Genomic DNA, 56743 nt, shown 5'->3' with positions numbered 1-56743 from the left:
GATGCTGTTTGATGCCCAGTGGCGATCCTGCAACAGCCTCCAATCCAATGGAATTTAAGAACATTGAGGTGAGGCAGGATTCCACATGTGATCCGGTTGTTCGGGACTTGTGATGAAATGTCTTCCGGGAGGTGATCGGTCCGATACGCTGCGGGTCGCGGAAATCGCCCCCCGCTGGTCGTAGGGGAGGGCGTAGGCGAATGCTGAGCAATTTGGCCGGATCGCGAACGCTTTGAATGGGGTCGGCCGGCGTCCGATCGAGGAGCACCTGATGACAGAGCAGAGGGAGAGTGCCGGGGCTGATCGTCCGGCGTCACGGCACGTCGATTTCCTGCTCGTGGGCGGCGGGCTCGCGAGCGCGGTCGCGGCGCAGACCTTGCGCGCCGAGGGCGCGACGGGGTCGATCGTGATCCTCTCGGCCGAGGATGTACCGCCCTATCACCATCCGCCGCTCTCCAAGCACCTTTTGACCGGAACCGAAGACGAGGCGGGGATCTTCGTCCACCCGGAAGGCTTCTATGGCGAGCACAGGATCGAGCTCGCCCTCGGCGCGCGGGTGGTCGGCGTGGATACGGCAAAGCAGACCGTCACCACCGCGCGCGGCGAGGAGATCGGCTACGGCCAGCTCCTCATCGCCACCGGCGCTGCGCCCAAGCGGCTTCAGGTTCCCGGCGCTTCGCTCCCCGGGGTCTTCAGCCTGCGCCGTAAGACCGACGCGGACGCCATTCGTGCCGCGCTCGTGCAGGCAAAGTACGCCGTCGTGCTCGGCGGCAGCTTCCTCGGCATGGAGATCGCCATGTCGCTCCTGGACGCCGGCCTGAAGGTCACGATTATCGAGCAAGGGCCGGTGCTGCTGCGGCATCTCGAAGCCCCCGATCTTTCCAGCTACTTCGAACGCTATGCCGAAGGCCGCGGCGCCAGCGTGATCCTGAATGACACTGCCGCGGCGCTCAATGGTCGGGAGCGGGTTCAGGAAGTGGAGACGGCCGCCGGTCGTCACGTGGCGTGCGACCTCGTGGTGGTCAGCATCGGCGTCGCTCCGGCCACGAATTTTCTCGCCGGCAGCTCCATCGCCCTCGAGGGCGGCTACGTGGTGGTGGACGCTTTGCTGCGCACGAGCGCTCCGAACGTCTTCGCCGCCGGCGACGTCACCACCTTCTATGATCCTGTGTTCGCCCGCCGCCGGCACATCGAGCATTGGGACAACGCCGTGAAGCAGGGGCGTCTGGCTGCACGCAACATGATGGGCCGCCGGCTGCGCTACGACGAGGTCTCCTATTTTTTCTGCGAGGTGGGCGACATCGGGTTCAACGTGCTCGGCGCGACGGAAGAGGCGGACGCCTGGGTGGCACGCGGTGCTCTGGATCAGGGGTCCTTCGCGCTGTTCTATCTGAAGGGCGACGTGCCGCGCGCCTTGTTCTCCGTGGGACGGCCGGCGGACGAGACCCGCGTGGCCGAGGGATTGATCCGTCATCGGGTCGGACTCGGCGATGTCAGGGACCGCCTGGGCGAGAGCGCGTTCGTCCTCGACCACATTCCGACGCAGACGGCGCTGATCCTCCAGGGCGGCGGTGCCCTGGGTGCGTTCGAATGCGGCGTCGTGAAAGCCCTGGAGGAAGAGGGGATTTTCCCGGATATCGTCGCGGGCGTCTCCATCGGTGCCCTGAACGGCGCCGTCATCGCCGGCAATCCCCGCCACGCCGCGCAAGCCCTCGAAGCGTTCTGGGCGGACCTTGCGGTGACGACGCCCAACGTGCCCTTCACCGAGCTCAGGCGCGCGGCAGCGGCGGCGAGGATCCTGACGCTGGGCGTGCCCAACTTCTTCACCCCGCGCTGGCGCCTGCCGCCTTACGGTCCTGCGGACGGGGCGGCGAACTGGACCAGCTGCTACGACACGACGCCCATGAAAGCGCTGCTCGCCAAATATGTCGACTTCGCCGCGCTCAAGGACAGCCCGGTGCGCCTTCTCGTCAGCGCTGTGAACGTGATGACAGCAACCCTCGACGTGTTCGACAGCTACGTGGACGACCTGACGCCGGACCACGTCCTGGCGAGCGGCAGCCTGCCGCCGGGCTTTCCCTGGACCATGGTCGACGGCAAGGCCTATTGGGACGGCGGCATCATCAGCAACTCGCCGCTGGACCTCGTCATCGACCGCTGCGGGCCGGACGGGAAAAGGGTGTTCGTCGTCGATCTGTTCTCGGGTGAGAGGGCGCTGCCGACCAACATGCTGGAGGTCCTCGCCCGGCGCGACGAGATCGTCTACGCGGAGCGGGTGCTCAGCGACCTGCGCCATCGCGAAACAGTCGAAGCCTATCGCCGGCTCGTCGACCACATCCTCGCTCGGCTCGAGCCCGACGAGAGTGGGCGGATCAAGCGCATTCCGGCCTATATCCAGCTCATGGGGGACGGCGCGACGACGACCATCACGCGGTTCGTGCGCGCAGGCCAGGCGGGAGAACACTCGTCCCGCGACTACGATTTTTCCGACCTGGCCATCAAGGCCAATCAGGCCGAGGGCTATGCGGTGGCGCGGAAGGCCCTCGGCCGGGCTTCCCCGCAAGGATAGGGGCGAAAGCCCCCGCCACTCACCGCAGGAAGGCCCGGAAGCGCTGGAGCGAGAAGAGGAACAGGACCGTGCCGATGCCGGCGAGGGCCAGCAATTGGGGCCAGACCACGTCGAGCCCGGCGCCGCGGAACAGGATGGCCTGGGCGAGCATGACGAAGTGCGTGTTGGGCGCCGCGTACATGATGGCCTGAATGATCTCCGGCATGCTCTCGCGCGGGGTGACGCCGCCGGAGAGCACCTGCAGGGGCAGGAGCACCATCATCAGCAGCAGGCCGAACTGCGGCATGGAACCGGCGACCGTGGCCAGGAAGATGCCCAGCGACGTGGTGGCGAACAGCTGCAGCGCCGTGCCTGCCAGGAACAAGGCGAGAGAGCCGTGGATGGGCACGGCGAGAAAGCCCTGCACGACCACTATCAAGGAAAAGGAGGTGGCCACCAGCACCACGAGCCCCATGGACCAGATCTTGCTCACCATGATCTCGGTGGGGGTCACCGGCATCACCAGGAGATGCTCGATGGTGCCGTGCTCGCGCTCGCGGATGAGGGCGGCTCCGGTGAGCACGATGGACAGCATGGTGATGGAGGAGATGACGTTGGTGATGGCGCCGAACCAGCTCTTGTTCAGTTCGGCGTTGAAGCGGGCGCGCAGCACGAGGTCGACGGGCACGGCGGTGGCGCCGCGATGGCGGTTCAGGAATTCGCTCACCTCGCTGGTGACGATGGATTGGACGTAGCCGCCACCGGTGAAGGCCTGGGACATGCGGGTGGCGTCGATGTTGAGCTGGATGGTGGGCGAGCGGCCGGCCAGGAGATCGCGCTGGAAGTCGGGCGGGATGTCGAGGGCGAAGGTGTCGAGGCCCGCATCCATGCGGGTGTCCATCTCCTGCGGCGTGATGAGTTGCGGCGGGGTGAAATAGGGTGGGTAGAAAGCGGTGGAAATGCGCACCGACACCGGGGACTGGTCCTCGTCCACGATGCCGATGGCCGCCCGGTTCAGCGTCTCCGGCATCGCCCTCGACGCCGTATAGATCGAGAGCGTGAAGGCATAGACGATCAGGAACAGGAGCATCGGATCGCGGGCGAGGCCGCGCAGTTCCTTGATGCCGAGCTGGAGAACGTTGGCGCCGCGCATGCTCACGTCGCCTGTTTCTTGAGGAGGAAGGTCCCGAGGCACAGCAGCACGGGCGCGGTGATCAGGAGCGGCACGAATGCGCTCCACAGATCGGCGAAGTCCAGGGCTTTCGAGAAGGTGCCGCGGGAGATGACCATGAAATAGGTGGTGGGATAGATCCACCCGATGAACGCTCCGGCCCCCTCGAGCGAGGAGACCGGATCGATCATCCCGGAATACTGCACCGCGGGAATGAGCGTGATGAGCGCGGTGCCGAAGATGGCGGCGATCTGGCTGCTCATGAAGGTGGAGATGACGAGCCCCATCCCGGTGGCAATGATGACGTAGAGCAGCGCACCGAAGGTGAAAGTGAGGAAGCTGCCGGTGAAGGGCACACGGAAGATGAAGACGGCGACCGCCGTCAGCATCAGGAAGTTCAGCATGGCGAGGGCTACGTAGGGCAGCTGCTTGCCGACGAGGAATTCGAGCCGGGTCACTGGCGTCACGTAGAAGTTGATGATCGATCCCAATTCCTTCTCGCGCACGACGCTGAGCACCGCCAGCATCGCGGGGATCATCATCAGGAGCAGCGGGATCACTGCCGGAGCCATGGCGACCAGGCTCTCGACGCCTGGATTGTATCGGTAGCGGATCTGCAGCTGGAAATCGCCGACGGTGGCGGACTTGCCGTAGAGCTCGCGCGCCTTCTGGGTGAGCCAGCTCGCATGGATGCCCTGCACGTAGCCCTGCACGGTCTCCGCCCGGACCGGCATGGCGCCGTCGATCCAGGCGGCGACCTGCACCTTGCGCCCATGCGCGGCGTCACGCGCAAAGCCGGGGGGGATCTCGATGGCGAGGCTGAGCTCGCCGCTGCGCATGCGCCGGTCGAGGTCGGCGTAGTCGGTGATGGGCGCCTTCTGCGTGAAATAGCGCGAGCCAGCGATCTGCAGCACGTAGTCGCGGCTCACCGTGGTGTCGTCGCGGTCGAGCACGGCGAAGGAAAGGTTTTCCACGTCCAGGTTGATGCCGTAGCCCACCACGAGCATCAGGAGCACGCTGCCCAGGATGGCGAGGGCGGCGCGGATCGGGTCCCGTCGCAGCTCCAGCGCCTCGCGGCGGGTATAGGCGAACATGCGGCGCAGGCTGAATTTGGTGCCGCCGTCAGTGGCCACCTTGCCGGCCCATTCCTCCACGAGGTCGCTCGTCGCCGACACGGGCTGATGCTCCGGCGGTGTGGCGGGCGCTGCCTTGGTGCCGATGGCGCCTTCCAGATAGGCGATGAAGGCTTCTTCCAGATCCTTGGCGCCGCGCGTCTCGATGATCGCCGCCGGACGGTCGCTGACCAGCACCTTGCCCGCGTGCATGAGCGAGATGCGGTCGCACAACGCCGCCTCGTTCATGAAGTGGGTGGAGACGAAGATGGTCACGTTGTCCTTGCGGGAGAGGTCCGAGAGGATCTGCCAGAAGCCGTCGCGGGCGATGGGATCGACGCCCGAGGTGGGCTCGTCGAGGATCAGCATGTCGGGCGCATGGATCATGGCCACCGCCAGCGACAGGCGCTGGCGGATGCCGAGCGGCAGGGCGTCCGGCAGCGCGTCCATCATGTCCGCGAGATCGAAGCGCTGCGCCAACTCGGCAATCCGGGCCGGGATAGCCTGCGGCTCCAAGCGGAACAAGCGGGCGTGCAGATCGAGATTCTGCCGGACCGTCAGCTCCGTGTAGAGCGAGAAGGCCTGGCTCATGTAGCCGACGCGGCGGCGCACCGCCAAATCGTCCGGATCCACCTCCTGCCCAAACAGGCGGGCCTTGCCTTCGGTAGCCGGCAGAAGGCCCGTGAGCATCTTCATGGTGGTGGTCTTGCCGCAGCCATTGGAGCCGAGGAAGCCGAAGATCTCGCCGCGGGCGATGCGGAAGCTCACGTCGTCCACCGCGGTGAAGTCGCCGAACCGCATGGTCAGGTGCTCGGCCTCGATGGCAATCTCCCCGTCCGCGCCCTCCGGGCGGGGCGGAATGACCACCTCCTGGTGCCCCGCGCGCTGTTCTTCAGGAAGCAGGGCGATGAAGGCGGCGTCGAGGTTGGCGGCCCCGGTCTTCGCCAGGAGATCCGCGGGCGCGCCGGTGGCGAGCACCTTGCCGGCATCCATGGCCACCAGCCAGTCGAAGCGGGCGGCCTCCTCCATGTAGGCGGTGGCGACGATCACGCTCATGCCCCGCCGGCCGGCGCGGATGGTCTCGATCAGCTCCCAGAACTGGCGCCGTGACAAGGGGTCTACACCCGTGGTCGGCTCGTCGAGGATGAGCAGGTCGGGATCGTGGATGAGCGCGCAGCACAGGCCGAGTTTCTGCTTCATGCCTCCGGACAGTTTGCCCGCCGGGCGGTCGGCGAACGGCGCAAGGCCGGTGCTCTCCAGCAATTCGCCGATCCGGCGCTCCCGCTCGGCCAGCCCCTGCCCGAACAGCCGGCCGAAGAAGTTCAGGTTCTCGAACACCGACAAAGTGGGGTAGAGGTTCTTGCCCAGGCCCTGGGGCATGTAGGCGATCTGCGGGCAGGTCGTACGCCGGTGCCGGGCGTCGGCCATGTCCCCGCCCAGCACCGTGATGCGTCCCTGCTGGATGACCCGCGCCCCGGCGATCAGCGACAGCAGGCTCGACTTGCCGACCCCGTCCGGCCCGATGAGCCCGACCATGCGGCCGGCAGGGATATCGAGGCTCACCCCGTCCAGCGCCCGGGTCTTGCCGTAGGAGAGGGAGACCGCCTGCACGGACACCACGGGCCGGACGGATGCGGGAGGCGGAGGCGTGCCGGTTTCCTCCGAGGGGCTCATTGCAGGAGGCCCTGCTGGAGACGGGCCGGCCACTCCACGTTCGGATCAAGCCGCACATAGGCCATGCCGGGCAGGCCGGTCTTGACCTGCTGGATGTATTTCTTCAGCAGCTCCGGCGGGATCTGCGCCTTGATCCGGAACATGAGCTTGAGGCGCTCCTCCTCCGTCTCCACCGTCTTGGGCGTGAACTGGGCAACATCGGCGACGAAGGTGGCCTTGGCCGGAATGACATATTGCGGCGCCGCATCGAGCACGAGGCGCACCGGCGCGCCGAGCGCGATCCGCCCGGCCTGGGCCGTGGGCAGGAAGAAGGTCATGTGCACGTCGCCGAGATCCACGAGATTGAGCACCCGCCCGCCCGCGGACAGGACCTCGCCCGGCTGGGCGACGCGATACTGGACGCGACCGGCGCGGGGCGATTTCAGCACGCCGTCATTGATGTCGGCGGTGATGCTGTCGATGGCCGCGCGCGCCGCGTCCACCGCCGCCTCCGCGTCGATAATGAGCGCTTTCGCGGTGCTGATCCCGGCCTCACTGGCGGCGAGCTGGGCCTCAGCTGCCGCCACCGCGGCCTTGGCGCCCTCGGCGCTCGCCCGGTCGTCGTCGAACACCTGCTGGGACACAGCATTGGTCTTCACGAGCTGGCTTGATCGCGCGAGCTTGCGGTCCGCAGCGTCGAGTTCCGCATTGCGCTGGGCGATGGTGGCGATCGCGGCGCGGCGTTCGGCCTCGCGCTGGGTGACGAGGCTCCTGGCGGTGTCGATGCCGATCAAGGCCCGCTGGAGCTGAGCCTGTGCCTGTCGGCGCTGAGCTTCGAGCTGCTCCGTGTCCATGCGGGCAAGCATCTGGCCCGCCTCCACGAAGTCGCCTTCATCCACAAGGATGTCCTTGATCCGTCCCGTGATCTTGGTGGAGACGTCGATTTCGGTCGCCTCGATGCGTCCGTTGCCGCTGGCGATGCCCTCGGGCAGACGCTTGTTCAAAAACTTCTGCCACCCCCAATACCCTCCGCCGGCCATGATCACGGCGAGGGTTGCGAAAATCAGAAGCTTCCGGGTCGAGGTCATGGGGTCGGGGGCTCTCGTTGAAATTCGGAGCTCATAAACGGCGTGGGGTCCAACGGCCTCCGCCGTACTCCGCCTTCCTGTTGAAAGGACGCGAATTGAAAGGACGCGAAACCGGACATCGCGCTGTCCCCTGGACAGGAAAATGAGTACGCGTCCCGAAGGGCGGAACAGAAACGTCTTCGCGCGACCATGGAAACCACGTCGCGCGAAGAAAGCACGTCAGCTCAAGCGTCTAATTAAGAAGCCTGCGGAACACCCTGGCCCATTGCCGTGGCGATCTGCTGTCCGCTCTCGACGCAGCACGCGACGGATTTCTGCACCAACTCGCTCTGGGCGGCGAGCGCCTCCCCCGGGTCTTTGCATTCCGCCAGTCTCCCGACGTAGTCCGCCTGGATCTGCAGCTGGCGCGCCGCGCCAGCGAGCATCTGCTTGTACAACGCTCCGTAGAGCTTGAACGGCCCCTCGGAGACCGACTTGGTCCAGTCGAACTGGCCCGGCGCCGCATTCGTGAATTGATTCAGCCACGATTGCATCCCGGTCGGGGTGGTCTCGCTCGTCATTGCAGCTCTCCTCGCCATCAAAGGGCCCGCCTATCGCAAAAACAAACTGGATCGATATCGCCGGCGGCGCCTTGAGCTTGATCAACCAAGGTTGACCGGGGCCGATCCTAGGCATAGGAGCGACAGCCAGCAACCATTTTTCCATGAGGGGGCGATGCTCATCGGATCGGCAACAAAACCAGCAATGGCGACGAGGGACCGCATCCTGGCGGCTGCGATCCTGCGGTTCTCCATGCATTCCTATGAAGAGACCGGCTTGCGCGACATCGCGGCCGACGTCGGGGTCGACGTCGCCTACGTCCACCGCTGCTTCGGCTCCAAGGAACGCCTGTTCACCGAGGCCGTCAGGGCGACGATCCAGGCCGACCGAATTCTCGCGGATGCCGCCGCCAATCCCGCCCGCGTGCTCGCCAGACAGATTTTTTCACGCGACGGCGCGCGGTCACCCGACGAGGTCGGGCCGCTCGACATCGTCATCCGCTCCTTGTCCAGCCCGAAGGCGGCGAGCGTTCTGCGCGCGTTCATCGTGGAAGAATTCATCGCGCCTCTGAGCGGACGGCTGGGCCAGCCGGGAATGCAAGAGGCATCGATGATCGCCGCCTTCCTCGTGGGCATCGGCATTATGCGCACCGTCTTGCAGGTGGCGCCGCTGCAGGAGCCTCAGGGCGGAGAACTGGAGCGTCGTATGACCGAGGCGATCACCTGCATGATGGGCGAGGCGGGAAGGCACACCTGACGACTGGGCTCTACGGACCTTTTGATTGCGACCCAACACGGGGGAGAGCCGATGGAGCCGGGAGGGAACACAAGACCTGAGAGCGGCCGTTTCGTCTCTGCGACGAAGCGGCTGGCCCTGCTTTTGGCGCTGACCCTGATCGCGGGCTGCGCACCGCGCCCGGGTCCGGAGGTGCTCACCCCCACGTTCGCTTCCGTCCCCGGTGCAAGGGTCGTGACGGTCTATGTCGCCACCACACGGGCCCGCGGCGCGCCCGAGAGCAACAACTTCACCACGGGGCGCGCGGCGGCTCTCAACTTCGCCGCGTTCAGGATTTCCGTGCCCCCCGGGCATCGGCCCGGCGAGATCGAATGGGCGCAGGGACCTGCCAATCCCGCGACGAGTTTCGCCACCGTCGAGCAAATCACGCTCGACCGCACCACGTTCGAGCGCCGGGTCGCGGCCGCGGGGCGCGCAACTGGAGGACGGAAGGTGGGGGTCTATGTCCACGGCTACAACAGAAGTTTCCAGGAGGCCCTCTTCCGGCTGGCGCAGATGACGGCGGACGCCGACATCTCCGGTGTGCCCATCCTCTTCGCATGGCCGTCCGAGGCGAAGGTGACGAGCTATGTCGCCGACAAGGAGGCCGTCACCTATTCCCGCGACGGCCTCGCGGACCTCCTGACCCTCCTCGTCCGCGATCGGGGGAACGGGCGCATCACGGTGCTGGCCCATTCCATGGGCGCTTGGCTCACCATGGAGGCGCTGCGCCAGCTGCGGCTTGCCGGAAAAGGCGCCGTCATCGGCCGGCTCGATGTAGTGCTCGCCGCCCCGGACATCGACGTGGACGTGTTCCATGCGCAGCTGGCGGTAATCGGGCCACTTTCGCCGCCCATGGTCGTGCTGGTCTCGCGGGACGACGTGGCGCTGTCGGTGTCGAGCCAGATCGGCGGGGAGCGCCTGCGGGTCGGGGCGCTTGATGTGGACGACCCGCGGGTCCAAGAGGCCGCGGTGAGGGCGAACGTTGAGATCATCGACATCTCCAGCCTGCCGACTTCGGACCCGCTCAAGCACGACCGCTATGCCAGCCTCGCCGCGCTCTATCCGCGGCTCGCGGCGACCCGCGGAGACGGCGCGGGCGGTGATCTGCGCCGTGCCGGCGCCTTCGTGTTCAACACGGTGGGCACGACCCTGTCGAGCCCGTTCACTCTGGCGGGCGGGGCGCTCGCTGACTGACCGGGGGCCCGCCCAACCGCGCCTCGGTGTGGCACGTTGTTCTCAGAGGGAAACGATCGGATGCCCAACCGCCACATCCTTGGAGTACCGCTATCCGACGAAGCTCCATCCGCCGGGCGGGTGATCGTCACTTATGGCCGCAGCCTGATGGCGTTGGCCATCGCCCGCTCTCTCGACGAGCATGGGGTCGAGGTGATCGGCTGCGATGATGTGAACATGACCGTTCTCTCCTTTTCGCGCCATGTGATCGAGAATTTCACCCACACGGCTTTCGAGGATGACGAAGAACAGGCGCTGGCCGATTTCGAAGAGGCTGTGCGCAAATACGCACCAGAGGACGACCGCCCCTATGTGCTGATGCCGGCTTTTCGCGATGCGCGCCTGTTCGCCAAATACCGCGAACGCTTCGAGCCGGCGATCCGCGTCGCGGCACCGGACCTCGCCTCCATCGAGATGATCTCGCCCAAGGATCACTTCGCCCGTTTTCTGAAAGAGACCGGCCTGCCGGGTCCCGCCACCCGCATCCTTGAGCCGGGGACGTTCCGAAACGGTCTGCCCGCGAACGTCGCCGCCGATTTCCCGCTCATCGCCAAGCCGACCGACGGTGTGGGCGGGCGCGGCGTGAAAAAGATCAGGGATCGAGCCGCGCTGGACACCTATCTGAAGGCCGCAGGTCCGGAACGCCCGATCCTGTTGCAGGAACTGGTGGAGGGCGAGGACTATTGCGTCTCCATCATCGCCGATCATGGAGATTTGGCGGAGATCGTCGTTTATCGCAACCTCGCCCAATTCCCCCGCGAGGCGGGTGCCGGCGCCGTTCGCGAGACGGTGGACGACACGCCCTTCAGGGAAGCGGCCCGCGCCCTGCTCAAGGCGACAGGATGGAACGGCGTGGGAGAGATCGACTTTCGCTGGAACGGCGACCCATCGACGCCGCCGAAAATGATCGAGATGAACCCCCGCTACTGGGCCGGGCTCTACCATTCCATGTCCTCGGGCGTGGATTTCCCCTGGCTGGCCTTCCAGCTGGCGGCGGGCCGCGCGCTGCCGGCGGCCGATCCGCACGCCGTCCTGCAAGGCCACCGCACCCGCACACCGGGGGCGTGGATCCTCTCCGCAGCCGAGGATCTGGCCGCCTCCGACCCCGATCTGGAACGCGCCGCGGAAGCCTGGGCGCAAAGCCGCGGTCATGCATCATCCTGTCGGCGGCGCACCAGTTATTGGAATCGGCGAGCGCCGCCGCGAAAGGCGCGCGCGTCTTCAAGGAGTTCCGCACGCGCCTGGAAGAGCAGAAGGACCTGCCTTCCGAGCTTGATTTCGACGACGATCCCGCCGTGGGCCTGGGCATATTGTTCGTGGTGTCCAGCCTGCTCGAGCATCGCGAGCTGCCACCGGAGTTCAGGTACACCGCACCTCAGGCGACCGACAAGGCTCGCTCCGGCCGCACGGGCAGGCCCGCCACCTTCCGTCGCTACGATGCCGGCGGACGTCCCATCATCGGCGTCACCAAGCCGGACGAAGGCGATTGGATGGCCTACCACGCCATGCGTTTCGCGATCTGGTTGGCAGGGGGCAAAGCCACGGCCATTACATCGAAGGTCCCGCGCGACCCCCATTCGGTGGATGGCCTGCTTTTCGGGGGCGGTTCGGATATTTTCCCCAACCGCTATGGCGGCGCTCCGAAGACAGGCCACCGGTACGACCTCGCCCGCGACGACATGGAGGCGTCCTGGGCGCAGGCGGCGCTGGAGCACGACATTCCAGTCCTGGGCGTCTGCCGGGGCATGCAGATGCTGAACGTGCTGGAGGGCGGCACCCTCTACCCGGACCTCAGCCACCATAAAGAGAATTATCCCACCAGCTTTCTGCGCCGCATCTTTTACCGCAAGACCGTATTTCTGACGCCCGATGGCTGGCTGGCGCGGTTATCAGGTCGTGAGCAGCTGGCGGTCAACTCCATCCATACCCAGGCGGTAAAGGATCTGGGCGCAGGCTTCAAGGTGACCGGTGCGGAGGCCAACGGCCTCATCCAGGCCATCGAGCATGAAACCCGCTCCTTCTGCGTAGGTGTACAGTTCCATCCGGAATTCCTGTTGCACCGTGCCTTCGCGCGTCGGATCTTCAAATCCCTCGTCGCGGCCGCGCGGGCCCGCCGCCTTGGATTCGCCCAGGGGACGGCGGGCAATAAGTCGCAATTGGCTGCGGAATGAGGCGAGGCTCCTCCCCGCCGAGGCGGCTTCATGGCGAGGAGCATTTCCTATTTTTGCACTTGCTGATCAGGGCGCGCCAGGGTGAGACCATCTGGAGGAGATCCATTCACCCACCTCAGCCGGGCATTCTCCTCGGTTGGATCAGACCGCGACGGAGCCGTCGTCTGCGGAACGGTGCTCTGCGCCTGCAACGGATCCCTTCATAAAAGGTTCGTTCGATCGTACTATATTTACAAAAGGCGATAGTCGATGAGCTTGCACACATCCGGTCAGTCGGCGAATGGCCATGAATCACGCAGTATGAAAACGAGAAGGCAGCTGATCGAAGCTGCAATCGATGTCTTTGGCCGCATAGGGTTCGAGGGAACCACCACGTGCATGCTGGCCAAATGGCGGACGTCACATTGTCCGCCATTCCTTATCATTTCGGTGGCAAGCGCGAGCTCTACATGGAAGCGGCCCGAGAGATCGCCGATTACGCTCACGTGCGGGTAGGTGCTCTTTGCGCCATCCTGGACGATCCCGCCATCGCCTCGCCCGAAGAGCGGCTTGAGAAGGCCCTGACCGGTTACCTGCGCGTCCTGCTCGACGATGCCGAGCCCTGCACCTGGGCCTCTTTCTTCGCCCGTTGCGCCTATGACAATGACGAAGCCTTCCAGCTCATCCACGATCAGGCCATTGCCCCCTTTCAGGAAAAACTCGTCGCAGCGGTGCGGATGATCGCGCCCGCATCCATCAATGATGAATCCGTCCGGCTCCGCGTGACCGCCATCGTCACTGGGATAGCCGGATTCCGGCTGCTGCGCGGCATCCTCCTGCGCGGCATGGATTGGACGGAGTTCAAGTCGGCGCACATGGCGAAGGTCGATGCCCTCATCCATGGCCTGACCCGCAGTGACCTGTTGACCGGCACGCCATAGTCCGCAGCGCCACGCCAAATTCCCGCCGGGAAGACGTCCCAACGCGTAAACTTGAGGAGTCTGTTCATGACAGAGCAATCGTCCGCCCACGAAACCATCGCCTGGGCCAAGCAACGGCTCGACGAAGTCGACGCCATGGTCGCTCAGACCGAGAAAGCCGCCGGCGAGCTTCAGCAGGCAGCCCGCGGCAACGCCGATCTGGCGCTCTCCCGCCTGCGCGACTCCCAAGCCAAGCTGAAGGAGCAGGTTGCGCTTCTGCAAGCTCAGGCGGACGAAACGAAGGGCGCGGTCTTGATGGCGCAGAAGGCCGTGGAAGAGGAATGGGTGGAAGTGGAATCCGCCTTCCAGGCTTTCCTGGCGTCCGCCGGCGAGCAATCCGATGTGGTCCGCAAGGCCATCTCCACGCGGGTCGAAGCCCAGCGCAAGTCCTTCGAGCGCGCGCTGAACGGTCTGAAGGCGCAGGCCGAAACCGCCGTCGAGAAGGCAAGCATCGAATTCGATACCGCCATGACACGACTCAGCGAAGAAGCAGAGAAGGCCAAGGTGAAGCTCGGCCAGGCACCAAGCGCGGGCGAGGAGACCTGGGAGGCGATCAAGGCTGGCATCGCCGAGACGAAGGCGGTTCACGAAAAGACCGTCAAAAAGATCACCGAAGCACTGGCGAAGCTGTTCTGATCCGAACGCCCGGCGGCGCGCGGCTTTCGGCGCCCCGTTCCATTTGACGCAAACGTCGACAATATCAGGGAGAAATACGATGCCCTTTCGCGCCTGGAAGATGGGTGCCGCGCTGTTCGGCTGGATCGCGATCCTGCCGGCGGCCACCGCCCACGCAGAAGACCCCCTGACGACCCCTGCTCCGGCGGCCGCGCCGGCACAGGGCGCGGCTCCTGAGGTGAAACCGGCACCCGCTCCGGCGGCCGCCCCCTCCTCCACGACTGTGCCGGCCGATCCGTCCCTGACCCGACAGGCCATCGCCTGGTCGCAGGAGCGGCTTGCCGAACTGGATGCCAGCGTCTTGGTCGTGGAAGAAAATGCGGCTGAGCTCAAGGGCGCCGTGAAGGCGAAGGCCGATGCGGCCGTCAAACGGCTGCAGGAGACGCGCGACGCCTATCGGGCCAAGGCCGAGGCGATGCTCGACAACAGTCGCACGTGGACGGCGGCACAGATCACCGACGCCCGCAAGTCCCTGGACGACAGCTGGAAGACCTTCCAGAAGGAAGTCGATACCTATCTGGATGAGGTCCACGCCGATTTCGACACGCGCAAGGCGGTGCTTCTCGCTCAGGTCGAAGCCCGCCAGAAGGCCTTGGAAAGCACCATCTCCAAGCTCAAGGCCGATGCCGCCAAGCTCGCCCAGGACCAGCGCGCGGCCGTCGACAAGCAGATCGCGGCACTGGAGAAGAAGGTTGAGGAGCTCAAGGCGCGGGCGGCCAGCCTGAAGAAGGCCAGTGCGAGCTCCTGGGACAAGGCGAAGCAGGCCTACGAGGATGTGCGCACGCGCGTCGTCGAGACCTATCAATCCATCCGCGACTCCCTTTCCGACGCCATGAAGTGAGCGCTGAATCGATGCATGCCTCCTCGCGCCGGCCCATGATCGGCGCGAGGAGCTTCGCATATGTCAGCGTCGTGCCGCAGCAGCGTGATGTTGACGGCCGATGAGCCTATGCCTATGCCCTGGAGCGCCCGGAGCGGGGCAACTTTGCTGAAAGCCTCTTGGGCTCCGACTCCAGACCGCCCATCGACAGACCATCCATGAGAAGGTCGAACTGGGCATCGATGAACATCTTCACGTCGATCTGATGCCGGTCGTCGAACAGAAGCCACCAGACGTTCAGGAGCAGCGCCGGGCTGAAGATGAGCTCGGGGTATCGGAGCGCCGGCGTGGCGCGAAACTCCCCGGCTTTGATGCCGGCAGCGATCATCTCGCGCAGGCGTTCGAGGAACGGCACCAGGAACTCCCGGTGGTGGCGCTCGACGAGATCGGGAAACCGCGCGCCTTCAGCGATCAGGAACCGCATCACCTCTCGGCCCACGCGCTCCTCGGCGATGAAACGGAACAGAAAGTCGAGCAGAGCGCGCAGCCGGACCCCGAACGGACCTTCGAGCGCGGCAACGAAGCTGGTCACCTCGTCGAAGATGGGCCGCGAGACGTGACGGATCATCTCGTCGAAGACGCGTTCCTTGGTCTCGAAGTAGAAATAGATGGTGCCCTTGGTCACGCCGACGCGTTTCGCCACGTCTTCGAGCCGGGTCGCGGCGTAGCCGTGCTTGGCGAATTCCTCGAATGCCGCCTCGAGGATTTCGCCCGGTCGGTCCGCCTTGCGGCGCATCCGGGCCTTGGTCGGTGCGTTCATGGCTTGTCTACCCATTCGTGAGCGTGCCTGGCCGCATGCAAGCGACGCGACGTTTCGCCGGAAATCAATCTATTTATTGACTTACGAGTTAGTCAATAATATCCACGAAGGCCTAACGTTCGGATCGCCCAGGGACGAGGCGGTTCGGCATGCGCCTTGTTGTGAGCCTGCATCCATGATCGACCCCATTCCCGCCCGCCGCTCCGATCGATGGTCGAGCGCGTGGCCCGTTGCGAGACCCGCAGGGCCGCTGGTATTGATGTTGGTGCTCATGCAAGCCCTGGTGGGCTGCGACCGCGCGGACTCCGTGGCGACGGCGAAGCAGCCTATTCTTGTTCGCGTCCAGACCGTGCAGATGGTCGACAGAACGATCTCGATCGTCCTGACCGGAGACGTGCAGGCCCGAACCCTTGCGCAACTCTCCTTCCGCGTGACCGGGCGGGTGACCGAACGTCTGGTGGACGTGGGCGCGCATGTTGAGGCCGGCGACGTCCTGGCGCGCCTCGCTCCCACGGAACAGCAGGCCGATCTCGCCGCCGCTACCGCGGCGGTCGCAGCAGCCGAATCCCGGCTCAAGGTCGCCACCGCCAATTTCGAGCGGCAGAAGACGCTCCTCGCCAAGGGCTTCACCACGCGTGCGGCCTACGATCAGGCGCAGGAAGCGTTGGGCGGCGCTAAAAGCGCACTCGAGGTGGCCAAGGCGCAGCTCGGCACCGCCAAGGACGCGCTGACCTACACCGAACTGCGGGCAAGCGCGGCCGGCGTCATCACCGTCCGCAATCTCGAAGCAGGACAGGTGGCGCAGGCGGCGCTTTCGGTCTTCACGCTGGCGCAGGACGGGGACAGGGACGCCGTGTTCGATGTGCACGAGACATTCTTCCGGGAAGCGGAGAGCGACAGGATCGCGCTGGCCCTCGTCTCCGATCCTGCGGTGACCGCGACGGGGCACGTGCGGGAAATCTCGCCGACCGTGGATCCCAAGACCGGCACGGTGCACGTGAAGGTGGCCATCGAGAACCCGCCTGCGGCGATGACCCTGGGCAGCCCGGTCACCGGCACCGCGACCTGGAAGCCGGAGCAACGGATCGTTCTGCCATGGAGCGCGCTCGCTGCGGTGGGTGCCACGCCCGCCGTCTGGCGCCTGGACCGGGCCAGCAAGACGGTCTCCCTGAAGACGGTGACCGTCGATGATTACGGAACGGGGACGATCGTGATCTCCCATGGGCTCGCGCCCGGGGATGTGGTCGTTGTCGAAGGCGGCAAGCTGCTGAGCCCCGGCCAGATTGTTACATATGACGCGGAGAGCCGGTCGTGAAAAAGATGCCGCTCCTCCTCATTCTCGTCGCCTGTTCCGCCCTCGCCGGCTGCAACGAAGAGACCTCGCCGGCTAAGCCTCCGCGGCCGGTCTTGTCGACCGTCGTCAGGCCCGTCGCCACCGGGAACGTCGTAACCGTCGGCACCATCGAGCCCCAGTTCAAGACGGAGCTGAGCTTTCGCTCGCTGGGGCGGCTCGTCGCGCGGCCGGTCGGTGTCGGCGACCGGGTGGAGAAGGATCAGGTCGTCGCGGCGATCGATGATGCCGCGCTCAAGCTCGCCGTGCGCTCTGCCGTTGCCGAAGTCGCCAATGCCCAGTCCCAGCTGGCCAACGCCTCCGGTGTGGAGGATCGTCAGCGTACGCTCCTCGAAACCGCATCCACCAGCCGCGCCACGTTCGAGACGTCCGAGCAGGGGCGTGCCGCCGCCCAGGCCTCGATGGCGAAGGCTCAGGCCAATCTCGTCAAGGCCCGCGAGCAGCTCGGCTATGCGCAGCTGAAGGCGGACTTCGCCGGTGTCGTCACGACGGTGGGGGCCGAAGTCGGCCAGGTGGTGGCGCCAGGCGAACGGATCGTCACCGTCGCGCGGCCAGATGTGCGCGAGGCCGTGATCGACGTGGGCGAGGATCTGGTGGGCGAGCTCAGGATCGGAACCCCGTTCATCGTGAGCCTGCGACGCGATGCGTCCGTCACCGCCAACGGCAAGGTCCGGGAGATCGCGCCTCAAGCCGACGCGGCGACCCGCACACGCCGTATCCGTATCGGGCTCGACCAACCGCCGGACAGTTTTCGGCTCGGCACGACGATCACCGCCAAGCCGGCGGTCGTGCGCGCGATCGCCCTCTTCGTGCCGGCGGGCGCCGTCTTCGATCGCGACGGGAAGACCTTCGTCTGGCGCGTCGAGGCGTCCAGCCAGACGGTCGTCCTGCAGCATGTCCAAGTCGCAGACGTCAGCGACGGGCGCAGACGCGTGATCTCAGGCGTCGAGGCCGGCATGCGAGTGGTCACGGCCGGCATCCACTCTCTTTCCGACGGCCAAAAGGTCCGCATCGAGCAGGAAGCCCAGCCGTGAAGCCGTTCAATCTCTCCGACTGGGCGCTCGATCACCGCTCGCTCGTCTGGTTCTTCATGATCGCCTTCATTCTGGCCGGAGCATTCTCCTACCTGAAGCTGGGACGCGAGGAAGATCCCGCCTTCACCATCAAGACCATGGTGATCCAGGCGCAGTGGCCCGGCGCCTCCGCCAAAGACGTCACGCGTCAGGTCACAGACCGGATCGAGAAGAAGCTTGAGGAACTCGAATCCCTCGACTACACAAAGAGCATCACGGTGCCGGGCCAGACGACGATCTTCGTCAATCTGCGCGCCACCACGAAGGCCCGGGACGTTCCTCCCACCTGGGTCCTGGTGCGCAACATGATCGGGGACATCAAGGGGTCCTTTCCGCAAGGGGTGGTCGGGCCGAACTTCAACGACCGGTTCGGCGACGTCTTCGGCAACATCTACGCCTTCACGAGCGACGGGCTGAGTCAGCGCGAGCTGCGCGACCAGGTCGAGGACGTGCGCGCCAAGGTGCTCACCGTGCCCAATGTCGGCCGGGTCGAGGTCATCGGGGCGCAGGACGAGGTCATCTATCTGGAGTTCTCCACGCGCAAGCTCGCCGCGCTGGGGCTGGACCAGCGCGCCATCTTGTCCTCATTGCAGGCGCAGAACGCCATCACGCCGTCGGGCGTGCTGCAGGCCGGTCCCGAGCGCGTCAGCGTGCGGGTGAACGGCCAGTTCACCTCTGACGAGAGCCTGAAGGCTATCAATCTGCGGATCAACGACCGGTTCTTCCCGCTCACCGACGTCGCCACCATTACCCGCGGCTATGTTGACCCGCCCATTTCCCTGTTTCGTTTCAACGGTGAGCCAGCCATCGGCCTCGCCATCGGCATGAAGGCCGGCGCCAACCTGCTCGAATTCGGCGAGGCGCTGAAGGCGCAGATGGCGAAGATCGAGGCGGACCTGCCCATCGGCGTCGGCGTGCACCTGGTGTCGGACCAGCCGCAGATCGTGGAGGAGGCGGTGGGCGGCTTCACGCGGGCCCTGTTAGAAGCCGTGATCATCGTGCTCGCCATCAGCTTCGTCAGTCTGGGCATGCGGGCGGGGCTCGTTGTGGCAATCTCGATCCCGCTGGTGCTGGCCATCACCTTCCTGGTCATGGCGAGTTCCGGCATCTCGCTGCAGCGCATCTCGCTCGGCGCGCTCATCATCGCCCTCGGCCTGCTGGTGGACGATGCCATGATCGCCGTGGAGATGATGGTGGCGCGGCTCGAAGCCGGCGATACCCTGCGGAAGGCGGCCACCCACGTCTATACGTCGACGGCTTTCCCCATGCTGACCGGAACGCTGGTGACGGTGGCGGGCTTCATTCCCATCGGGCTCAACAACAGCAATGCCGGCGAGTTCACCTTCACCTTGTTCGTGGTCATCGCGGTGTCGCTGATCGTGTCCTGGGTGGTGGCCGTGCTGTTCACGCCGCTGCTCGGCGTCACCATCCTGCCGGCGACGATGAAGAGCCATCACGACAAAAAGGGACGCTTCTCCCGCCTGTTCTCCCGGGTTCTCGACCTTTGCATGCGCCGGCGCTGGATCACCATCGCGGTGACAATCCTGGTGTTCCTCGTCTCCGTCGTCGGCATGGGCTTCGTGCAGCAACAGTTCTTCCCGTCCTCCGACCGCAACGAACTGGTGGTGGACTGGAACCTGCCCCAGAATGCCTCCATCGCCGAGACCAGCGCGCAAATGGCGCGCTTCGAGCAGGAGGCGCTGAAGGATAATCCCGGCCTCGATCACTGGTCGACTTATGTGGGGACCGGCGCGCCGCGCTTCGTCCTCACCTTCGACGTGCAGCCGTCGGATGTCTCGTTCGGGCAGACCGTGATCGTCACCAAGGATCTGGAGGCGCGCGACCGCCTCAAGGCCGAGTTGCAGGACTACCTGAAGGCCACGTTTCCTGGCACCGATGCCTTCGTGCACCTGCTCGACATCGGCCCGCCGGTGGGCCGCCCGGTGCAGTTCCGTGTCAGCGGTCCCGATATCGCGTCCGTCCGCGCCCACGCGCTCGAACTCGCCGTCGTGGTCCGACGCAACCCGCATCTCGGGAATGTGGTCTTCGACTGGCTGGAGCCGGCGCGGGTCATCAAGGTCGACGTGATGCAGGACAAGGCCCGCCAGCTCGGCGTCACCTCCGAAGACATCGCCGCAACCATGAACAGCGTGCTGGACGGAGCTTCGATCACGCAGGTGCGCGACGACATCTATCTGGTCAATGTCATGGCGCGCGCCAATGCGGGGGAACGCCATTCCCTCGAAACCCTGCGCAACCTGCAGCTGACCGGATCGGGCACCCAGCCGGTGCCGCTGGCGGCGGTGGCCACGTTGCGCTACGAGCTGGAGCAGCCGACCATCTGGCGGCGGTCGCGGCTTCCCACCATCACGCTCAAGGCCGGCATCCTGGATGCGACCCAGCCCAACACGGTGGTCGAGCAGTTGAAGCCCGAGATCGCCGCCTTCAATGCGAAGCTGCCGGCCGGCTATCACGTGGCGATCGGCGGTGCCGTCGAGGAGAGCGGCAAGAGCCAGGCCCCGATCCTCGCGGTGATGCCGCTGATGCTGTTCATCATGGCGGCCATCCTGATGCTCCAGCTGCAGAGCTTCCAGCGGCTGGTGATCGTCTTCGCGGTGGCGCCCCTCGCGGTGATCGGTGTCGTCGCCGCGCTCCTGCCGAGCGGCGCACCCCTGGGCTTCGTCGCCATTCTCGGCGTGCTCGCGCTGATCGGCATCCTCATCCGCAATTCCGTGATCCTCATCGTGCAGATCGAGCATCTGCGCGGGGAAGGGTGTCCGCCATGGGAGGCGGTCGTGGAAGCAACCGAGAACCGCATGCGGCCCATCCTGCTGACGGCCGCCGCCGCGAGCCTCGGACTCATCCCCATCGCCGGCGAAGTATTCTGGGGGCCCATGGCCTACGCCATGATGGGCGGGATCATCGTCGGCACGGTGCTCACCCTCCTGTTTCTTCCGGCGCTGTATGTCGCGTGGTTCCGGATCAACGTGCCGCCGAACGCACCCGCACAAGATTGAGCCGGGTCGCCGTCATGCCGGTCGCCGACCAGCCGACTTTGGCAGGATCAGATTGGCGGTCTCCAGAAGAGCCTACGCCAGTTGGGGCGGGTTTCGCAGCGTCAACGGCAAGGTCATCGCCTTGAGGACAGCTCTGCGGACCTGAGGCAGGGTCTGTCGAGGGGGACCCTGCCGCAGGTTTCCACCTAATACCAACGGCCCTCATTTTTGGTAAGCGTCGTCCCGGGCGCACCTTCATAGGTCGGGCGTGAGAGCGCAGTTTGATGATCCTGATTGGAGGATCGTTTTGTGTCTGGGCTTGACCATAGACTTGAGCCGGAGGTTGAGGTCCGGCGCTTCGAGGTGATCAACGGCGCGATGGGGCGTCGGCGCTGGACGGCGGACGACCGGGCACGGATCCTGGAAGAGACTCTCGTTCCCGGCGCCGTGGTCTCGGTGGTTGCCCGCCGCCACGGCTTGACACCGCAACAGCTGTTCACTTGGCGCCGCGAGGCGCGGAGGACGGCGGAGACGGTGCCGGCGTTTGTGCCGGCGGTGGTCGCGCCGGCGGTTGGTCCGGCATCGGAGCCTTCGGCCACACGGTCACGGCCGAAGCGGCGCACTCGGCAACGCCGCGCGGCGGCCATTGAGGTCGACGTCGGCGGGGTCAGGGTGACGATCGAGAGCGGAGCTTCACCGGCCACCATTGCGGCGGTGATCGGCGCGCTGAAGGGTAGATCATGATCGGCCCGAGCGGCGCGGTCCGGATCATGGTGGCGACGCGGCCGGTGGACTTCCGCAACTATGCGCCGACCATGATTATGCGGAGTCGGCGCGGAAGGAGCACGTAATTGTGCCCGCCTGCACGACCCGGATCAGAGCCTCGACGTCGCCATCGCGATCTACAAGCACCCGCCGCCCGTTAGCCATCACGATCTCGATCCGGCCGCTGCCGTCCGCCATCAGCGGGCCGGTCGCCGCCGCGACCTCCGGCACGATCACAGCCGGAACAAATCCTGCTCTCGAAGCCGGACCAAACCGCCCGGCCCGCGCCGCGTCACTCGTTAACTGCGTGCGCGTGATCCCGTATTTGCGGGCCGTCGCCGAGCCCAGGCGTCGACCCGAATAGCTCTCCTCGACGATCCGCAGCTTCGCCTCATCGCTGAAGCGCCGCCGGCCGCCGCTCTCAACGATCTCAAGCCAACTGATCGGCGTGTCTGTATAGACGTCCATACAGACGAATTCTCACCACCAGGCCTCAATTCGCAAGACGGCCGCCGTCGGAGGGATACTGTACGCCGTCGCCTGGCTAACTTCCATCTCGGCAGCGAGTTCGGCAACTTGCGCCGCCGTCGCACTGCCGGCCCGACCTTTCAGGAATTCACGGATCGCATCCGTCCGCCGGCACGCTTCGTCCCAAACCGCCTCGTCAATCTCGTCAGGGAATGGATTGTTCATGTCATGTCCGCGAGGAAAAGCATTGCGAACTTCATTCTCAAATTAAGTGCCAGCGTAACCACTTGATATCCTTGGAAGGGCATTGTCATAATTAAGTGCCAAGCGACACCTCGGCTCGGCGATCATGGTGACGGACCCTGTATTCGGCGGGCTTGCCATCTCACTGATCTTTGGAACGGTGGTGTCCACCGCGCTCGCCGTGTTCGTCGTCCCGATCCTGTACGATCTCGACGCCCGCCGCCGGACGCGGAACCTCGGGGCCGGCGACGAAATCCGACCGGCGGGAGGCGGGACAATGCCCTGATTGCTTGGACATGCCGGGCCGGAACAGGCGAGATAGGGGACCTGCAACCACGGAGGCAAGGCCGCCCATGCCGGGGACGAAGATCCAGGAGTTCACCTTTCTCGCCACCCTCGTGCTCGTGACGGTGGCGTTCCTCTGGCTGCTGTCGCCTTATTACGGCGCGATCTTGTGGGCAGTCATCCTGGCGATCCTGTTCGATCCGCTCCAACGCGGGCTTGAGAGGTGGCTCGGTGGCCGGCGCAACCTCGCGGCGGCACTCAGCGTCCTGGCCTGCATCTGCGTCGTCGTCATCCCCGGCACACTGATCCTCGCCGCCCTCGCCAACGAAGCCGCCAGCCTCTACACCCGCATCGGCACGCGCGAATTCGATCCGGGCACAATGCTCGCACAGCTCCAGGGGGTGCTGCCGTCCTTCGTCTGGAGGGCCCTTGCCGCGCTCGATCTCGGCGACATGGCTCAGCTCCAGACCCGGCTGACATCGTTCCTCCTCGAATTCAGCCAGACCCTCGCCAACAGGGCGATCATCATCGGGCAGAACACGGCCCAGTTCGTCATCAGCCTCGGGGTGATGCTTTACCTGCTGTTCTTCCTGTTCCGCGATGGCGTAGCCCTTGCCGCCCGTATCCGCAAAGCCAGCCCTCTCGGCGCGCGCGAAACCGACCAGCTGCTCGAGAAGTTCACCTCTGTGGTGAAGGCCACGGTCAAAGGCAATGTCACCATTGCCGCAATCCAGGGCGCCATAGGAGGGGTCACTTTCGGGATGCTGGGGATCCAGGCCGCGCTCTTGTGGGGCGTCCTGATGGCCGTCCTGTCACTTCTGCCCGCTGTGGGCGCCGGACTGGTCTGGGTGCCGGCGGCAGCCTATCTGCTGCTGACCGGCGCCTATCTGAAGGGCGCCATCCTGCTCGCGATCGGCACGCTGGTGATCAGCACGGTGGACAACGTCCTGCGGCCAGCTTTGGTGGGGAAGGGTACCATGCTGCCGGACTACGCCGTGCTCATTTCCACTGTGGGCGGGCTCTCGTTGATCGGCATGAACGGATTTGTCCTCGGCCCGCTGATCGTCGCCCTGTTCGTTGCCGCATGGTCGCTCTTCTCGGATGACAAGATGCAACCCTCATGAGCTGTCGCCGCTTGCCGTGCAAACCGCATGTGTCTGCTCCGAAGTGTCCTAACCCGTCCTATTCATGACGACCACGGATTTTGCCGGCCATCGCCTGGCGCATGATTTCGGGCGCACGCCATCGTTCGGATTTTTCACCATCTGACGAACCGTACTTGGGTGAACGCGCTGGAGGAACCTGCTAGACGATGGGGGCTCACGCCCCGCCTGTTTACGGGCCGCAGGGCATGAGGGCTGCGGGCAATCCGCGGAACAGATCTGCTTCCGGACAGCAGGCCGCGAAAGCAAGGCGCACGCGGCTTGCCGTCTCGACGATCCGGGCGGCGATCTTGAGCAGCCGGAGCCGCAACGTCGTGAACTCCGCCTTTGCCAGATCGCGCACCTTGGGGATGGCGTCGCGCACGGCGAGCATCAGCCAATAAGCTGCGGTGTGCAGCACGAGGCGGACCTGATTGGCGACGGCGGAATGGCACGACGTGCGATCCGACGCCAACTGGGTTTTGTGCAGCTTGATCAGGTTCTCGGCCTGACCGCGCGCGCAATACAGGCTGTCGTATAGCCACTTGGGCGAGCCGTGCGCAAGGTTGGTGACGATGAAGCGGATGTCGAGACCGAGCCTTGTCGCTTCGATGCGCGCGACGGCGCGCCGCTCTTTGTTCCAGGACTTTGGCCTTGTGGTGGGTTTCGGCATAGCCGCGCACGCGGGTTTGTCGCCCAGCGCGGTCGGTGCGGACAGTGTCGGCCGTTTCCTCGACCTTGCGCGCCAATGGCTTTGATCCGGCGAGCCCGAACACGAAATCGACGTTGTTTTCCTCGCACCACGCCATCGCCTCGGGCCGGGCGTAATGGCCGTCGCCGCGAAACAGGATACGGGTCTTTTGCCAGCGCGCGGATGCGGTGCGTCAGCCGGCGCAAATGGGCGCGAACCTCGACGCCGCCCAGCGTCTTGCCCGGCCGCAGCACGACGGCGACGGGCCGGGATTTCTCCGTGTCGTAGACGTGGATCGGCAGAAAGCAGCGCTCGTCGTAATGGGCGTTGAACAGCGAGAGTTGCTGATGGCCGTGCGCCACGTCGCAGGTGTCGTCGATGTCGAGCGTGACCGAGGACGGCTCCTTTTCATAGGAATCCATCCGTTGATCGACGAGGGCGTAAGATAGGCGGATCACGTCCTTCAGCCCCGGCGCGTTTTCAAGCCGCGACAGGGTCGGCTGCGAGCACAGATCGCGGCCGGTGTCGGGCAGACGCCCGCAGGCCAGCTTGAAAGTCGGATCGGCGCGGAGAAAATCGAGGTCGTCGGCGTCCTCGTTGCCGCAGGCAATGGCGAAAACGCGGGCGCGAAACATGTCGGGTAGGCTATGGATGACGCGCGAGGGATCGCGCCGGTCCGGAAAACAACCGGCCAGCCGGTCGGCGAGGCCGAGCCGCCGCTCCGCTATCGAAAGCAGCATGACACCGCCGTCCGAAGTCAGGCGGCCGGGGTCGAAATCGGCTGTGACTTTCTTGCGTCCGACGGCTGGAAACGAGAACGGGAGAATCGTAGCGTCATTCATGGCGGGCGTGGCTGGCGCGAAATGTGCGCCGGAGGGGTCTTAAACAACCAATTCCTACGACATATCAACGTATTGCGCCACGCGCGCCAGCCTCAAAAGCAAACCCCAATGAATAAGATGGGCTAGCGCCGGGCAAACACCCACCTTTGCGCGTCCATCCCGTGCCCCAGTTCCCCGCGGCTGACAAGGTGGCGGAGATGCGCCAGCGCCTCGCTGAGCCCGAAGCCGGTCTGATCGAGCGGCAGAGGCCGGAACAGGACCTCCAGCGTCTCCATCACCGTGCGCGGCTCGATGCAAAAGTCCATGAGCCGTTCCAGCCGCTCGTCGTGATGCGCCTTGAGCGCGGCGATCCGCCCATGGAGGCCGTAGAACGGGTCGCCGTGGGAAGGCAGGACCAGAGTGCCTTCGGGCAGCGCCTCGAACTGAAGGAGCGATCCCAGGAACGCGCCGAGCGGATCGGCGCATGGGTCCGAAGGGTGCGTCCCAATGTGCGGCGAGATTCGTGCGAGAATCTGGTCCGCCGCGATCAGCAGGTCTCTCTCCGCGCAATAGAGGCAGATCATCTCCGGCGCGTGGCCTTCGCCGATCATCACCCGCCACGCGCTGCCGGCGAGCGTCAGTTCGTCCCCCTCCTTCACCCGCATATAGCGCCGGGGCAGCGGCCCGACCCATTTGGGATAAAGCATGCCCCGGCGTTCCACCAGGTCCAGGAACGGCTGGGGCGCGCCGCACAGCTGGTTGTGGGCCACGAGCTGAGGGATCACCTCCGCCGGATCCTCGTTGAGGAGCAAGCGCGCCTGCATCCACTCCAGGCGGCTCATGTGGATGTCGGCGCCAGTGCGGGCATGGAGCCAACCCGCCAGCCCCACATGGTCCGGATGGAAATGGGTCCCGAGGAGCCGCTCCACCGGCCGTCCGCCGAGCCGGGGATCGGCCAGCACCCGCGCGAAAAGCGCCCGCGTCGGCGCATCGTCAATGCCGGAATCGATCAGGGTCCATCCGTCCGGGCCCGAGAGCAGCCAGGCGTTGACCTCGCTCGGCGGAAAGGGCAGCGGCACACGCACGCGCAGAAGGCCGGGTGCAACCTCGCTCAGATCATTTGCGACGGCTTCATGCAGGCCGGTGGTCATGCTCGCTCCCCATATCGCACGCTTTCCCATTCCCGGACCGAGGCGGCCCATTCACCGGCCGCATGTGAGAGGTCCGTGCGGTCCGCATGGACGGTCGCTTTGCGCAGGCTCTTGCGGTCGAGCCGCCCTCGGCTTGATCCGGTCGCCGCCCTCGCTCACGACCCAAATTGATTGCATCAGAATTAATTTCTGACACATTATGTGCTCATGAACAACCAACAAGCAAGCCGTCGGCGGCTCACCTCCGGCCTGTTGCAGGCGGGCCGGCAATGGCGGCGGCTGGCGGAAGCCGCGCTCGCGGCCGATGACATTTCGGAGGCCTGCGCCTCGCCCCTGGTGTGGCTGAGGCGCCTCGGCGGCGGCGTGCGTCAGGTGACCCTTGCGGCACACGTGGGCATCGAAGGCACGTCCCTCGTCCGCTTGCTCGACCAGCTCTGTGACGCCGGGCTCGTGGTGCGCCGGGACGATCCGGAGGACCGCCGCGCCAAGACCCTGTGGCTCACTGCGGAGGGCGAGCAGCTCGCGGAGCGCATCGAGCGCGCCATCGCCAGGCTGCGGTCCCGCATCTTCGCCGAGATCAGCGAAGCGGACGTCGAGGCGACCCTCCGGGTGCTCGAGGCCCTCGAGCACGCCCATACCCGGCTCCAGCAGAACCTTAGTCTCCTGGAGGCGGACTCTTGAAGCTTCCCTCGGCGCGCGACTGGCTGTTCTCCACCAAGGCCTTCACCGCCGCCATGCTGGCGCTCTACGTGGCCCTGGCCATGGACCTGCCGCGCCCCTATTGGGCCATGACCACGGTCTATGTGGTGTCCCACCCGCTCACCGGCGCCACTACCTCCAAGGCGCTCTATCGCATGCTCGGTACCCTCATCGGCGCCACCGGCGTGGTGGTGCTCGTGCCGACGTTCGTGAGCGCCCCCGAGCTTCTGAGCATCGCCGTCGCCGCCTGGATCGGGGGGCTGCTCTACCTCTCTTTGCTCGATCGCACGCCCCGCAGCTATGTGTTCATGCTGGCGGCCTACACTCTGCCCATCATCGCTTTGCCGACGGTCACCGCGCCGGAGACCATCTTCGACGTGGCTCTCGCTCGCAGCGAAGAGATCATCCTCGGGATCCTGTGCGCGAGCCTCGTGGGCGCGGTCGTGTTCCCGGTGAGCGTCGGGCCGGCCCTCGCCGCACGCGTCGGCGGCTGGTTGCGCGATGCCGGCGCCTGGGCCGGCGAGGTGCTGCGTGGCGAGGTGACGGATGAGGCCGTGCCTCTGGTCCGACAGAAGCTCGCCGCGGACGTCGCGGCGCTCGACGCGCTCATCATGCAACTGGCACACGATCCCGAGGCGCGCGCCTTCGCCCGCGAAGCCGGAGAGCTCCGCGGTCGCCTGCTGCTGCTCCTGCCGGTACTGTCCTCCCTCAACGACCGGATGCGCGCGATCACCCGCGAGGAAGCGATGGGCAGCGTGCGGGACGATCTTGTCGCCCTCGCCCGCGAAATCGCGGACTGGATCGGGGGCGCTCCCGACACGCCGGAGCGGTTGCGCGCACGGATCGCTGAGCTGACTCCGGATCCCGGCGCCCTCAGTGACTGGCCGAGCCTCCTTCATGCGAACCTCTGCGCCCGCCTCAAAGAGCTTGTCGATCTCTGGCAGGACTGCCTCGCGTTACGCCGGCAGGTGGCTGGAGACCCTGCTGCGGGACACTGGGCGCCCGTGCTGCACCACCGCCCCGTCATCGGCACCGCGCGCCATCATGATCACGGCCTGCTGCTATTCTCCACCGCTTCCGCCGCGCTCGCGACCCTGACGGCGAGCCTGATCTGGATCGCGAGCGGATGGCCCGGCGGCGCCAATTTCGTGGCCATGGCGGCGGTCGCCTGCTGCTTCTTCGGCGCCCAGGACCGGCCAGCCCCGTTCCTCTGGATGATGGTGGTCTGGGGCACCACGGCCCAGGTGATCGCCGGGGTCCTTCTGTTCACGGTGGTGCCCCAGATCCACGATTTCGCGATGCTCGTGCTGGTGCTGGTGCTGCCGTTCCTGCTGGTTGGGGCGCTCATTCCCCGCCCGGAACTCGGCCTCGTCACCCTACTGCTCGCCGCAACGGGTTCGGGCTCCCTCTCGGTCCAGAGCCACTACAATGCGGATTTCACCGTTTATGTGAATGAAAGCCTGGCGGTGACCGGCGGCTTCCTGTTCGCCTGGATCTGGGCGTTGGCGACCAAACCCTTCGGCGCCGAGATCACCGCCCGCCGCCTCGTGCGCTCGGGCTGGGCGGACCTTGCCGCCTGCGCCGCCGGCACCCGCCTGCAGGACCACCGCGTGCTGGTGAGCCGCACCCTCGACCGCCTCGGTCTGCTCATTCCCCGCCTCGCCTCGGGCGCCATCGACGACGGCCTCGCCACGGACGGGCTCAGAGACTTGCGCATCGGCTACAATGTCCTTGATCTGCAGCGCGATCGCCGGGCGCTGCCTGGTGCCGCAAAGGACGCCATCAATGCCGTCCTCGCCGGAGTGGCCGGGCATTTCCGAACGCAGCAGAAGGCCGGCGCGGTGCTGCTGCCGCCCGCCGGCCTTCTGGACCATGTGGACGAGGCGATCCGTGCCGTGCTTGCCCAGCGCGCCGGGCAGGCGGCGGATAATGCCCTGCAGGCGCTGGTCGGCCTCAGGCAGGCTCTGTTCCCCGGGGCCGCGGCGCCCCTCCTGCCGCCGGCACGGGGCGCCGTCGCCCCGCCTTTGCTCGCGGCCGAGTGAGACACGCATGCCCGCGGAACTCGACATCTTCGGCGTCTACGTGCCGACCTTTCTCCTCCTCGCGCTCGCCGCCATGGCGGTCACGCGGCTCCTCTCCCGCCTCGTCAGCCAGGTGGGGCTCGGCCGCCTCATCTGGCACCGGGCACTGTTCGACCTCTCCGTGTTCGTGCTCGTGACCGGCGCGGGCTATGTCCTTCTCCAACGGATCGCATGATGAAGATCGATGTCGCGAAGTGGGTCCGCATATGCGTCACTCTCATGGTGGTCGCGGGCGCCGGTCTCGTGGGCCGCGCGCTCTGGGACACCTACATGAACGCCCCCTGGACGCGGGACGCCCGCGTGCGCGCCGACGTGGTCGGCATCGCTCCCGACGTCTCCGGTCTCGTGAGCGAGGTGCTGGTCCGCGACAACGCCGCGGTGAAGAAGGGCGACGCCCTGTTCCGGGTGGACCGCGAGCGCTTCGCCATCGCCCTGAAGCAGGCGGAGGCTGCGGTGGAGGGCCGCGCCGCGACGCTGGAGCAGGCCAAGCGCGACCTCGCACGCTACACGCAGTTGCGCGAGCGGCAGGTGGTCTCGCCGCAGAACGCCGAGCAGGCCCAGACCGCCCTCACCCAGGCCGACGCGGCCTACCAGCAGGCGGTGAGCGAGCGCGACCTCGCCCGGCTCAACCTCGAGCGCTCGGAGATCAAGGCGCCAGCCAACGGCATCGTCACCAATCTGGAGCTGCGGCGGGGCGACTACGTCTCCACTGGCAAGGCGGTGGTGGCCCTGGTGGATACGGATTCGCTTCGGGTCGAGGGCTATTTCGAGGAGACCAAGCTGCCGCGCATCCATGTGGGCGATCCCGTCACGATCCGCCTGATGGGCGAGCCGACCCTGCTGCGCGGTCGGGTGCAGAGCGTCGCGGCGGCCATCGAGGACCGCGAGCGCACGGCCGGCACCGGCCTCCTCGCCAACATCAATCCGACCTTCAACTGGGTGCGCCTCGCCCAGCGCGTGCCGGTGCGCATCGCCCTGGAGGACGTGCCGCCCGACATCCGCCTCGTGGCCGGCCTCACCGCCACCGTGGAGATCGAACCCGGTGTCGCCGGCAAGACCGCGCACGCGGACCCGTCGGACGCCCAATCCGTGCACGCCGCGCGGCCGGCCCGATGAGAGCGCTGCGCCGCCCTGCGGACGGACCGCCTCGGGGGCCGCTCCGCGCTTTGCCGTGACGCCAGGACGAAATGCCATGAATGCTCCCGCGAATGCCGCGCTGACACCAGGACACCTGAAGGGGGACACCCCGCCGGGCGGGACGGCGCCGCTCTGGCTGCTGGCGCTCCTGGCCTTCTCCGGCACCCTCGCCATGCACGTCTTCGTGCCGGCGCTGCCCGTCGCCCAGCAGGATCTCGGCGGCGGGATGGCGGCCATGCAGCTCACCATCAGCCTCTACATCCTCGGCCTCGCCGGCGGGCAGCTCGTCTACGGGCCTCTCGCCGACCGGTTCGGGCGCCGGCCCGTCCTGCTGGCGGGGCTCTCGCTCTACACCGTCGCCGGCCTCGCGGCGATGCTGGCGCCGAGCGTCAACGCCCTCATCGCCGCCCGGCTGTTCCAGGCGCTGGGCGGCTGCGCCGGCCTCGTGCTCGCGCGCGCCATCGTGCGCGACACCTCGGCGCCGGCGGACACCACCCGGCGCCTCGCCTTGATGAATCTCATGATCACCGTCGGTCCGGGCGCGGCGCCGCTGGTGGGCGGCTTTCTCGCCGATGCGGCGGGATGGCGCTCCATCTTTATCGCCCTGACCCTGCTCGGCGTGGTCAACCTCCTGCTCGCCTGGCGTCTTCTGCCGGAGACCGGACGGGCAACCGAAGGCGCCGCCAGCGGGCTGATGGAGGGCTATGGCCAACTGCTGCGGGCGCCAGCCTTCTGGGGCTATGCGGTGGGCGGCGGCTGCGCCACCACCTCCCTCTATGGCTTCGTCGCGGCGGCCCCCTTCATCTTCACCGGCGAACTGCACCAGCCCACGGCCAGCGTCGGGGGCTATATCGCCCTCCTGGTCCTGGGGGTGTGGGTGGGCAGCATGCTGGCGAGCCGGCTCATCGCCCGTGTTTCCGTCGGCCGCCTGCTGGTGGGCGCCAATGGGGTCAGCGTGGCAGCCGCCTTCATCCTGCTCGCCGTCGTGCTGTCGGATCAGCTCACCGTGCCCCTGGCCATCGCCGCCGTGTTCATATTCTCCGTGGGCGTGGGCACCGCGGCGCCCGCCGCGCTGGCTGAGGCCCTCAGCGTCAATCCCCGTGTCGCCGGCTCCGCCTCGGGCCTCTACGGCGCCATGCAGATGGCGGTCGGCGCCCTGTGCACGGCCTTGGCCGGTGTCGGATCCGACCCCGCGCTCGCCGCCGCTCTCGTGCTTGCCGGCTCCGGCATCATCGCCCAAGCGGCCTTCTGGATGGCCGGGCGACCAAGGCGCACGGCCTCGTAGAGCAGCCGCACGATGCGGCGAATGGGCATCACAGGGTAAGATCCATGGATATCAAGACAATCGCTGTTCTCATTGATACCAGCCCGTCGCGCGAAACCAGTGAGGCGCCGGGATCGTCCTTGGCGAGAAGCGCGCGGATCCTGTCGATGTTGGCGGCACGGACGGCGCCGGCGAACAGGCCGTAGTGCCGGATGCGGTGGAAGCCGTCGGGCAGGACATGGAGCAGGAAGCGGCGAATGAACTCGTCCGCCGGCAGGGTCATGGCCTTGATCCAACTGTCGCCTGTGGCCTTGGCCCGGGCGCGATAATCCTTCCAGCGGAAGGTGACCCCGCGGTCGTCCATGACGAGGAGCCGGCTGTTGGAGATCGCCACGCGGTGGGTGTAGCGCGACAGATAGGCGAGCACCGCCGCCGGTCCCGCGAACGGGCGCTTGGCATAGACCACCCATTCGGCCCGGCGCAGGGGTGCCAGCATCGCCTCGCAGGAGTGTCGGCCAGTGGGGCGAGCTCGCCGAAGAAGGCGAGCCGGCCGGCGGCATGCAGCGCCCGGAGTCCGTCGAGGAAGAGCTGCCGGAACAGGCGGGACAGCACCCGCACCGGCAGGAAGAAGCGGGCCCGGCAGGCGATCCATCTGGAGCTATCGGCAGACAGTCCCCCGCCGGGTACCGCGGCATGGATATGGGGATGATGGGTGTCGACTTGGACCGCGGCAAGGAACCCCTCCTTACGGATCTATCACTGTCATCCCATAGTCGCGTCCGGCGTGCCGGTCGTGAGACGCGACCGCCGGAGGCGCGTCTCACGGACCTCCATCCCGGGACCTCCACACTATGAGTTCCCCGCCGCAAAGGGAAATATTGACTAATGAATCATAATCCGAAATTCTCCATTCTGCGCTGATCGGATGCATGTGCTGCAATCGTGGAGGCGACGGACCGCAATAGCGGCCGCACAAGAACCGGGAGGAAACGAAGCATGAGGCGCTTGGCCCTGATAGCGCTCGCCGCGACGATCGCCGGCGCGCCCACCGCCGCGAAGGCCCAGGACACGTTCAAGATCGGGCTCAATGTCGAGCGCAGTGGAAACGCCGCCAGCTATGGCGGCCACGTGATCATCGCCACGCAGATCGCTGTCGACGAGATCAACAGGGCCGGCGGGATCGACGGCGCGAAGCTCGAGCTCGTGATCGAGGACAATCGCACCAGCCCCGAGCAGGCGGTGGTGGCTGTCCGCAATCTCGACCGGGCAGGCGTGGTCGCCGTGGTCGGGCCGATCCAGACGTCCCAAGCGCGCACCGCCTTCCCGGCCACCAACCGCGCGGCGCTGGTCTCGGTTTCGCCCGGCTCGGGCGCTCCGGGCCTCTCGGCGCAGAACCGACCCTGGACGTTCCGCAACGCGGCCATCGACCAGACGATCTTCGGCGATGTGGTGAAGTCGTTCCGAGAGCGCTATCCGGCGGTGAAGACCTTCGCGCTGACCGTCGATCCCAAGGACGCCTACCAGACCAACCTGATGACCAAGGTGGCGCCGCCGGCGCTCGAGGCCAATGGCTTCATGCTGGTGAACCGGGACTCGCCCATGGAGATTCCCGTGGACGCCACCGACTACAGCGTGTTCGTCACCAAGCTGCGCGGCATGAACGTCGATGCGGCGGTTGTCGGGCTGGTGATCGAACAGGGCAAGACGTTCCTGCGCGAGCTCAACCGGCAGCAGGTCAAGCTGCCGCTGATCGGCGGATTGGGCTTCGTCACCGATTCCATCGCCCAGGTCGCCGGCGGCCTGGATTTCTATTCCGGCCAGCCGTTCGATCCCGGCTCCAGCGACCCCTCCGTCGTTGCCTTCGTCAAGGAGTTCAAGGAGCGCTCGGAAAAGGAGCTTCCCGGCCAGTATACGACGCCCCTCTACATCGAGGCCGGAGCCTATGAATCCGTGAAGATCATCGCCGACGCGCTCAAGGCCGCCAAGCTGAAGCCGGGCGGCGATCCCAAGGCGGCCCGGGAGGCTGTTCGCGCCTACTTCGCCGGATTGAAGGACTATCAGGGCCTCGGCAATACGATCACCATCAATGCCGACGGCGACGCCGTGAAGCCCACGCTCGTGTTCCACACCAAGGACGGCCGGTGGGAGCGGCTGTGACCACGCGCGCGCGGACCTGACACGGAGGGGCCCATGCTGTCGCAACAAATCGTCAACGGCGTCATGCTGGGAAGCGTCTATGCGCTGATCGGCGTCGGATACACTTTGGTCTTCGGCGTCCTGCGCATGCTGAACCTGGCGCATGCCTACATCTTCATGGCGGCGCCATTCGCCGCCTACTTCGCGGTCACCTCGGGCCTCCTGCCGCCCGCGCTCGGCTTTCCGGTGGGCATCGTCGTCGCCGCGGCGCTCGGTGCCCTGCTGTATTTCGTGAGCTTCCGGCCGATCCCGCAGAGCCACGCGCTGGGGGGCTTCGTCACCAGCCTGTCCTTCGGCGTCATCATCCAGGTGATCCTGGTGAACCATTTCGGCAGCCTGAAACTGCCATTCGACGCGGGACTCAGCCTGCCGGACGTGCGGATCGGCGAGGTGATCCTGTCCGGGGCCCAGGCGGCGAGCCTCGCCGTCTCCGTGGTCCTGATGGCGGCACTGTTCGGGCTCATCCGCAAGAGCCGGTTTGGCCGCAACGTCCGCGCCATCGCCGAGAACGAGAACGCCGCGCAGCTGCTCGGCGTCTCGGTGCAGCGGGCGGTGGTGGAGGTGTTTCTCATCTCCTCGGCGCTGGCGGGGCTCGCCGGTCTCATGGTGGCGACGCGGTTCGAGGTCATCAGCGCCTATATGAGCGATGCCTATGCGCTGAAGGCGCTGGCCGTGATCGTCATCGGCGGCCTCGGGGATCTGCGTGGCGCGCTCATCGCCGGGCTTCTGCTCGGCGTGTGCGAGGTCCTGTTCCAGGCCTATGCGCCGAGCGGCTGGTCGGAGGCCTTCGTCTGGATCCTGCTGATCCTCGTCTTCCTGGTGCGGCCCGATGGCCTCTTCGGGGTCTCCGTCAAGCGTCGCGAGGTGTGATGTCGGTCCTTCTCTCCGAGCCCGTTCAGGCGCTGGTCGGCATCAACATCCTGCTGACGCTGAGCCTGCTGTTCCCGTTTCTCGCCGGCGTGTGGTCGCTCGGCCTTCCCGGCTTCATGGCCACGGGCGCCTACGTGGCGGCCTGGTGCAGCCTGGAGGCCGAACTGCCGATCCCCCTGGCACTTGCCGCCGGCGCCGCGGCGGGCGCCCTCGTCAGCATCCCGCTGGGACTGATGTCGCTTCGCATCCGCGGCATCTATCTTGCCATCGCGACGCTCGCGGCCGCCGAGCTGATCGTGCTGTTCTTCTCGCATTTCAAGCCCACGGGCGGGGTCATGGGGCTCGCCGGCATCCCCTATGTGGAGGGCCACTGGATCGCCCTCGTGGCTGCGGCTGCGTTCGCCCTCTGCGTGTGGATCTACCGTACGCGGCTCGGGAAGGCGCTGTTCGCGGTCGGCTCCGACCCGATCGTCGCCTCGTGCAACGGGCTCCACGTGCCGTTTCTGCAAATGCTCGCCCTGTTCCTCGGCGGCGGCCTCGCAGGGCTCGCCGGCGGCTTGTTCGGCCATTATTACAGCTTCATCAGCCCGGCCAACTTCGGCTTCTCTCGCACCGTCGACATCCTTCTGTTTCTGGTCGCCGGCGGCCTCACGCCGCTCGGGGCGGCAGCCGGCTCCGCCATCCTCACCCTGGTTCCGCAATTCATCGCAGGCTTCGAGACCTGGGCTCCGGCGCTCTACGCGGCAGTGGTGATCGTGATCATGGCGGTGCTGCCGCAAGGCCTCTTCCCGAAGAACCGGGTCAACGGCCTGTTCAAGCGCCTGCAACGCGTCCCGACCCTGGACGAGCCGGCGACGCAGCCGCTCAGCCCGCACAACGGGGCCGTAACATGATGCTCCTCGACGTGGACGGCGTAGGCCGCGACTTTGCCGGACTGCGGGCGCTCGACAATGTCAGCTTCGGCGTTGCGAAGGGCTCGATCACCTCGCTCATCGGGCCGAACGGCGCGGGCAAGACCACCCTGATCAACATCATCACCGGCGTGCTCGCGCCGAGCCGGGGCGACGTGCGCTTCCGCGACCTCTCGACGGTGAGGATCGGGACCACCCGGGTGGCCGGCCTCGGAATTCGCCGGACCTTCCAGACCGTGCGCCTGTTCCCCGGCCTCACCGTACTCGAGAACCTGATGATCGGGCGGTTCTGCAACGAGGTGCGGCAGCGCTGGTGGCAGGCGCTCCTCCCCCTGCGCATCGGCGACGCCGCGCGCCGCAGGCAGGCTCAGGACCTGCTCGACCGCTTCGACCTCATGAGGCATGCGGACACGATCGCGACCGAATTGCCGTACGGTACCCAGCGCCGGGTCGAGATCGTGCGGGCGCTTGCGGGCGAGCCCGCGCTGGTGCTCCTCGACGAACCCGCCGCAGGGATGAACGAAGCCGAGACGGAGCACCTGCGCGAGGATATTCGCGCAGTGCGCAAAGCCGGCGTGACGGTCCTTCTGGTGGAGCACGACATGGATCTCGTGATGCGGGTGTCGGATCGGGTCGTCGTGCTCGATTTCGGCCGCAAAATCGCCGAGGGCTCGCCGGAGGAGGTGCAGCGCGATGCCGCCGTCATCAGCTCCTACCTCGGATACGGCATATGAGCGTCAAGGAACCGAAGGCGCGAACCGCAGCGGCACCCAGCGGCAGGCTGGTGGTCGACAAGATCAGCGTTGGCTACGGCAAGATCCCCGTGCTGCGTGACTTTTCCCTGGACGTGCCGGCCGGGGGCGTGATGGCGCTGGTCGGGCCGAACGGAGCGGGCAAGACGACTCTGGTGAAGGCCATCTCCGGCCTGCTGCGGTCGCGGCAGGGGACGATCTCTTTGGACGGCGAGAACCTCCTCGGCCGGGGCGCGCATCGAATCGCCCGCGCCGGCGTGATCCAGGTGCCGGAGAACCGTGACATCTTCGGCGGACTGACCATCTGGGAAAACCTGAAGGTCGCCTTCGACAACCTCGACCCCGAAGGCAAGGAAGACGAGGCCTTCGGGCGCATCTACGACCTGTTCCCGCCGCTCGCCGAAAGGCGGAGCGAGCTCGCGGGGAACCTCTCCGGCGGACAGCAGCAGATGCTCGCGATCGCCCGCGCGCTGCTCGGCAAGCCGCGCGTGCTGATGCTGGATGAGCCCTCACTCGGCCTCGCCGGCATCGTGATCGAGGGCATCTATCGTGCGCTCGAGCAGTTGAGGGCCGACGGCCTGACCATCCTGCTCGTGGAGCAGAACGCGCGCAAGGCCGTCGCCTTCGCGGATCGGACCGTGGTGCTCGTGCACGGCCGGGCGGTGCTGGCGGGAACACGCCAGGAGATGCTCGCCAACGACCAACTTGTAAAACACTATCTGGGCGGCGCCTGAGCCCCCGGGCCGACGAGGAAGATGCCATGGATTGGCGAGGGATCACAATCGGACAAGCCCTGCGCGCGACTGCCCGACGCGTTCCGGGCCGCACGGCCGTCGTCGGCATGGGTGAACGGATTTCTTTCGCGCGGCTCGACGCGGAGGTGGACCGCCTCGCCGCTGGGCTGCTCTCGCTGGGCGTCCGGCGCGGCGACACGGTGGCCCTATGGATGACCAACTGCCCGACCTGGGTGGCCATCTGGGCGGCAGTCGCCCGCATCGGAGCGGTGCTCGTTCCCGTCAACACGCGCTTCAAGGCTGAGGAGGCGCATTACGTCCTCACTCAGTCGGAAGCCAAGATCCTCCTGATGATGGATCGCTACTGGTCCATCGACTATCTCGACATGCTGGAGCGGATCGCCCCCGGATTCCGTGGCCAGCACCCCGGGACGCTCCAACTCGTCGACCTGCCTGCCTTGCGGTCGGTCGTGGTGTGGAACGACCGCGCTCCGCCCGGAACGCTCGCCCTCGCGGACCTGCGCGCGCTCGGCGAGGCGAAAGGCGGGCTGGCCGAGGCCGAGGCCGTCGTGGAGGCGGACGATCCCGTCATCATCGTCTACACCTCCGGGACGACGGGCTATCCCAAAGGTGCGGTCCACAGCCACGTCGTGCTGCGCAACTCGGCGAACATCGCCCGCGTCCTTCATATCGAGGCCGGGGACGTCCTGCTGGGACACATGCCCTTCTATCACGTGGCCGGCGCCTTCTCCGCCCTGCTTCCGGCCCTGATGCTCGGCGGCACGCTGATCACCATGGCGCATTGGGAGCCCGACGAAGCGTTGCGGCTCGTCGAGGAGGAGCGGATCACCTATATCAGCGGCATCCCCACCCACTTCATCGATCTCGTCGACGCGATCCGCCGCCGCCCGCGGGACACCTCATGCCTGAAGAGCGCCTGGATCGGCGGCGCCGCGGTCACGCCCGAGGTGGTGCGGGCCGCCCTCGACCAGCTCAAGCTCGATTCGCTGCAGGCGGTGTACGGCATGACGGAGACCACTTCCTCCACCGTCCTGAGCGGCTTCGATGCCCCGCTCGAAATCGTCTGCGACAACAAGGGCAAGCCCATCGGCGACTTCGAGGTCAAGGTCTGCGACCCGAAGACCGGCGTTGCGCGTCCGGCCGGCGAGGTGGGGGAGGTGTGGGTGCGTGGCCACATCGTCATGCAGGGGTACTACAAAAATCCCGATGCGACGAACGAGGTCATGACGAGCGATGGATGGTTCAAGACCGGAGATCTGGGCGTGTTCGACATGGCCGGATATCTGAAGATCACCGGGCGTGCCAAGGAAATGTTCATCGTCGGTGGCTCGAATACATATCCCGCCGAAATCGAGCGGATGATCCAGGCTCATCCCGCGGTGAAACAGGCGGTGGTCGTGGGCGTCCCCGACCGGCGGCTCGGCGAGGTGGGCTATGCCTTCGTGGAGCTGCAGGTCGGCCAGACCATGAGCGCGGCGGATCTGATCTCCCATTGCCGGAGCAGCATGGCCGACTACAAGGTGCCGCGCTATGTCGAGTTTATCAGCGATTTTCCGCGTACCACGACAGGCAAGCTGCAGCGTTACGTGCTGGCCGAGCGGGCACGCGGGATGCAGCAGAGCGCGGTGAGCTGATGTCGACCGGCAGCGTCAGGATCGAGCGGCCGGCCGCCGGAGTGGCCCATGTTGTGCTCGACAACCCCTCGAGTCGCAACGCGCTCACCCACGGGATGTTTAGGCGCCTTGCGGAGCTCTGGCAGGAACTGGAGGCCGATCGCACGGTGCGCGTGGTGATGCTGTCGGGTGAGGGCGACGCAGCGTTCTGCTCGGGCGCAGATCTGTCGGCGGGTCTTACGGAGACCTCGGGCATCGATGATCTCGTGGAGCGTGCGCTGCTGAAGACGACCTTGTTCGCCAAGCCGATCGTCGCGGCGATCAATGGGCATTGCGTGGCTGGAGGCCTGGAGCTGGCTCTGGCCGCGGACATCCGCATCGCGTGGGAAGACGCGCGGATCGGTCTTCCCGAGGTGCGTTGGGGCATCCTTCCCTCGGGCGGCGCCGCCATGAAGCTCATCGATCAGATCGGGCATGCCAATGCCATGGACCTGCTGCTGTCGGGCCGGCTGATCGACGGACGCAAGGCGGAGCGCATCGGCCTGGTCAATGAAGCGGTGCCGCGCAGCGAGGTCAGGCGGGTCGCCATGGAGCGCGCCATGGAGATCGCTGCCAATAGTCCAGCGGCCGTTGCGGCTACCAAGACGGCGGCACTTGCCCATCGCTGTGCCGGATACGCAAAGCGGGAAGCTGCCGAGCGTGCGCTGGTTGCCCGGGTGCGCGCGAGCGGCCATTGGCGCGTCGGCATCGACGCATTCCTGGCCCGGCATGTGCCACTTTATGATGACTGATAGCATCGCCGCCAATGGACACCTGAAAACTTGCCTCCATGAGGTAATCGTAGATACTGGATATCTACTCGCCCTTTTTACACCTTGGCCACTTCAAGGCTCCTTGTCGGCCTATCTCCCCTCGCCGTCATCCTGCCGTTTCTCCAAAAATGTATCCTTTATTCCAATAGCTTATTTCATTCCAGGCTGCCGGAATGCGACCGAAGTGACCCCGTCTCGGGCGAGATCGCCCGGCCGCGCTGCGGTGGTGTTGTGGGCGTTTGGCCCGCGACAATCGGAGATCGGTCGAGTGTTTTCGAATTTAAATTGACTCGTGGGTCATTAATCATTTTGTTAGGATATCGACCTTGATTGAAGGCGCCTGGAATCGCTCGGGTGGCGTCGGTCGGTTGGGGTAGTCGGACAGCAAGATGCAGGGAATGAAGGCGATGGATGTTGCACCACAGATGACGAGTGTTGGGGTCGCCGAGGCGATTGCTGATGGAGATGTTCGCGTCCTGTTGATGGTTCTGTTTCATTTGACTGGCGACGAACGGTGGCTGGCTTCGCCTTACCAGCCCAAGCGTGACGCGCGTCTCATTCCCGATCCAGGCGCAGGCCTGCCGGCGGAAGTGCAGCAAGAGATTCGCGATGCGGTTTGCAAGTTGCTATCCGAGGGGATGCCGGTGCCGTCGGTCAATGACCCCGGCAACGACATGATGCAGCGCATGATGAGCGTAAGCCTTGGAGAGGACGTACCTCACGAATACGCACAGCTCAATCGTGAGGAATTAGGGCTCATCCCGCGCCTTCCCGAGTGGCAAGCGCCACCCAAGGCCGAGGCTCTTGCCCGGCATAGGGTCCTTATTGTGGGCGCTGGAGTGAGCGGGATTTCTCTCGCTGTAAATCTCGAGCGGCTCGGCATTCCCTATACTATTGTGGAGCAGAAAAGCTGGCTCGGTGGTGCGTGGAATGTAAACCGCTACCCCGGTTGCGGAGTGGACACGCCGAACCATTCCTATTCGTTTTCGTTTGGGCAGCGTTATCCCTGGAGTCGCTATTTTTCCACTCGTGCCGAAGTTCAGGACTATCTGGAACGAATCGTTAACGAATTCAATTTGCTTCCCCGCATACGTTTCGGCGTGCATGTGGTGGCCGCTCGGTGGGTGTCCGATCGCAAATGCTGGGTGGCGACGCTAAAGACCGATAATAGCGAAGAACAGGTTGAGTCCCGAATTCTGGTAAGCGCGATTGGTCAGCTAAGCGATCCGTCGATGCCGACGATCGCGGGAGCCAATACGTTCAACGGGCCCCTTTTCCACTCGTCAACATGGCCTGAGGATCTCGATGTACGCGGCAAGCGTATCGCCGTCATCGGTACAGGTGCGACGGCCATGCAATTGGTCCCAAGCATCGCCGACCAGGTCGAATCCGTGGCCGTCTATCAGCGCAGCCCTCAATGGGCGCGTCCAATCGACGGTTACGCCGACAGTATCTCACCAAAGGGGCAGTGGTTGCTCGAGCATCTGCCGTTCTATGCCGAATGGTTTCGCTTCAACATGTTCTGGCGCTATGGCGACGGTCTCTTGCCCTATCTGCGCAAGGACCCAAGCTGGCCTCATCCGGAACGCTCGATAAACGAGGGCAACGATCGGCATCGCAAGCAAATGACGGACTTCATTCTCTCCGAGCTTAGAGATCGCTCGGAGCTCGTGGCCAAGTGCCTGCCGAGCTACCCCCCCTTTGCCAAGCGCATTTTGCTCGACAACGGTTGGTACCGCACGCTTCTCAAGCCAAATGTCGAGCTTGTCGACACGCCGATTTCTCACATCTGCAGCGACGGCGTCGTTACGTCCGACAACGTACTCAGAAAGGCCGATGTGGTCGTATACGCCACAGGTTTCAAGCTGACGGAACTTGCGGCGAAACTTGACATCGTCGGGCGCGATGGCTATACTTTAAAAAACGCTTGGCGGGATGATAATCCTACCGCCTATCTTGGGCTTACCGTGCCGAAATTTCCGAATTTCTTTTCCATGTTGGGTCCAGGCTCGGGTCCGGCACATGGCGGCAGCGTGATTTTTCAAGCCGAATGCCAAACTCGCTACATTTCCGCCTGCCTAGTCGGGATGATCGATCGCGGCATCGACTCCCTTGATGTTAAGCAGTCGGTACATGACGAGTATTTGGAACGTTTTGATGCGGAGCATGAGCAGTTAATCTGGAGCCATCCTGGAACAAACACTTATTACCGTAACAAACATGGACGCGTATTTACGGTAATGCCTTGGAGATTCGTAGATTATTGGGCAATGACTCACGATCCCGACTGGTCTGAATACGAAATAACGCTTGAGCGGGAAGAAGTATTCGCTTCCGAACCGCACAAGTGACGCGGAAAACAAGATTGGCAACCGAGGTATCACAGTTTGGTGGGTGTTGCTGGCTTTTTGAGGTGCAGAAATGGATCAGGTAAGACAAAGGCGGCATATCGCTGAAATCGCAGAGCTTTTGGCCGAGGGAACAACGGCAATGGCGGAGACACCCCTCCGCGTGCCGATCGACACGTTCACAAGTTCTGAGCGACTTGCCGCGGAAAGGCACGTTCTGTTTCGCCGCTACCCGCTGATCGTCGGAGTTGAAAGCGCGGTTCCGTCGCCGGGCGACTTCTTCACGGAGGTTGTTGCGGGTCTACCGATCCTCGTGGTCCGCGGGCAAGATGGTGTCCTGCAAGCCTTCGTCAATGTATGCCGACATCGGGGTAAGAAGCTGTGTCTCGACGCCTCGGGAAACCGCAGGTCATTTGTGTGTCCTTTCCATGCGTGGACATATGATAACTCCGGAAAATCCCGTACATTCGTCGACCGAAAAGGATTCGAGGGCCTCGATCTTGAGGATTACTCCCTTATTCCTCTGCCGCTTGAAGTTAGGCATGGTTTTATTTGGGTGACGCCTGATCCGTCCGGCGAGAAGGCCATGGATCTAAGCGAATTTCTCGGACCCAGCCTTGACGCCGAGTTGGTAACGTTCGAGCCCCATACGAAGTACGTCTATAATTCAGAGACGACACAGGTCAATTTCAATTGGAAGCTTGGCGTTGATACATTTCAGGAAATATTTCACCTTGCTTTTTTGCATAAAAATACACTTGGCAAGTCGGTACTTAGTAACATAACGCCGTATGAGAAATTTGGACCGCACCATAGGCTGACGGTGGTGCGCAGTACCTTTACAGAGATGCTTACAAAGCCGGAATTCGAGCAGGATTTATTTTCAAACGCGGCTTTGGTCTACACGATTTTCCCGAACACTGTGCTGGTTTGGCAGTTGGACCACTGGGAGATGTGGAATTTCTATCCCGTGGGCGATCGGGATGACATCTGCCAAGCAAAGATCACTTTGCTCCTTGATAAGGCACCCGATACCGAGCGGCTGGCTCGCCGGTGGGAGAAGAATTGGGAGTTAACCAGGCGAACGGTTTACACCGAAGATTTCGAGGCGGGGGTAACCATACAATCAAGTATTACGGCAGGAGTGCCATCGCATTTGGTGTACGGGCGCAACGAAATAGCGCTTCAGGATTTCCATCTTGATATCGATGAAGCACTAATGGGTGTGGGTGAAAATGCGACACGAAACTCATGCTGAGCGCGTCAGGCGGCGGGTGAAACGATCGGCAAAGACTCGGACGCCCAGCAAGGCCGAGCAGCCCGTGCCTGTAGACTGTCGCCTGACGCGAGCCGAGAGACGCCAACAGATCAAGGCCGACCTCACGAAGGCCGCGGCCAAGGTTGTCGGACAAGTCGGCTACCAGAACGCCATGGTGTCGAAAATAACCGAAGAAGCGAACGTTTCTCACGGCACATTCTACAATTATTTTGAGTCCCGGCAGGACCTCTTTGACAAGCTGCTTCCCGCCCTCGGCGATGAGCTCATTGATCACATCCGCACGCGCGCCACGGGCGCGCCCAATGCCTTTGAACGCGAAAAACGCAGTTTCATGGCGTTTTTCGAGTTCCTGCAATCGACCCCCGAATTCTATCGAGTCCTGTACGAAGCGGAGCTTTTCGCCCCAAAAGGCTACAAGCAACATGTGGATCAGATCGCCGAGCTTTACGTGCGCACGCTTGAGCGGGAGGCCGCACAAGGCCAGATTACGCTGATTAATCATCAAGAAGCAGAAACAATAGCCTTCATGCTGATGGGCGCGCGTCACTATCTATGCATGCATTTCGCGCGCGAGAACGGCCGTACTGTCGCTCTACCTGAAGATGTTCTCAACGCGTATCTACGAATCATCTCTACAGGAATGTACCATACCTCCGACGGGCTTACCGCTGAGCCTCCGGTGTGATGAACATCTTGTAGGTGGCGGGCCTGATCCGTCACCGAGGTCTGCCTATGGCAGTCGGCGCATTAGTGGGTATGGGCTTTGGTCGCCAGCGCCCAGCCTCGGGGAGCTGCCACAGGTCGGGCAGACAAAGCCCTCCGACCAGCGCAGCTTGGAGAGATAGCCGGCGCACGCCGCCTCGTCTTGCACGTGTTAATTTTGGCCTTGGGAGGGAGGAAGTGATGATCGACGGCTTGACGATGAGCAATGTTGTTAAACGGGCAGCGGCACTGTTTCCGACAAATACGGCGGTGATCTTTGGAGAACGCGAGTACTCCTATAGCGAGTACAATCAGCGCGTGAATCGCGCGGCAAATGTCTTGAAGGGCCTAGGGGTAAATTTCGGGGATCACGTCGCCATTTTGGGACGAAACTCCGTCGAATATCTTGAGGTCTGCCATGCGGCCGGGCGAGTGGGCGCGGTGTTCGGCGCACTTAATTGGCGCCTTTCCAGCAGCGAGCTGTCTTTCATCATTGCCGATGGCGATTTCAAGGTTTTATTCGTCGAGGCCGGTTTCCAGAGCGTAGTCGCCGAAGCGCTGGCGGATCTGCACAATATCTCGCTTGTTGTGTTCGGCGGCGACCTTACCCTCGATGGTGCTCAGGACTATGTGGCACTTCATGACGCCGCCGCCTCGTCCGATCCATGCGTTGTCGTTAGCAGCTCCGACGATGCCATGATCATGTACACGTCAGGCACGACCGGGCAGCCAAAGGGTGCTATTCTTACCCATGGCAATATTTGTTGGGATGCGGTCGGGTATCTCACATACATGGCGCCCAAGCCTTACGACTGCGCTCTGGTAAGCATGCCCATGTTTCACGTGAGCGGCATGCACATCGTGACCACGTCGATGCTGGTGCGAGGTCGGCCCTTGGTGATCATGCCGCAGTTCGACCCGGAACAAGCGTGTCGTCTGATACAGAAGCACCGCGTGACGATCGCCTGCATTCTCGTCACGCCGCTCCAACTGTTGCTCGACTGCCCTGGTCGAAAACAGTTTGACCTGTCGTCGCTGAGGAGAGTCATAACTGCGGCTGCCAAGTACACGACGAAGTTCGGCGTTAGGGCCAAGGCCGAGCTTGGGCTGGAGCGGCTGCATATGGCGTACGGGCTGACGGAAGCGGCGCCGTTGGTAAGCATCACCGAAGAGTCGGGTCAGATGCTGGCTAAGGAAAACACGCTTGGACGCCCCGTTTGGTATCTGGATGTGCGGATTGTCGACGACAACGGCCAGGAAGTTGCCGTTGGAGAACAGGGAGAAATCCTTGTGCGCGGCCCGAATGTTTTCAAGGGCTACTACAAGCGCGACGAAATGAACGCCGAGGTTCGGCAGAACGGGTGGCTGCATACGGGCGATATTGGCTATCTCGATTCGGAAGGCTATCTTTTCTTCGTCGACAGGAAGAAAGACATCATCAAGTCGGGTGGTGAGAATGTCTCGTCGCTCGAGGTGGAAATCGCCATCCTGCGGGCAAATCCCGAGCTTGCCGAGGCGGCCGTGGTTGGTATTGCGCATGAGCGCTGGGGAGAGGCGGTGAACGCCTTTGTCGTGATCAAGTCAGGACAAAGCTGCGAAACTGATCAGTTGATCTCCCGCACACGAGAATATTTGGCCGGATACAAATTGCCGAAGTCGGTGCACTTCCGGGACAATCTTCCCAAGAATGGATCAGGCAAGGTTCTCAAGCGGCAGCTCAGAGAGAGCGTCGCGCAGAACGAGAAGTAAGTATGTAAGCACAACTCTTGGGCTTGATGTCGATGAATGGTTCCGGATATGACGTTTGTTCATATCCGGAACACAGAAGGGCAGTCCTATATGTCGCCGAATCTGGTTGAGCAATTAAGAGCCAGGCTGATCGACTTGTTCGTGCCCTGCGGATTGTCGAAAGAGGCGAGCGAAACAGCTGTCTCACGGCTCGGCGATTGGGTCGATTCAAGGCATCCGCAGGGCCTGTTCGTCGATGCGCTGGATTCGGACGATTGGCTTGGTTGGCTCGAGCATCGTTGCGATGTCTTCGAAGCAGTCAATGTCGCGGTGGTTCTGCGCGAGATTTCGCGGGTCGCGACCGAGGGTGCAACGCAGTGCGATTCAGTATTTGCTGCGCTTGTCAAAGATCTGCGAATGCCGAGCGCCTATGGCGACGTCATCGAGCGTCTCGTTGCGTTACCGGGCGCCGATACATCTTGGCTGCCAGCGACGGCGGACGAGGCTGTGGTACTCGATGTCGAGAGAAGTTGGTTTGGCGGTCCTTCGTCCAGATACCGGCGGCACGTCGCAGCTATTCGGGCAATGGCTCCGTCGCTCAGTGACGAAAGGTGGTTGGGTCAACGACTGCACAATCTGACTCGCATATTCGATTCCGGCCTCATTTTTTTCCTGCCTGAAACGCGCTGCGCGCTTGAGGGAAGGGCGTTCCTGAACGTGTCGCTGGAGATTGCGGATATCAGAAGCGGGCCGCGCACCTGAAACGTCAGCACTGCAATTTTGGCCGGAAACACGAAGTTGCCGCAGCCGGAAAACATGGAGATTTCCTATGAAGAAGATCGTCGTTGATCACAGTAAATGCGAAGGAATTGGAATTTGCGAATCCATCCTCCCCAACACGTTCGAAGTTCAGGACGACTCGACCCTGAAGGTGAATGAAGAGATCATCAGGGACGCGAGGTCACTTCGACTGAGCGAGGACGCGGTCGCTTCGTGTCCTAAGGGCGCGCTTTCCATTGTCGATTCTGATTGAATTTGAGCTTCTGGTTTCTTGTGCTTGCGGGTCGAGAGACCGTTGGTGCTTTCGTGTTCGAGCAACATCCGATTTCCGAAGATGGTCCACCGAAGCACGCGCTCACCTCTTGGCGAGCCAAATGCTTGAGACTGGTGTGATTGGCGGAGTTGACGGCCTCGTTGTCGTTGGAACTCCGTCGGGAGGAATTGTCGGTGTATGTCAGTAAAGGGTATCGTTATGGATATAGGCGGTAAGGTCGCGATCGTCACCGGAGGCGCTTACGGTATTGGGCGCGCTATCGCACTTGCGCTCGCAGACGCAGGCGCAAGTGTGTGCGTGTTCGACAGGTCTGGTGAGGCCTTGCAAGCGGTTGTGGGCGAGGTCGAAGCGAAACATCCGGGTCGGGCGATAGGAGCGGTGGGAAACGCCGCCAACACAGACGATATCAGTAGTGTGCTGCGGCAGACACGCGAAGCCTTTGGTCCGATCGATTTATACTGCTCGAATGCGGGCGTTGCTTCACCAGGCGTGGCGCTCGACGACAAAGCCTGGAGTGAATCGATGGAAACCAATCTCTTGGCGCACATCCGCGCGGCCGATCTGCTCCTGCCGGAATGGCAGCAGAGGGGAAGCGGATATTTCCTGATCACTGCATCCGCCGCTGGACTTACCACTCAACTCGGTGACGTGGCCTATTCTGTGACGAAACATGCAGCGGTTGCTTTGGCCGAGTGGTTGTCGATTACCTACCATGGGTGCGGAGTGAGTGTGAGTTGTCTGTGCCCGTTGGGCGTCAAGACAAACATGCTGCAGCAACTCCTGGAAAACGAAGAGTATGATTACAGCGGGGCCATTGGTCGTGTGCTGGATGCCGATGAGGTCGCGCAAATTGTTGTCGAAGGGATTCGAAACGAGCAATTCTTGATACTTCCCCAGCCGGAGGTTCTTGAGTTCTTCAGGCGAAAAGCCGCCGATTATGACCGTTGGCTGGGAGGGATGCGGCGGTTGCAGTCGCAAATCCGACGTCCGGAATAGATGGCTTTGTTGTCGGCGGCGCGGGCCGTCGGCACGAAGGGCAGGTGCCAAGGCTGCCGCCATTCGGTACAGATCCGGCCCGATCGGCCATCTCAATCAGCCGGCGCGCCATGCCGGCTGCAGTGTCCGCATACCCGAGGCAGGCGCGAGGCGAACGATAGAGGGATTCTAGAAATGAGCCAATGTCCGTTTGTCGTTGTCGGTGCGTCGCTGGCCGGGTTGCGGGCGGTGGAGGCAGCCCGAAGAGAAGGTTTCTGCGGGCCGATTGTCCTGGTGGGCGCGGAAGATCATCTACCTTATGATCGCCCCCCCCTCTCGAAGGCGTTTCTCGACTCCGCCGAGGAGCCCCCGGTACCCCACTACAAAACACGCGAGGAACTTCTCCAGCTCAACGTCGATCTGCGTCTCGGCCGCCCGGCGATCGGACTCGATCTCGGAACTCGCGAGGTCCTGTTGGATGGCGGCAGCCGGGTTCCCTACGGACGGCTGATCGTCGCGACCGGCGCCCGCGCCCGAGAGTTGCCGGGGAAGCAACTCGATGGAGTGCACACATTGAGAACCGTCGAAGATGCGGCGAGGATCCGTCGGGCATTGAACGCTGGGTGCCGAACGGTTGTCGTCGGCGGAGGGTTTATTGGAGCAGAAGTTGCTTCCGCCGCCCGAAAACGTGGCTTGCCGGTGACGATTCTCGAAGCCGCGGCGCCCCCGCTCGTGCGGGCTCTCGGGGAACAGATGGGCGCCACCTGCGCAGCGTTGCACGCATTGTACGGAACCGATCTTCGGTGCGGCGTCGCGGTGGCTTCCATCGAAGGCGATGGTCGCGTCGAGCGGGTGATATTGTCGGACGGTTCGTCCCTGGTCGCCGATCTCGTCGTTGTTGGCATCGGTGCGTCTCCGGTTACGGACTGGCTCGAGGGGACGGGGCTTACTCTGGATGACGGAGTGGTCTGCGATGAAACCTTGCGCGCCAGCGAAGGCGTGTACGCTGCTGGTGACGTCGCGCGTTGGCGCAATCCATTGTTCGGGAAGTCGATGCGTCTTGAGCATTGGACAGCAGCATCCGAGCAAGGCGCGGCGGCGGCCCGCAACGCGCTCGCCCCCGATAGGGCGGCGCCCTACAGCACGGTGCCGTATTTCTGGTCGGATTGGTACGACAACAAACTGCAGATGGTGGGCGTGACGGGCGCGGAAGAGGTCGCGGTTGTTGGAAGCTTCGACGAGCGAAGATGGATTGCCTTGTACCGTTGCGGCGAACGACTCGTTGGAGCGCTTGCGCTCAACCTGCCAGGAAAGATCATGAAGTATCGGGCGATGATCGGCGGCGGAACGGCTTGGGGCGATGCACTCGCTTTCGCCCGGGGAACACCGTGATCAATGCAAAGGAGGTTGGGCGAGATGAGTGTTTCGGCGTGGAAGATTGGGTGTGACTCATTTTTGATGGAGTTCGGGATTCGCTGAGGATGTCCCGGTCGATGTTGAAAAGAGCGCGGCGGACGTGGCTGGTTGAGCGCGAAACGCGGATGGACTACGCCACCAATCTAGCGCGGCGCCACGGCGCGCACCTCATCGGAATCTTCCTGCTTCCCCCGGACATCGGCGGCCGGCCAGCCTCCTCCTATGTCCGCGGGCAAGCGGCAATCGCCGACCTTCTGCACGTAAGCGATGTCCCGGCTCCACCTTTGCGGTAGCGGTCTGAGCGACGATGTTGGAAGCCCCTGAGGGCTTCGGCACATGACGATTTCAGTATCCCTCCGGTGGGGGCCACAGCCGGCTCAAGCCGCCGAGCGTGAGGGCTGTGCCTTCTTCCATTCCCAGGGAAGAAGTTCGTCGAGTTGGCTCGACGGATGCTCGGCGATGCGGGCGAGCACGTCGGCCAGCCAGGCCTGAGGGTCGATGTCGTTCATCTTGGCCGTGACGATCAGGCTGGTCATGGTGGCGGCGCGCTGACCGCCGCGGTCGGAGCCGGCGAACAGCCAGGATTTCCTGCCCAGAGCGATGCCGCGGAGAGCGCGCTCGGCCGCGTTGTTAAAGGGCATGATGCTTTCGGCACCTCGGCTCGGTGGCGAGGGATGATCCTTTCGGGTTAGCCTCTTCAGGCCGGGATAGGGGTGTCGGGAGCACGAAACGGTGGCAGGCCGTCCTTAGCATGAGCTGCGAGCTCGCGTTGTTACTTGGCCGCCCCTACGACTTGCCCGGCTGCGCTGCGAGCGCGGATCCGTAGATGTCGTGCAAGCCACTGGCTCCCGGAAGAGAGGAGATCCAGCATGAGAACCATCGGCATGGACATCCACCGGTCGTTCGCTCAGGTCGCGATCCTGGAGGATGGCGCAATCACCAGACAACTTCGTGTCGAGCTCGTTCATGAGCCGCTCGTCGCGTTCGCCAAGACGCTTCGCCTCGACGACGAGGTGGTCATCGAGGTCACAGGTAACAGCGCAGCGGTCGAGCGCCTTCTGCGCCCGCACGTGAAGCGGGTTGCCGTCGCCAACCCAAGGCTCGTCCGGGCGATCGCCTACGCGCGCGTGAAGACGGACAAGGTGGATGCTGCAACGCTGGCGCAACTGCACGCCGCCGGCTTTCTGCCCGAGGTCTGGGTCGCCGACGATGACACCTACGGCCGTCGACGTCAGATCGCCGAGCGCGCGGGTGTCCTGGCGCAGGTTGTCCGGATCAAGGGGCGCATGAAGGCAATCCTGCATGCCAACCTGATCCCGCCCTACAAGGGCCATCTCTTCGGCAAGGCCGGGCAGCGCTGGCTCGATGGTCTGCCCCTTCCTGCCGAGGAGCGCGCGATGCTTCAGCGTCTCATCGAGGAACTCGAACGCGTGTCGCATCAGCTGTCTGAGATCGACAAAGCCTTGGCCCGGCAGGCTCTCGACGATCCGCGGGCGCTCAGGTTGATGACGATCCCTGGCGTGAGTTCCGTCGTGGCCTCGACCGTGCTGGCCTCCATCGGCGACATCGCGCGCTTCCCGTCTCCGGACAAGCTCAGCAGTTACTTCGGCCTGACGCCGAGAGTTCGGCAGTCGGGCGATCATCCGGCGCGGCACGGCCGGATCTCGAAGCAAGGCAACGGCGACGCCCGCAGGATGCTGGTGGAGGCAGCATGGTCCGCCAAGACGGCGCCGGGTCCAATGCGCGCATTCTTCAATCGCATGCAGAAGAAGCACGGTGCTGCGGCCGCGGCTGTCGCGACAGCGCGCAAGCTCGCGGTGATGATCTGGCACATCCTGACGAGCGGCAAGGAGTACGCCTACGCGCGTCCGGCGTTCACGGCGATGAAGATGCGGAAGGTGGCACTCAAGGCGGGCGCGCCTCGTGCCTACGGCAAAGCCGGTCCTGGCCGCGACTACTGGATCAAGGAGATCCGCGAACGGGAAGCGGGATACGTCGCGCGCGCGGAACAAGCCTACGAGCGGATGGTCGCCGCCTGGAAGACGGCGCCAAAAAAACTTGCCACGGGGTGACGACCGGGGCTTCTCAACACCATCCGTGCTCAGGCAGACGCGTCCGTCGTCGAGGAACCGGGTGAACGCGTCCCAGCGCTTCAGCATGTAGTCGATGGCCTTGGCGATGTCGTTGCCTCGGGACAGCCTGGCGCGCTGCTCGATCATGACGGTGTTCAGAGCGTCGACCAGCGGTCGGCTCCGCTCGCTTCGAACCGCGAGTCTCAGTTCGGCCGTGAAGCCGCTGATCTCGCGCTCGATCTCGAACAGCGCGTCGATGCGGCGCACGATGTCGAGCGCGATCGGCGATACGGACGGCGCCACCTTGCCCTTCGACTGCGCCTTGCGACGTGCCGCCGCCTCGACGTCGGCCATCACGAAGAACGGACGACGGGCATGGCTCCAGCACCCGGCCTCGAGGATGGGACCCGGTTGCCGCGACGGATCGTAGAGCGCGCCGTAGCCGCTGTAGGCATCGGCCTGGAACAGTCCCTGGTATCGAGCGAGGTGCTCGGTGGGGTGCGCTGCTGTTCGGTCTCGTGAGTAGTAGAACACGGCCGCCGGTGGCGCCGGTCCAGCGAAGGGTCGATCGTCGCGAACGTAGGTCCATATGCGCCCGGTCGCCGTCTTGCCCTTGGCCAACACCGGCACCGTGGTGTCGTCGCCGTGCAGCCGCTCCGCAGCGAAGACGTGAGCCTCCAGTCGCCGGAACAGCGGGGCGAGGACGAAGGTCGCGGTGCCGACGTGGTCGGCCAGCGTCGACAGGCCGAGGTCGATGCCTTCCCGGGCATAACGCTCGCTCTGGCGGTTCAGCGGCTGGTGTTGCCCGAACTTCTCGAACAGCACCATCGCCAGAAGGTTCGGCCCGACGTGCCCGCGCGGGATGACGTGGAACGGCGCCGGCGCCTGATCGATGGCCTCACAGTCCCGGCAGGAGAACTTCTCGCGAACCGTCTGGACCACCTTCCACTGCCGAGGCACGACCTCCAGCGTCTCGGTGACGTCCTCGCCGAGCTTGCGCAGGCGGGAACCGCCGCAGCACGAACAGGCCGTCGGCCCGGGCACGACGACGCGCTCACGCGGCAGGTGAACCGGGAACGGCTGGCGCGACGGGCGCTTGCGCTCGAAGGCAGCGACCGTCGTCGTACGCGCCGCCGCAGCTTCCGCGGCCAACTCATCTTCCGTCGCCGAGGCCTCGAGGTCTTCGAGCTGCAGTTCCATCTGGTCGAGCAGGCGCGAGGTCCGCTCCGCCTTGGCGCCGAAGCGCTCGCGCTTCAGCTTCTCGATGGTGAGCTTCAGCTGGGCGATCAGCGCCCGATCTTCGGAGAGCTGGGCTCGCGAAACGGCGGCTTCGGCCTGCGCAACAAGCACCAGCGCCTTCAGCGCTTCGATGTCGTCCGGCAGTGCTTCGCGGCTCGTCTCCATGAGCGAATTGAATCATGAATACAGCGGCTTGACCAACGTTTATCGCGGGTCCCGGCGGGATTTTCCATCATCCGGCGCGGCTCGGGCGCCACGTCTTCTGCGGGTTCCGCCAGTCGATCCCTTCGAGCAGATAGCCCAACTGACCGGCGCTGATCGTCACCACGCCGTCGGCCACCGACGGCCAGAGGAACCGCCCTCGTTCGAGCCGCTTCACGAACAGGCAGGCCCCTTGGCCATCGTGCCAGATCACCTTCAGAAGATCGCCGCGGCGCCCGCGGAAGACGAAGAGGTGCCCGCTCATCGGGTCGCGCCGCAGGACCTCCTGAACCTGAAGCGCCAGACCGGGGAAGCCTCGCCTCATGTCGGTGTGGCCCGTCGCCAGCCAGACTTTCACGTCAGCCGTCATCGGGATCATCATCGGCGCCTCGACATTCCTGTCGCGATCGCCACGACGAAGGCCGATGATGATCCGGCGGGGAGCCGTATCGTCACCCCGCAACCCGAGACGATCTCGATGCGATCGTCTGCGCGGGTATCGGACACGGGACGTTCGTCCGGATGATCAGGATCCGGCACTGGTGCTGGAAGCGCGATCGGCGGATCCGCAACCACCGACACGGCCGCGAATTCGGCCGCCGCGATCTGGCCGAAGAGCCGATCGCGCCAGCGGTAGATCTGATGAGCTTGAATCCCGTGGCGCTTCGCCGTCCCGATCACGTTGCCGCTGGCCGCAGCTTCTTCGACGACGGAGCGCTTCTCGTCCCAGGTCCAGCGCCGACGCCGCACGTATTCCTCGTCCTTCTCCACCGTCCTACTCCAGCACTGCTGCCGGCACCAGTGCCGGATCAGAGGGCTGGAAGGCTGGATGGACCGTACGGATCAGACAAGGCGGCCTTCGGCGGAGGGATACCGATTTCAGAGCTTACGCTTAAATCCAGCGACGACGAGCCGGTTCGTCGGTTCGAGGTCTTCACCGGGACCGGACGCCGACGGGATTGGTCGGACGACGACAAGGCAAGGATCGTGGCGGAGAGCTACGAGCCGGGCGCGACGGTGAGCGAGATTGCGCGCCGCCATGCCTTGTCTCCGCAGCAGCTGTTCGGCTGGCGGCGTCTTTTGCGGCGAGCACCGGAGACGTTGCCGCCGGCATCATTGCCAACGTTCGTGCCTGCGGTGGTCGATGCAGCTCGCCCGGCGCCCGAGACCGTGAGGCAGCCGGCCACGCGTCGTCGTCGCGACGTAGCCCGGTCGAGCGGCGGGATCGAGATCGAGATTGACGGCGTCGTGGTGCGTGTCGGAACCAGTGCGAGCCCGAAGACGATTGCCGCGGTGATATCCGCACTGAAGGGCGGCTCGTGATCGGCCCGACCGGCGCCGTCCGTGTCATGATCGCGACGAAGCCGGTCGACTTCCGCAAGGGCGCGGATGGCTTGGCCGCGCTGGTGCGCGAGAGCATGGGCGCCGATCCGTTCTCGGGCGCGGTGTACGTGTTCCGGGCGAGGCGGGCTGACCGGATCAAGCTCGTCTACTTTGATGGGACGGGTGTCTGCCTGTTCTCGAAGAGGCTGGAAGACGGCAAGTTCCAGTGGCCCACAATTGCCGACGGCGTCGTGCGGCTCACAGCGGCGCAGCTTCAGGCGCTGCTCGAAGGCCTCGACTGGCGACGTGTGCATCAGCGGCGCGAGACGCGCGTCCCCGTCGCGGCAAGTTGATCGCTCGACGCTGGCAAGCCACTGTAATCCATGATTGAATCGGCTTCGTGAGCAACGCGGCCAACCCACTGATCAGCGATCCGATCGCGCTTCGGGCGATGCTGGCGGAGGAGCGCGCCGAGAACGAGCGGCTACGCCAGATCATCAAGGAGTTGCAGCGCCATCGCTTCGGGCGCCGGGCCGAGAGCCTGCCGGTCGATCAGTTGCTGCTGGGGCTCGAGGAGGCCGAGCAGATCGAGGCCGAGGGCCTCGCCGGCGAGGAAGCGGCCGATCCCGTCAAGCATGCCGACCGGGTCAGGAAGCGTCGCGCCAACCGCGGATCACTGCCCGCGCACCTGCCGCGGGTCGAGCAGATCATCGACATCCAGGACAAAACATGCCGGTGCTGCCGGGGCGAGCTGCATGTAATGGGCGAGGATGTCTCGGAGCGTCTCGATATCGTCCCAGCTCAGTTCCGCGTGATCGTGACGCGCCGGCCGAAATACGCCTGCCGGGCCTGCGAGGAGGTGGTTGTGCAGGCGCCGGCGCCCGCCCGCCTCGTTGAGGGCGGCATCCCCACCGAGGCCACCGTCGCCCATGTTCTCGTCTCGAAATATGCCGATCACCTTCCACTCTACCGGCAGGCCCAGATCTATGGCCGGCAAGGGGTGAACCTGGATCGATCGACATTGGCTGACTGGGTCGGCAAGGCGGCCTTCCTCCTACGGCCGGTACATGAGCGCTTGTTCGAGCGGCTGAAGGCGTCGACCAAGCTCTTCGCAGACGAGACCACAGCGCCTGTGCTCGATCCGGGCCGCGGCCGGACCAAGACCGGCCAGCTCTTCGCCTATGCCCGCGACGAACGGCCCTGGGGCGGCGCCGATCCGCCGGGCGTGGCCTATCTCTACGCACCCGACCGCAAGGCCGAGCAGCCGATCCGGCATCTTCGAGGCTTCGCCGGCGTGCTGCAGGTGGACGGCTACGCCGGCTACAAGGCGCTGGCCGGCAGGAATGCCGTGAGCCTGGCCTTTTGCTGGAGCCACGCCCGGCGCAAGTTCTACGAACTGGCCGAGGCCGGCCCGGCGCCAATCGCTTCGGAAGCGCTCGCGCGCATCGCAGAACTCTACCGCATCGAGGGCGATATCCGCGGGCGCTCCGCCGAGGAGCGGCGCGACGCCCGCCAGACTAGAAGCCGCCCCATCATCGAGGCGCTGGAGCCGTGGCTGCGCGCCAAGCTTCTCCTCGTCAGCCAGAAGAGCAAGCTCGCCGAGGCCATCCGCTACGCGCTCTCGCGCTGGGCCGGTCTCTCGCGCTTCCTCGACGACGGCCGCGTCGAGATCGACTCCAATGTGGTCGAGCGCGCGATCAAGCCGATCGCTTTGAACCGCAAGAACGCGCTCTTTGCCGGATCTGATGGCGGCGCCGAGCACTGGGCCGTGATCGCCTCGCTCGTAGAAACCTGCAAGCTCAACGCGGTCGACCCGCAATACTATCTCGCCGACGTCATCGCCCGCATCGTCGCCGATCATCCCCAGAGCCAGCTCGATGACCTGCTGCCCTGGGCTTACGCCGCAACGCAGCTCAAGGCCGTGGCCTGAGAACAGCGCTCACTTCTGCACCATCGACAGGTCCGCAAGGACGACATGATCCGCGAAGCGTGGGAGAGCTTCGAAAAGCACGCCGCCCGGCAGGATGTGCGTTGCGAGTTCCGTGTCCACGCGCCCCGCGGAGAAGATGAACGCCGCCTCGGCGCCCTGCACGCGGATCTCGTCGTCGCTGCATCTCCGAAGGACTCCTGGCTCGACGACGGGCCGCCAGCCGATGTCGTGCAACTTGCGACCGGCGTCCCCTTCCTGCTCGTGCCGGAGAACTGGCGCAACATGGAACCGCCACAGCGCATTCTCATCGGCTGGAATGCAAGCCGGGAATCGCGCCGGGCCATCGGCGATTCCCTGCCTCTGCTGGCGCTCGCTTCATCGGTGACGGTGCTTATCGTGGATCCGCAGGCGACCATCCCCGCGGGAGAGGAGCCGGGGATGGAAGTCGCCATGTTCCTGTTGCGCCACGGTGTACGCCTGACCGTCGATCCCGTGCAGTCACACTGGCGAGCGATCCCCGAGGTCATCTTGGAATACGCTGCGTCCAATGAGCACGACATGATCGTGCTCGGCGCTTACAGTCATGCCCGCGCCCGGGAGATCATGCTCGGCGGCGTGACGCGTTCGCTCCTGGCGCAGTCGCCGATCCCTTTGCTCATTTCCCATTGAGCAGCAGAAGATCCGGGCAATGGTGTGAGTGGGCCTAGCCTGAGCCCTTTTTCTCCCCCGGTTCAGAAGAGAGTCCGAGGGCATAGTCGGGAGGATCATTCGCCTGCCGCCTATCGCGTACTCACAAGGTTTGCCCAGGCGATCGGCATTGCTTCATTCGTGTG

48 protein-coding genes and 7 pseudogenes (1 of these 55 cut by a window edge) are annotated in these 56743 nt (G+C 64.7%); 40 read left to right on the top strand and 15 right to left on the bottom strand.

Annotated elements, in window-relative coordinates; all coding sequences use genetic code 11:
- A pseudogene (locus tag V5F48_RS21865) lies at positions 1–16 on the top strand (IS21 family transposase); its annotated part reaches 140 nt to the left of the window's first position; the annotation flags it as partial.
- 255 nt (positions 17–271) lie between these two features.
- A complete protein-coding gene (locus tag V5F48_RS21860; RefSeq protein ID WP_394260332.1) occupies positions 272–2569 on the top strand; it encodes an FAD-dependent oxidoreductase in 2298 nt (765 codons plus the stop codon).
- 19 nt (positions 2570–2588) lie between these two features.
- Here V5F48_RS21860 and V5F48_RS21855 read toward each other — a convergent pair whose 3' ends face one another.
- From V5F48_RS21855 to V5F48_RS21840, 4 genes are all read right to left on the bottom strand, one after another.
- Positions 2589–3701: an ABC transporter permease gene (locus V5F48_RS21855; protein WP_394260331.1), complete on the bottom strand. Its 1113-nt coding sequence runs from the start codon at positions 3699–3701 to the stop codon at positions 2589–2591.
- 2 nt (positions 3702–3703) lie between these two features.
- A complete protein-coding gene (rbbA, locus tag V5F48_RS21850) occupies positions 3704–6505 on the bottom strand; it encodes a ribosome-associated ATPase/putative transporter RbbA (RefSeq protein ID WP_394260330.1) in 2802 nt (933 codons plus the stop codon).
- Positions 6502–7572, bottom strand: coding sequence for an HlyD family secretion protein (locus V5F48_RS21845; protein WP_394260329.1), 1071 nt, complete (start codon positions 7570–7572; stop codon positions 6502–6504). Before V5F48_RS21845 ends, rbbA begins: the two co-directional genes overlap by 4 nt.
- A gap of 236 nt (positions 7573–7808) precedes the next feature.
- Positions 7809–8132 carry a phasin family protein gene (locus tag V5F48_RS21840; protein ID WP_348848150.1) on the bottom strand — a complete coding sequence of 108 codons (324 nt, stop codon included), beginning with the start codon at positions 8130–8132 and terminating at the stop codon, positions 7809–7811.
- A gap of 154 nt (positions 8133–8286) precedes the next feature.
- On the opposite strand from V5F48_RS21840, the gene V5F48_RS21835 reads away from it, so the two are divergent.
- The 7 genes and pseudogenes from V5F48_RS21835 to V5F48_RS21805 all read left to right on the top strand — a co-directional run bounded on the left by V5F48_RS21835 (position 8287) and on the right by V5F48_RS21805 (position 14768).
- The gene (locus V5F48_RS21835) at positions 8287–8868 is read left to right on the top strand and encodes a TetR/AcrR family transcriptional regulator (protein ID WP_394260328.1); all 582 of its coding nucleotides are present in this window, start codon (positions 8287–8289) and stop codon (positions 8866–8868) included.
- 51 nt (positions 8869–8919) lie between these two features.
- Positions 8920–10083 carry an alpha/beta hydrolase gene (locus V5F48_RS21830; RefSeq protein ID WP_394260327.1) on the top strand — a complete coding sequence of 388 codons (1164 nt, stop codon included), beginning with the start codon at positions 8920–8922 and terminating at the stop codon, positions 10081–10083.
- A gap of 60 nt (positions 10084–10143) precedes the next feature.
- Positions 10144–11091, top strand: a pseudogene (locus V5F48_RS21825) (carboxylate--amine ligase); the annotation flags it as partial.
- A gap of 212 nt (positions 11092–11303) precedes the next feature.
- Positions 11304–12293: a gamma-glutamyl-gamma-aminobutyrate hydrolase family protein gene (locus V5F48_RS21820; RefSeq protein WP_394260326.1), complete on the top strand. Its 990-nt coding sequence runs from the start codon at positions 11304–11306 to the stop codon at positions 12291–12293.
- Positions 12294–12682: 389 nt separating this feature from the next.
- Positions 12683–13213: a CerR family C-terminal domain-containing protein gene (locus tag V5F48_RS21815; protein ID WP_394260325.1), complete on the top strand. Its 531-nt coding sequence runs from the start codon at positions 12683–12685 to the stop codon at positions 13211–13213.
- 66 nt (positions 13214–13279) lie between these two features.
- The gene (locus V5F48_RS21810; RefSeq protein WP_394260324.1) at positions 13280–13888 is read left to right on the top strand and encodes a sll1863 family stress response protein; all 609 of its coding nucleotides are present in this window, start codon (positions 13280–13282) and stop codon (positions 13886–13888) included.
- A 100-nt stretch (positions 13889–13988) separates the two neighbouring features.
- On the top strand, positions 13989–14768 hold the full coding sequence (locus V5F48_RS21805) for a hypothetical protein (protein ID WP_394260323.1): 780 nt from the start codon (positions 13989–13991) through the stop codon (positions 14766–14768).
- A 112-nt stretch (positions 14769–14880) separates the two neighbouring features.
- Here the strand turns inward: V5F48_RS21805 and V5F48_RS21800 are convergent, their stop codons facing one another.
- Positions 14881–15567: a TetR/AcrR family transcriptional regulator gene (locus V5F48_RS21800; protein WP_011993033.1), complete on the bottom strand. Its 687-nt coding sequence runs from the start codon at positions 15565–15567 to the stop codon at positions 14881–14883.
- A gap of 175 nt (positions 15568–15742) precedes the next feature.
- Between V5F48_RS21800 and V5F48_RS21795 the strand changes: the two genes are divergently transcribed.
- From V5F48_RS21795 to tnpA (V5F48_RS21780), 4 genes are all read left to right on the top strand, one after another.
- On the top strand, positions 15743–16882 hold the full coding sequence (locus V5F48_RS21795) for an efflux RND transporter periplasmic adaptor subunit (RefSeq protein ID WP_394260322.1): 1140 nt from the start codon (positions 15743–15745) through the stop codon (positions 16880–16882).
- Positions 16883–16887: 5 nt separating this feature from the next.
- Positions 16888–17952, top strand: a complete 1065-nt coding sequence (locus V5F48_RS21790; protein ID WP_011993035.1) for an efflux RND transporter periplasmic adaptor subunit — start codon at positions 16888–16890, stop codon at positions 17950–17952.
- Complete coding sequence (locus tag V5F48_RS21785) at positions 17949–21008, top strand: efflux RND transporter permease subunit (protein ID WP_394260321.1); 3060 nt, start codon at positions 17949–17951, stop codon at positions 21006–21008. The genes V5F48_RS21790 and V5F48_RS21785 overlap by 4 nt, the downstream gene beginning before the upstream one ends.
- A gap of 288 nt (positions 21009–21296) precedes the next feature.
- On the top strand, positions 21297–21731 hold the full coding sequence (gene tnpA / locus V5F48_RS21780; protein ID WP_394260320.1) for an IS66-like element accessory protein TnpA: 435 nt from the start codon (positions 21297–21299) through the stop codon (positions 21729–21731).
- A 75-nt stretch (positions 21732–21806) separates the two neighbouring features.
- Here the strand turns inward: tnpA (V5F48_RS21780) and V5F48_RS21775 are convergent, their stop codons facing one another.
- Positions 21807–22220: a transposase gene (locus tag V5F48_RS21775; RefSeq protein WP_394260319.1), complete on the bottom strand. Its 414-nt coding sequence runs from the start codon at positions 22218–22220 to the stop codon at positions 21807–21809.
- A 12-nt stretch (positions 22221–22232) separates the two neighbouring features.
- Positions 22233–22445, bottom strand: coding sequence for a hypothetical protein (locus V5F48_RS21770; protein WP_394260318.1), 213 nt, complete (start codon positions 22443–22445; stop codon positions 22233–22235).
- 124 nt (positions 22446–22569) lie between these two features.
- On the opposite strand from V5F48_RS21770, the gene V5F48_RS21765 reads away from it, so the two are divergent.
- Positions 22570–22749: a hypothetical protein gene (locus tag V5F48_RS21765; RefSeq protein WP_394260317.1), complete on the top strand. Its 180-nt coding sequence runs from the start codon at positions 22570–22572 to the stop codon at positions 22747–22749.
- A gap of 67 nt (positions 22750–22816) precedes the next feature.
- On the top strand, positions 22817–23872 hold the full coding sequence (locus V5F48_RS21760; protein ID WP_394260316.1) for an AI-2E family transporter: 1056 nt from the start codon (positions 22817–22819) through the stop codon (positions 23870–23872).
- A 211-nt stretch (positions 23873–24083) separates the two neighbouring features.
- Here the strand turns inward: V5F48_RS21760 and V5F48_RS21755 are convergent.
- Both V5F48_RS21755 and V5F48_RS21750 read right to left on the bottom strand, forming a co-directional pair.
- Positions 24084–25423: pseudogene (locus tag V5F48_RS21755) on the bottom strand (IS1380 family transposase).
- A 122-nt stretch (positions 25424–25545) separates the two neighbouring features.
- On the bottom strand, positions 25546–26553 hold the full coding sequence (locus V5F48_RS21750) for an MBL fold metallo-hydrolase (protein ID WP_394260315.1): 1008 nt from the start codon (positions 26551–26553) through the stop codon (positions 25546–25548).
- Between the two features lie 207 nt (positions 26554–26760).
- Between V5F48_RS21750 and V5F48_RS21745 the strand changes: the two genes are divergently transcribed.
- From V5F48_RS21745 to V5F48_RS21725, 5 genes are all read left to right on the top strand, one after another.
- Positions 26761–27234: a MarR family winged helix-turn-helix transcriptional regulator gene (locus V5F48_RS21745; RefSeq protein ID WP_394260314.1), complete on the top strand. Its 474-nt coding sequence runs from the start codon at positions 26761–26763 to the stop codon at positions 27232–27234.
- Positions 27231–29294, top strand: coding sequence for an FUSC family protein (locus V5F48_RS21740; protein WP_394260313.1), 2064 nt, complete (start codon positions 27231–27233; stop codon positions 29292–29294). Before V5F48_RS21745 ends, V5F48_RS21740 begins: the two co-directional genes overlap by 4 nt.
- 7 nt (positions 29295–29301) lie before the next feature.
- Complete coding sequence (locus V5F48_RS21735) at positions 29302–29508, top strand: DUF1656 domain-containing protein (RefSeq protein ID WP_394260312.1); 207 nt, start codon at positions 29302–29304, stop codon at positions 29506–29508.
- Positions 29505–30449, top strand: coding sequence for an efflux RND transporter periplasmic adaptor subunit (locus tag V5F48_RS21730; RefSeq protein WP_394260311.1), 945 nt, complete (start codon positions 29505–29507; stop codon positions 30447–30449). Before V5F48_RS21735 ends, V5F48_RS21730 begins: the two co-directional genes overlap by 4 nt.
- A 76-nt stretch (positions 30450–30525) precedes the next feature.
- The gene (locus V5F48_RS21725) at positions 30526–31755 is read left to right on the top strand and encodes a multidrug effflux MFS transporter (protein ID WP_394260310.1); all 1230 of its coding nucleotides are present in this window, start codon (positions 30526–30528) and stop codon (positions 31753–31755) included.
- Between the two features lie 28 nt (positions 31756–31783).
- Here the strand turns inward: V5F48_RS21725 and V5F48_RS21720 are convergent.
- A pseudogene (locus tag V5F48_RS21720) lies at positions 31784–32406 on the bottom strand (IS91 family transposase).
- Positions 32407–32730: 324 nt separating this feature from the next.
- Between V5F48_RS21720 and V5F48_RS21715 the strand changes: the two are divergent.
- The 10 genes from V5F48_RS21715 (at position 32731) to V5F48_RS21670 (ending at position 43955) form a co-directional block, all read left to right on the top strand.
- The gene (locus V5F48_RS21715; RefSeq protein WP_394260309.1) at positions 32731–33891 is read left to right on the top strand and encodes an ABC transporter substrate-binding protein; all 1161 of its coding nucleotides are present in this window, start codon (positions 32731–32733) and stop codon (positions 33889–33891) included.
- Between the two features lie 33 nt (positions 33892–33924).
- Complete coding sequence (locus V5F48_RS21710; RefSeq protein ID WP_394260308.1) at positions 33925–34800, top strand: branched-chain amino acid ABC transporter permease; 876 nt, start codon at positions 33925–33927, stop codon at positions 34798–34800.
- Positions 34800–35693, top strand: coding sequence for a branched-chain amino acid ABC transporter permease (locus V5F48_RS21705; RefSeq protein ID WP_394260307.1), 894 nt, complete (start codon positions 34800–34802; stop codon positions 35691–35693). Before V5F48_RS21710 ends, V5F48_RS21705 begins: the two co-directional genes overlap by 1 nt.
- Positions 35690–36445, top strand: a complete 756-nt coding sequence (locus tag V5F48_RS21700) for an ABC transporter ATP-binding protein (protein ID WP_394260306.1) — start codon at positions 35690–35692, stop codon at positions 36443–36445. Before V5F48_RS21705 ends, V5F48_RS21700 begins: the two co-directional genes overlap by 4 nt.
- Positions 36442–37197: an ABC transporter ATP-binding protein gene (locus V5F48_RS21695; protein ID WP_394260305.1), complete on the top strand. Its 756-nt coding sequence runs from the start codon at positions 36442–36444 to the stop codon at positions 37195–37197. Before V5F48_RS21700 ends, V5F48_RS21695 begins: the two co-directional genes overlap by 4 nt.
- 26 nt (positions 37198–37223) lie before the next feature.
- Entirely contained in the window at positions 37224–38852 is a 1629-nt protein-coding gene (locus V5F48_RS21690) for an AMP-binding protein (RefSeq protein ID WP_394260304.1), read from the top strand.
- Positions 38852–39622: an enoyl-CoA hydratase/isomerase family protein gene (locus V5F48_RS21685; RefSeq protein ID WP_394260303.1), complete on the top strand. Its 771-nt coding sequence runs from the start codon at positions 38852–38854 to the stop codon at positions 39620–39622. The genes V5F48_RS21690 and V5F48_RS21685 overlap by 1 nt, the downstream gene beginning before the upstream one ends.
- 410 nt (positions 39623–40032) lie before the next feature.
- On the top strand, positions 40033–41994 hold the full coding sequence (locus tag V5F48_RS21680; protein ID WP_394260302.1) for a flavin-containing monooxygenase: 1962 nt from the start codon (positions 40033–40035) through the stop codon (positions 41992–41994).
- Between the two features lie 70 nt (positions 41995–42064).
- On the top strand, positions 42065–43249 hold the full coding sequence (locus V5F48_RS21675; RefSeq protein ID WP_394260301.1) for an aromatic ring-hydroxylating oxygenase subunit alpha: 1185 nt from the start codon (positions 42065–42067) through the stop codon (positions 43247–43249).
- Positions 43227–43955: a TetR/AcrR family transcriptional regulator gene (locus V5F48_RS21670; RefSeq protein ID WP_394260300.1), complete on the top strand. Its 729-nt coding sequence runs from the start codon at positions 43227–43229 to the stop codon at positions 43953–43955. The genes V5F48_RS21675 and V5F48_RS21670 overlap by 23 nt, the downstream gene beginning before the upstream one ends.
- A gap of 65 nt (positions 43956–44020) precedes the next feature.
- Here V5F48_RS21670 and V5F48_RS21665 read toward each other — a convergent pair.
- A pseudogene (locus V5F48_RS21665) lies at positions 44021–44141 on the bottom strand (transposase); the annotation flags it as partial.
- 32 nt (positions 44142–44173) lie between these two features.
- Between V5F48_RS21665 and V5F48_RS21660 the strand changes: the two are divergent.
- From V5F48_RS21660 to V5F48_RS21640, 5 genes are all read left to right on the top strand, one after another.
- Positions 44174–45721: a class I adenylate-forming enzyme family protein gene (locus V5F48_RS21660; protein ID WP_394260299.1), complete on the top strand. Its 1548-nt coding sequence runs from the start codon at positions 44174–44176 to the stop codon at positions 45719–45721.
- A gap of 36 nt (positions 45722–45757) precedes the next feature.
- Positions 45758–46462: a hypothetical protein gene (locus V5F48_RS21655; protein WP_394260298.1), complete on the top strand. Its 705-nt coding sequence runs from the start codon at positions 45758–45760 to the stop codon at positions 46460–46462.
- Between the two features lie 67 nt (positions 46463–46529).
- Positions 46530–46733 (top strand): ferredoxin, encoded by a 204-nt coding sequence (locus V5F48_RS21650; protein ID WP_394260297.1) that lies wholly within the window; start codon positions 46530–46532, stop codon positions 46731–46733.
- 198 nt (positions 46734–46931) lie between these two features.
- On the top strand, positions 46932–47750 hold the full coding sequence (locus tag V5F48_RS21645) for an SDR family oxidoreductase (protein ID WP_394260296.1): 819 nt from the start codon (positions 46932–46934) through the stop codon (positions 47748–47750).
- A 174-nt stretch (positions 47751–47924) separates the two neighbouring features.
- Positions 47925–49121, top strand: coding sequence for an NAD(P)/FAD-dependent oxidoreductase (locus V5F48_RS21640; protein ID WP_394260295.1), 1197 nt, complete (start codon positions 47925–47927; stop codon positions 49119–49121).
- Between the two features lie 401 nt (positions 49122–49522).
- Here the strand turns inward: V5F48_RS21640 and V5F48_RS21635 are convergent.
- A pseudogene (locus V5F48_RS21635) lies at positions 49523–49777 on the bottom strand (transposase domain-containing protein); the annotation flags it as partial.
- 252 nt (positions 49778–50029) lie between these two features.
- Here V5F48_RS21635 and V5F48_RS21630 point away from each other — a divergent pair.
- Complete coding sequence (locus V5F48_RS21630) at positions 50030–51217, top strand: IS110 family RNA-guided transposase (protein WP_394260333.1); 1188 nt, start codon at positions 50030–50032, stop codon at positions 51215–51217.
- On the opposite strand, the pseudogene tnpC (V5F48_RS21625) reads toward V5F48_RS21630, so the two are convergent.
- The 3 genes and pseudogenes from tnpC (V5F48_RS21625) to V5F48_RS21615 form a co-directional block, all read right to left on the bottom strand.
- A pseudogene (gene tnpC / locus V5F48_RS21625) lies at positions 51194–52621 on the bottom strand (IS66 family transposase); the annotation flags it as partial. The gene V5F48_RS21630 and the pseudogene tnpC (V5F48_RS21625) sit on opposite strands and share 24 nt — an antisense overlap.
- A gap of 67 nt (positions 52622–52688) precedes the next feature.
- A complete protein-coding gene (tnpB, locus tag V5F48_RS21620) occupies positions 52689–53039 on the bottom strand; it encodes an IS66 family insertion sequence element accessory protein TnpB (protein ID WP_394260294.1) in 351 nt (116 codons plus the stop codon).
- Positions 53036–53428 carry a transposase gene (locus tag V5F48_RS21615; RefSeq protein WP_394260293.1) on the bottom strand — a complete coding sequence of 131 codons (393 nt, stop codon included), beginning with the start codon at positions 53426–53428 and terminating at the stop codon, positions 53036–53038. Before V5F48_RS21615 ends, tnpB (V5F48_RS21620) begins: the two co-directional genes overlap by 4 nt.
- Between V5F48_RS21615 and tnpA (V5F48_RS21610) the strand changes: the two genes are divergently transcribed.
- The 4 genes from tnpA (V5F48_RS21610) to V5F48_RS21595 are packed head-to-tail and all read left to right on the top strand — an operon-like array spanning position 53315 to position 56579.
- Positions 53315–53980 (top strand): IS66-like element accessory protein TnpA, encoded by a 666-nt coding sequence (gene tnpA, locus V5F48_RS21610; RefSeq protein WP_394260292.1) that lies wholly within the window; start codon positions 53315–53317, stop codon positions 53978–53980. The two genes, V5F48_RS21615 and tnpA (V5F48_RS21610), sit on opposite strands and share 114 nt — an antisense overlap.
- Positions 53977–54333 carry an IS66 family insertion sequence element accessory protein TnpB gene (tnpB, locus tag V5F48_RS21605; protein ID WP_394260291.1) on the top strand — a complete coding sequence of 119 codons (357 nt, stop codon included), beginning with the start codon at positions 53977–53979 and terminating at the stop codon, positions 54331–54333. Before tnpA (V5F48_RS21610) ends, tnpB (V5F48_RS21605) begins: the two co-directional genes overlap by 4 nt.
- A gap of 47 nt (positions 54334–54380) precedes the next feature.
- Positions 54381–55910, top strand: a complete 1530-nt coding sequence (tnpC, locus tag V5F48_RS21600; protein ID WP_394260290.1) for an IS66 family transposase — start codon at positions 54381–54383, stop codon at positions 55908–55910.
- A gap of 45 nt (positions 55911–55955) precedes the next feature.
- On the top strand, positions 55956–56579 hold the full coding sequence (locus V5F48_RS21595) for a universal stress protein (RefSeq protein ID WP_394260289.1): 624 nt from the start codon (positions 55956–55958) through the stop codon (positions 56577–56579).
- Positions 56580–56743: the final 164 nt, after the last annotated feature.

Source organism: Xanthobacter autotrophicus ATCC 700552, assembly GCF_043194565.1.
Classification (GTDB): Bacteria; Pseudomonadota; Alphaproteobacteria; order Rhizobiales; family Xanthobacteraceae; genus Xanthobacter; species Xanthobacter autotrophicus_F.
The sequence above is the reverse complement of the archived record's forward strand: the minus strand, read 5'-3'. Positions and strand labels throughout refer to the sequence as shown.

Coding starts and splice junctions, on each gene's coding strand:
- V5F48_RS21860 (WP_394260332.1), top strand. CDS start 272: ATGACAGAGCAGAGGGAGAGTGCCGGGGCTGATCGTCCGGCGTCACGG.
- V5F48_RS21855 (WP_394260331.1), bottom strand. CDS start 3,701: ATGCGCGGCGCCAACGTTCTCCAGCTCGGCATCAAGGAACTGCGCGGC.
- rbbA (WP_394260330.1), bottom strand. CDS start 6,505: ATGAGCCCCTCGGAGGAAACCGGCACGCCTCCGCCTCCCGCATCCGTC.
- V5F48_RS21845 (WP_394260329.1), bottom strand. CDS start 7,572: ATGACCTCGACCCGGAAGCTTCTGATTTTCGCAACCCTCGCCGTGATC.
- V5F48_RS21840 (WP_348848150.1), bottom strand. CDS start 8,132: ATGACGAGCGAGACCACCCCGACCGGGATGCAATCGTGGCTGAATCAA.
- V5F48_RS21835 (WP_394260328.1), top strand. CDS start 8,287: ATGCTCATCGGATCGGCAACAAAACCAGCAATGGCGACGAGGGACCGC.
- V5F48_RS21830 (WP_394260327.1), top strand. CDS start 8,920: ATGGAGCCGGGAGGGAACACAAGACCTGAGAGCGGCCGTTTCGTCTCT.
- V5F48_RS21815 (WP_394260325.1), top strand. CDS start 12,683: ATGGCGGACGTCACATTGTCCGCCATTCCTTATCATTTCGGTGGCAAG.
- V5F48_RS21810 (WP_394260324.1), top strand. CDS start 13,280: ATGACAGAGCAATCGTCCGCCCACGAAACCATCGCCTGGGCCAAGCAA.
- V5F48_RS21805 (WP_394260323.1), top strand. CDS start 13,989: ATGGGTGCCGCGCTGTTCGGCTGGATCGCGATCCTGCCGGCGGCCACC.
- V5F48_RS21800 (WP_011993033.1), bottom strand. CDS start 15,567: ATGAACGCACCGACCAAGGCCCGGATGCGCCGCAAGGCGGACCGACCG.
- V5F48_RS21795 (WP_394260322.1), top strand. CDS start 15,743: ATGATCGACCCCATTCCCGCCCGCCGCTCCGATCGATGGTCGAGCGCG.
- V5F48_RS21790 (WP_011993035.1), top strand. CDS start 16,888: ATGCCGCTCCTCCTCATTCTCGTCGCCTGTTCCGCCCTCGCCGGCTGC.
- V5F48_RS21775 (WP_394260319.1), bottom strand. CDS start 22,220: ATGGACGTCTATACAGACACGCCGATCAGTTGGCTTGAGATCGTTGAG.
- V5F48_RS21770 (WP_394260318.1), bottom strand. CDS start 22,445: ATGAACAATCCATTCCCTGACGAGATTGACGAGGCGGTTTGGGACGAA.
- V5F48_RS21765 (WP_394260317.1), top strand. CDS start 22,570: ATGGTGACGGACCCTGTATTCGGCGGGCTTGCCATCTCACTGATCTTT.
- V5F48_RS21760 (WP_394260316.1), top strand. CDS start 22,817: ATGCCGGGGACGAAGATCCAGGAGTTCACCTTTCTCGCCACCCTCGTG.
- V5F48_RS21750 (WP_394260315.1), bottom strand. CDS start 26,553: ATGACCACCGGCCTGCATGAAGCCGTCGCAAATGATCTGAGCGAGGTT.
- V5F48_RS21745 (WP_394260314.1), top strand. CDS start 26,761: ATGAACAACCAACAAGCAAGCCGTCGGCGGCTCACCTCCGGCCTGTTG.
- V5F48_RS21735 (WP_394260312.1), top strand. CDS start 29,302: ATGCCCGCGGAACTCGACATCTTCGGCGTCTACGTGCCGACCTTTCTC.
- V5F48_RS21730 (WP_394260311.1), top strand. CDS start 29,505: ATGATGAAGATCGATGTCGCGAAGTGGGTCCGCATATGCGTCACTCTC.
- V5F48_RS21725 (WP_394260310.1), top strand. CDS start 30,526: ATGAATGCTCCCGCGAATGCCGCGCTGACACCAGGACACCTGAAGGGG.
- V5F48_RS21715 (WP_394260309.1), top strand. CDS start 32,731: ATGAGGCGCTTGGCCCTGATAGCGCTCGCCGCGACGATCGCCGGCGCG.
- V5F48_RS21710 (WP_394260308.1), top strand. CDS start 33,925: ATGCTGTCGCAACAAATCGTCAACGGCGTCATGCTGGGAAGCGTCTAT.
- V5F48_RS21705 (WP_394260307.1), top strand. CDS start 34,800: ATGTCGGTCCTTCTCTCCGAGCCCGTTCAGGCGCTGGTCGGCATCAAC.
- V5F48_RS21700 (WP_394260306.1), top strand. CDS start 35,690: ATGATGCTCCTCGACGTGGACGGCGTAGGCCGCGACTTTGCCGGACTG.
- V5F48_RS21695 (WP_394260305.1), top strand. CDS start 36,442: ATGAGCGTCAAGGAACCGAAGGCGCGAACCGCAGCGGCACCCAGCGGC.
- V5F48_RS21690 (WP_394260304.1), top strand. CDS start 37,224: ATGGATTGGCGAGGGATCACAATCGGACAAGCCCTGCGCGCGACTGCC.
- V5F48_RS21685 (WP_394260303.1), top strand. CDS start 38,852: ATGTCGACCGGCAGCGTCAGGATCGAGCGGCCGGCCGCCGGAGTGGCC.
- V5F48_RS21680 (WP_394260302.1), top strand. CDS start 40,033: ATGCAGGGAATGAAGGCGATGGATGTTGCACCACAGATGACGAGTGTT.
- V5F48_RS21675 (WP_394260301.1), top strand. CDS start 42,065: ATGGATCAGGTAAGACAAAGGCGGCATATCGCTGAAATCGCAGAGCTT.
- V5F48_RS21670 (WP_394260300.1), top strand. CDS start 43,227: ATGCGACACGAAACTCATGCTGAGCGCGTCAGGCGGCGGGTGAAACGA.
- V5F48_RS21660 (WP_394260299.1), top strand. CDS start 44,174: ATGATCGACGGCTTGACGATGAGCAATGTTGTTAAACGGGCAGCGGCA.
- V5F48_RS21655 (WP_394260298.1), top strand. CDS start 45,758: ATGGTTCCGGATATGACGTTTGTTCATATCCGGAACACAGAAGGGCAG.
- V5F48_RS21650 (WP_394260297.1), top strand. CDS start 46,530: ATGAAGAAGATCGTCGTTGATCACAGTAAATGCGAAGGAATTGGAATT.
- V5F48_RS21645 (WP_394260296.1), top strand. CDS start 46,932: ATGTCAGTAAAGGGTATCGTTATGGATATAGGCGGTAAGGTCGCGATC.
- V5F48_RS21640 (WP_394260295.1), top strand. CDS start 47,925: ATGAGCCAATGTCCGTTTGTCGTTGTCGGTGCGTCGCTGGCCGGGTTG.
- V5F48_RS21630 (WP_394260333.1), top strand. CDS start 50,030: ATGGACATCCACCGGTCGTTCGCTCAGGTCGCGATCCTGGAGGATGGC.
- tnpB (WP_394260294.1), bottom strand. CDS start 53,039: ATGATGATCCCGATGACGGCTGACGTGAAAGTCTGGCTGGCGACGGGC.
- V5F48_RS21595 (WP_394260289.1), top strand. CDS start 55,956: ATGATCCGCGAAGCGTGGGAGAGCTTCGAAAAGCACGCCGCCCGGCAG.